We start from the raw sequence: 57,671 nt of genomic DNA on the forward strand, positions 1-57,671 counted from the left end.
CGCCTACAATGGTTTGCGTCAGTTAAATCTTCGTCTTTGTAGGAGCCGGCTTGCCGGCGAAGGCGTCCGCGTGGGCGGTGCAGGGCTTGAAGGCCTCTTCGCTGGCAAGCCAGCTCCTACAATGGTTTGCGTCAGTTGAATCTTCGTCTTTGTAGGAGCCGGCTTGCCGGCGAAGGCGTCCGCGTGGGCGGTGCAGGGCTTGAAGGCCTCTTCGCTGGCAAGCCAGCGCCTACAGGGGGTTTTCATCGCATCGACGATTTCTTTATGCCTGCCACCACCGCTCGATCACCCGCAATCCATCGAGCTCGCCATACGGTGCGGTCTGCCCACCATGCGCCACCCTGTTCGAGCGTGCCGCCACGGAACTGGCGAACAACGGCACGATCGCCCCGCCCTCGTCCCGGCACAGCGACTGCATTTCGTTGTACATCTCGCGGCGCAGCGGGTCGTTCATTTCGCCACGGGCGGCGTTGAGCAGCTGGTTGAAACGCGGGTTGTCCCAGTGGGTTTCGTTCCACGCCGCGCCTTTGGCGTAGCCGATGCTGAACATGCGGTCGGCGGTCAGGCTGGAGTACCAGAAGGAGGTGGTGAACGGTTGCTTCATCCACACGTTGGAGAAGAAACCATCGGCCGGCTCGCGTACCACGTCGATGTCGATCCCGGCCGCGCGGGCCTGTTCCTTGAACAGCACCGAGGCATCCACCGCGCCGGTGTACGCCGCGTCAGAGGCTTGCAGGCGCACCTTGAGCGAATCCAGGCCAGCCTTTTTCAAGTAGAAACGCGACTTGTCCGGGTCGTAGCTGCGCTGCTCCAGCGCGGTGTTGATAAAGCGGCTGCCGGGCTGGATCGGGTGGTCGTTGCCCACCAGGCCATAGCCGTGCAGCACCGACGCCAGCAAGGTTTCGCGGTTGATCGCGTGCTTCATCGCCAGGCGCACGTCGTTGTTCTGGAACACCTGGCTGTCGGTGAGCATCGGGAAGGTGTAGTGCTGCGCACCCTTGGTTTCTTCGATCACCAGGTTCGGGTTGCGCTTGAGCAGCGCCACGGTTTTCAGGTCGACCTTGTTGATCACGTCCACTTGCCCGGTGACCAGCGCATTGACCCGCGCCGCGCCGTCGGCGATGGCAATCAGTTCGGCACTGGCGAAGTGCGCGCGGCCCGGTTTCCAGTAGTCGGGGCTGCGTTCCAGGGTCATGCGCACGCCCGGTTCGAAGTCCTTTAGGCGATAACCGCCCGTGCCGGCGCCGGCCTGCCAGTCCGCCGAGCCATCCTTGCTCGGCATGATCGCCAGGTGGTAATCGGCGACCACGTAAGAGAAATCGGCGTTGCCCGAGTGCAGTTCGAACACCACGCTGTCGCTGCCATTGGCGCTGACCTTGGCCACGTCGCCCAACACCGTCTTCGCGGCTGAGGTGGATTTTTCGCCGAGGTGATGCTGGATCGACGCCACCACATCGTCGGCAGTCAGGGTCTTGCCGTTGTGGAAGGTCACGCCCTGGCGAATCTTGAAAGTCCAGACGCGGGCATCCGGGGTCGAGGTCCAGCTCTCGGCCAGTTCGGGGATGGCGGTGCCGTCGACGGCAATTTCTGTCAGGGTGTTGTAGACCGCCGAGAAGCCGACGAAGGTGAAGGTGTCGGCCCACGAGCCTGGGTCCTTGGAGTCGGTGGTGCTGCCTCCGGCCAGGCCCAGACGCAGGACACCGCCCGGTTTTGGCGTGGCTTCTTCGGCGAAGGCGCCGAACGGCAGGCCCATGGAGAACGCGCCCGCTACCGCTGCGGCCGCCGCGCTGTACTTCAGGAAGTCACGACGCGGAAAACTGAATTCATGGTTCGCTTGAGTAATCTTGTTTTTGTTATCGCTCATTGCATTGCCCCTGATCAAAAAGCTAATGAATTACCGGTTCAAAACCACGCAAGACACCGGGCCAGGGCCCGGTGCGTACTGCATTCGAATTGCCAGAGATCACACCTGGATCGCCTTCACTTCGACGAACTCGTTCAACCCCTCCTCACCCCATTCACGACCATTACCCGATTGTTTGTAGCCACCGAACGGCGCCTGATAATTGAACGCCGCGCCATTGAGGAAGCACTGACCGGCGCGCATCTGCCGCCCCAGGTGCAAGGCACGCTCGGCACTGTCGGCCCAGATGCCGCTGGACAGACCGAATGGTGAGTCGTTGGCGATCTGGATCGCTTGCGCCTCATCGGTGTAGGGAATCAGGCATAACACCGGGCCGAAGATTTCTTCCTGGGCGATGCGCATGCGATTGTCGACATCGGCGAACAGTGTCGGGCTGACGTAGAAGCCACGCTCGAAGGCCGGCGCGCCGTCACCACCGCACAACAGCCGCGCGCCTTCTTGCTGACCGACCTTGATGTAGTCGAGCACGGTGCGTTTTTGCCCGGCCGAACACATAGGGCCGAGGAAGCTTTGCGGGTCGAGCGGGTCGCCCATGCGCAGGCTCAAGGTTTGCGCCAGTGCCAGTTCCACGGCCTCCTCGTAGCGGCTGGCCGGCAGCAGCATCCGGGTCAGCGCGGTGCAGGTCTGCCCGGAGTTGATCATCACGTCCTGCACGCCGTAGCGTACGGCCGCCGCGAGATCCGCATCCTCGGCGATCAGCAACGGTGACTTGCCGCCCAGTTCCAGGCACACGCGCTTGACCGATGGCGCCGCCGCTTGCGCAACGCGAACGCCGGCGCCGGTGGAACCGGTGAACGACACCATGTCCACGTCCGGGTGCTTGGCCAGCGCTTCGCCGACTTTCGAGCCCGGGCCGCTGACCAGGTTGAACACCCCGGCTGGCAGGCCGATGTCCTCGATCATTTGCGCCAGCAGGAAGGCATGCAGCGGGGTTTCCTGACTCGGCTTGACCACCACCGTGCAACCGGCGGCCAGTGCTGGAGCGAGTTTGCCGATCAACTGGTGCAGCGGGTAATTCCACGGGTTGATGAATGCGCAGACACCCACCGCCTCGCGGATCACCAGCGAGTTGCCGACTTCGCGCACTTCGTCCATGAGATGAGCCAGTTCGACGTACTGCTCAAGGCCCATGATCGGCCCGTCGACTTGCACCGAACGAGACCATTGCACCGGCATGCCCAGTTCGGTGGTAATGACGGCGGCCATCTCATCCGCACGCTGGCGCAGTTGCTCGGCCAAGGCACGGATGTAACCGGCGCGCACGTTGGACGGTGTGCGCGACCATGAAACGAAGGCCCGGCGTGCCGCCGCCACGGCGTTGTCGACGTCGCGTTCATCCCCCAGCGGAACGCTGCCGCAGACGTCCTCTGTGGCCGGGTTGATCACCTGGGCGATGCCCTGCCCCGACGGTTTTTGCCAATGTCCATCAATAAACAGTGCGTTGTGATTAAGCATCAACCTCGACCTCCATCAGTTCTTTTGCACAGCGGGCAATGCGTTGGCAGGCATCGCGCAACGGCGCAGCCCCCACCACCAAACCGAGGCGAATGTGCCCCGCCGCGCTCGGGCCAAAGGCTTCACCGGCCAACACCGAGACGCCGTGGCGATCCAGCAGGCGATCGGCAAACGCCTGGGCGCTAAGCCCGGTTTCGCGGATGTCGACCATCACGAACATCCCGCCATCGGGTTTCAACGCCCGTACGCCTGGGCAATCGGCCAGGCTGTCGCACACCAGATCGCGGCGCTGGCGGTACGCTTCGCGCATGGCTTCCAGTTCCGGCAAGTTACTTTCCAGCGCAATGACAGCGGCGTCCTGAATGAAATCCGGCGAACCGTAGAGCATGCACAGCGCGAGGTTTTCCAAGTGCGCGGCCAGGGACGGTGGCGCCACCACCCAACCGACGCGCCAGCCGGTCATGGCGTGGGATTTCGACAGGCTGTTGAGGGTTGCTGTGCGCTCGGCCATGCCCGGCAGGCTCGCCGGGCTGACGTGTTCGCCGTCGAACAGCAATTCGCTGTAGACCTCATCGGAAATCAGCCACAGGTCGTGGGCGATGCACAGCTCGGCCAACGCCGTCCAGGTGCTGCGCGGCAAACTCGCGCCGGACGGGTTGTGCGGGCTGTTCAATGCCAAGGCGCGGGTGCGTGGCGTGATGCGTGCGGCGACGTCTTCGGGCAATACCCGAAAGCCGTTTTCCGAACGTACTGGCACCGGCACCACCACGGCGCCGCAAGCACCGAATACGGCTTCGTAGGTGACGTACATCGGTTCGGCGACGAGCACTTCATCGCCGGGGTTCAGCACGCATTGGGCAACGCTGAACAACGCGCACTGCGCCCCGGCCAACACCGTGACCTGATCGGCCGACACGCGTTGGCCGCTGCGTTGATGATGACGTTTGGCAATGGCCTCACGCAGGGCACGCTTGCCGCGCACCTCGGCGTAATGGGTGTTGCCATTGAGCAGGCTGTCGATCGCGCCCTGCACGATCGGCACCGGTGTGTCGAAATCCGGATCGCCCACCGACAACAGCAGAATGTCTTCACCCTGCTCGCGCAGTGCCAATGCGCGGTAGTGGATGTCCCACGCCGCTGCGCCGTCGCCGGCGATACGTTGAGTCAGATCGGAAAAGCGCATGGCTGCATCCCCCTAAAAAACAGATCAATGCGCATTGGCATGCTTGAGTTCGATCAGCGTCACGCCGTTGCGCTTGAAGCCGTGGCGCAAGTCGGTCTGCAACTCGGCGAGGCTTTGCGGTTGTGTCACGGTGCAGCCGAACGCGCGAGCAAGTGCGGCGAAATCCGGGTTGCGCGGCAGTACGCCAATCGGCTCGATGTCGAGGCCGATCATGTCGTCGCGGATCTGCCCCAAGGCGTCGTTGTTCCACAGCAGCACCACCAGCGGACTGTCCAGCTCTTCGACGGCTGTAGCCAGTTCCTGCGCGGTGTAGAGGAAACCACCGTCACCGACCAGTACCAGCCCCGGCCGTTGCGGCGCACCGAACTTGGCGCCGATGCCGGCCGGCAGGCCATAACCCAGGGTGCCGTAGCCGGTCGGGTGCAACCAGCTGCGAGTCGCGGCGCTGTCGAAGGCGTAGTTGCCGGTGTAGGCCAGTTGGGTCATGTCGGTACTGATGAAGGCGTTGTCCGGCAGCTCCGCCGCGATGCGCTCGAGGATCGATTGGTGGATCGACTGCAACGGACCATGGCTGGCCTTGACCGCTTCGCGCAGGGCGGCGACCGAGGCAACTGCGGCGCTGGCGTCGCGTACTTCGCTCGGCAGACGTTCCAGCAAGCCGCTGAGGGTTTGTTGTGCATCGCCGTGCAAGGCCACCGCGCAGGGGTAGAAATCGTTGAACTTGCGCGGGTCGATGTCGATGCGCAGCAACTCGGCATTGAGCGGCAAACGCTCGCGCCAGAAATCGGTGTCGGCCATTTCGGTGCCGACCGCCAACACCACGTCGGCCTCGGCGATCAGGTTCCAGCCCGGCTCCACGCACAGCGATGAGCCGGCGTTGAGCGGTGCATCCGGTGGCAGCAGGCCCTTGCCGGCGACGCTGGTGAACAGCGGCGCAGCGAGCCGGGTGCTGAGTTCTTGCAGTGGCGCGGTGGCATTGAGCGCACCGCCACCGGCGATGATCATCGGTCGTTTCGCGCCGTTGAGTTTCGCCACGGCTTGATCGATGGCGCTCGTGGATGCAGGACCGCGACCCGGGCGGCGCACCACGTCGTTGCTCCAGTCATGGGCAATCGGCGCCGACAACACGTCCAGCGGCACCGAAATATGCACCGGGCGCGGCCGCTCGCTGTCAAACACCGCGTAGGCTCGGGCAATCAGTTCCGGCAGGTCTTCGGCGGTCAGCGCCACGGCCGAGAACGCGGTGATCGGCGCGGTCATTGCGCGCTGGTCCTGGCACTCGTGCAGGCTGCCCCAACCCTTGCCCAGGCTGGCGCTGTGGTTGACACTGGAAATCACCAGCATCGGAATCGAGTCGGCGTAGGCCTGGCCGATGCCGGTGGCGGCGTTAGTCACGCCGGGCCCGGTGATGATGAAGCACACGCCGGGTTTGCCGCTGACCCGGGCATAACCGTCGGCCATGAAGCTGGCGCCCTGTTCATGGCGGGTCAGGACGTGGCGGATGCCACTGCCGGGCAAGCCGCGGTACAGCTCAAGGGTGTGCACGCCAGGGATGCCGAACACGGTATCGACGCCGTAGTTGGCCAACAGCCGCACCAGGGCCTGGCCGCCGGTCAAAGTCTTGTTTTGCATGTTCATGTCCTCACGCATGGCCGAGGCGAATCAACGCATCGACGGCAGTCGTGCCCTGGGCACCGACCAACAATGGGTTCACATCGAGTTCCAGCAGCTGTGCGGCGTTTTCGCAGGCGTAATCGGCCACGGCGCGGATCGCGGTGACCAGCGCGTCGAGATCCGCCGATTCGCGACCGCGGAAACCGTGCAGCAACGGGGCACTGCGCAGACTGAGCAAGGCATTGCGGATCGCGCCGTCGGTGGTCGGCAGCAACAGGCTGCGACTGTCCTTGAGCAACTCCACCAGAATCCCGCCCGCGCCGATCACCAGCGCCAGGCCGAAGTCGTTTTCACGCTTGATCCCGACAATCAGCTCGGCCAGTGGCGGCTTGGCCATGGGTTCGAGCAACAGTTGATCGAGGGCAACGCCCGGCGCGTAGGCAGCAATGCTGCTGCGCATCGTCTCTAACGCAGCGCTCAATGCCGCGCCGTCCTTGAGGTTCAGCGCCACGGCGCCGGCCTCAGTCTTGTGCGGCAGTTGCGCGTTGACCGCTTTGAGTACCAGCGGATAGCCCACTGCTTCGGCATCCTTCAGGGCCTTGTCCGGGGTGCTCAATACGCCGTTCGGTGTCGGCAGGCCAAAGGCTTTCAACGCCTGCTTGGAATCCCACTCATTGAGCAAGTGACCCTCGCCTTCCAGCGCTTGCGGGCACAGCGGCACCAGCGTCGATTCGCCCAGCGCCAGCAAGGCCTGGCGCTTGCGCTGATAGCCGGCGATGCGGCCCCAGGCTGCGAGACCGTCTTCAACACCCTGCAACGCCGCGACGCCTTGGGCGTGCAGGCGTTCACGGGCATGGGCCGGCAGCAATTCGGGGAAGGCCGAGGTGACAAAACCGGTCTTGCCGTGGCGATGCAGCGCGGCGCCGTACAACTCCAGTAGCAGGTCGCATTCCTTGCGCTCGCCAGTGAACTGCGCCGGGTAGTCGAGCACCAGCATGGCCGCGTCGGCTTCGGTACGCAGGGCGCTGTCGAGCATGCGGTTCAAGGCTTCGCCGTCGCCCCAGATCGCCGTGGTGAAGTCCAGCGGGTTGACCAGGTTGGCGTAGGTCGGCAGCACATGCGCCAGTTCGCCGACCTGGCCGTCATCGAGTTTCGGCAGGCCCAGGTCGTTGCGTTCGGCGTAGTCGGCAATCAGCCCGGCGTCGCCACCGGAACAGGCCAGCGCGATCAGGCTGTTGCCATCCGGCAGGTTGCCGCAGGCCGCGGCTTTCAGGGTTTCGACAAAGCTCACCGGGCCGCTGACGCGAATCACCCCGAGGCGGTCGAATAGGGCGTCGTACAGCGCATCGGAACCCGAAAGCGAACTGGTGTGACTCAAAGCCAGTTCGGCGCCGATCTGCGACACACCGGTTTTCAACGCGATGATCGGGATGCCCTTCTCCAATGCCTTGTGCGCAGCGCGGGCGAAACCCTGCACGTTCTTCAGGCCTTCCAGGTGCAGGCCGATGGCGGTGACACGCGGCTCGTCGAGCAATACGTCCATCAATTCGGCCACGCCCAGTTGCGCCTGATTGCCGACCGACGCCATGTACGCCACCGGCAGCGAACGGTCGCTCATGGACAGGTTGTAGGCGAAGTTGCCGCTCTGGGTCAGCACCGCCACGCCCTTCTCCACCGCTTTGCCGCCATGGGCCACCGGCCACAGCGCGCAGCTATGCAGGTAGTCAAGCAAGCCGTAGCAGTTGGGGCCGAGCAAGGCCATGTCACCAGCGGCCTTGAGCAATTGTTGTTGCAAGGCTTGGCCTTCGGTGCCGGTTTCGGCGAAGCCGGAGGCGTAGCAGATCGCGCCGCCGGCACCGATGGCCGCCAGTTCGGCGACGCAGGTCAACGTCAGCTCGCGGTTGGTGGCGATGAATACCGCGTCCGGGCCGCACGGCAGCTCGGCAACACTGCGCACGCACGGCACGCCTTCGAGGTTGTCGTGTTGCGGGTTGACCAGCCACATTTGCCCTTGGTAGCCGCCTTCGGCACAGCGCTTGAGGGCGCGAGCCATGCTACGACCGCCCACGAACGCCACGTGTTGCGGCGCGAGCATGCGTTTGAGGTTGTCACGAATGGTTTGCGACATGGGAATTCTCCGGCGCGATCAGCGCAGCAGCGGCCGCAGCAGTTCGCGGGAAATGATGTGGCGCTGGATTTCCGACGTGCCTTCCCAGATCCGCTCGATACGGGCGTTACGCCAGATGCGTTCCACCGGACCTTCGTCCATCAGGCCCATGCCGCCGAAAATCTGCACCGCTTCATCGGCGGTACGGCCGAGCACTTCACTGGCGAACAGCTTGGCCATGCCGGCCTCGCCATCGGTCATGGTGCCCTGGTCCATTTTCCAGGCGGTGTGCAGGGTCAGCAGTTCAGCTGCACGAATCTGTGTGGCCATGTCGGCCAGTTTGAACGACACGCCCTGATAAGTGCCGATGGGCTGGCCGAATTGCTTGCGGTCCGCCGCCCATTGCAAGGACACGTCCAGCGCGCGCTGGGCCTGACCGACGCAGTTGGCCGCCACCATCACGCGCCCGGCGGTCAGCCAGGCGTTGGCCACCTCCCAGCCCTTGCCGACTTCGCCCAGCACTTTGCTGGCCGGTACGCGGCAATCGTCGAAGAACATTTCGAAGGTGTGATAACCGCGGTTACTCACACACTTGGGCCCGCGGCGGATGGTCATGCCCGGGGTGTTGCGGTCGACCAGGAACGAGGTCACGGCGTTACGCTTCTTGCCGTTGTGTTCGTAGGTGTCGGTGACCGCGAAAACGATGGCGAAATCGGCATGGCCGGCGTGGCTGATGAAGTGCTTGCTGCCGTTGAGAATGAAGTCGTCGCCCTCACGCACGGCTCGGGTCTTGATCGCGTTGGCATCGGAACCGGCGCCCGGCTCGGTCAGCGCGAAACAATCGATTTTTTCGCCCTGTATGCACGGCAACAGGTAGTCGTTGATCTGGTCGCCGGTGCAAGCCATGAGGATTTTCGACGGCCGTGCGACGAACACGTGCAGCGCCCAGGAAACCTTGGACAACTCACGCTCGATCAGCGCCTGGGACAGGTAATCGAGACCACCACCACCGACTTCTTCGGGCATGTTGAAGGCATAGAAACCGGCGGCAATCGCCTTGCCGCGAATCTGCGCGGCCAGTTCTGGCGTGACCTCGTCGGCGCGGTCGGCTTGCTCTTCGTAGGGCAGCAGCTCTTTCTCGACGAAGCTGCGTACCGAGTCCACCAACATTTCTTGTTCTTGGGTCAGTTGGAAATTCATGGTGCTACCTGTTGTTCGTTGACGGCGAAATGGGGGGAGATGCCAAAAGCTTCGCTGGCAAGCCAGCTCCTACAGATGGCTGTGCGCTCGGGTTAGCGGCCGACGAAGTTTACCGGGCGTTTTTCCATGGCGGCGCGCAGGGCTTCGGTGCCGTCTTCGCTGCGACCACAGAGCAGGCCGGCGGCGAGCTCGGCTTGCAGTTGCTCAGGCAGGCTGCGCTCGGCGCCTTCGCGCATGAGTTTTTTGGCCTGGGCGAAGGCGAAGGTCGGGCCGGCGGCCAGGCGTGCGGCGAGTTCGTGGGTGACGGTCAGCAGTTGATCGTCGGCGCACACTTCGCCGACCAGGCCGGCGGCCAGGGCACGGTCGGCGCCCCACAATTCGTCGAGGAACAGCAGGCGCTTGGCCTGTTCGCTGCCGATCAGGCGCGGCAGGTGCCAACTGGCGCCGGCGTCCGGCGAGTAAGCCATGCTGGTGTAGCCGGCCTTGAAACGCGCCGATTGCCCGGCGATGCGCAGGTCGCAGCACAGGGTCAGGTCCATCCCGGCGCCGACGGCGGTGCCGTTGATGGCGGCGATGGTCGGTTTTTCCAAGCTGTGCAGGCGGGTCATCAGGGCGTGGGCGGTTTCGGTCCAGCCGTAGGTTTCCAGCGCGCCGCGGGCTTCGGCATCGGCCCATTCGTCGAGGTCGGCGCCGGCGCAGAAGCTGCGACCACTGCCGGTCAACACCACCACGCGCACCGCCGGATCGGCGTTGAAACCGTCGAGCAAGGCGTGCAGGTTTTTCAGGGTCGGGATGTCCAGCGCGTTGCGCTGGGCGATGCGATTGAGGGTGATCCAGGCAACGCCTGCTTCGACCTGGCTGAGCAGCGACGGTTGAGTGGTCATGGGAATCCTCGAATTATTGTGATGGGTCTGAGGTGCTGCGACTTGAGGCCATACTAAACGAGTGTTCAGTAAGGCGGCAATCGGCGGGGAATGCGTGTGTAACACTCTAAAAAATCATCTATCTATTTGTTTTTACTGACTTTATTGATTGAAGTCAGTTTCAGGCACGGAAGGTTGTTACAACTTCGAACAAACGCGAGGCCGCCTTCGCTGGCAAGCCAGCTCCTACATGGGATTTGGCGAAACTCACCCTCCTGGCCTCACCACAAAAAACTGTAGGAGCTGGCTTGCCAGCGAAAGGGCCGGCACATCCAACATCGATGGCGCCTGACACGCTGCCTTCGCTGGCAAGCCAGCTCCTACAGGGATCTTCAGGGCATTCAAACGCCTTGTTCACCACACAAAACTGTAGGAGCGAGCCCGCTCGCGATGAGGGAATCAATGTCAACATCGCTGTTGACTGATCCACCGCTATCGCGAGCAGGCTCGCTCCTACAGGGGAAATGCTTACTGACGGGTATTACGCAGCCGGCAGACTCGGCGCCAGTACGCCCTGGCGTTTGCGATGGATCAGGAAGTACGCGCCATAACACAGCGCAATAAAGCCAAAGCCCCAGTACAGCGATGGACGCTGGGTTTCGTCCAAGGCCAGGAACACAAACAGCGAGCAGCACAGCGTGATGCACATCAGCGGCAATACCGGGAACCAAGGAGCGCGGTATTTCAGGTCGCTGAGTTTGCCGCCGTCACGCAGGTAGGCCTTGCGGAACTTGTACTGCGCCAGCGCAATGACAATCCAGGTTACGGTGCCGGACATGCCGCTCACCGCCATCAGCACCATGAACAAGGTGTCGGCGGCGACGAAGCTGGTCATCAGCGACACCAACGCAAAGCACAAGGTGATGCTCAAGGCGCGCAACGGCACACCACGCTTGCTCAGCGGCGACAGGCTTTTCGGCGCCATGCCGGTTTTCGACATCGCCCACAGGATGCGCGTCGAGGCATACAGACCCGAGTTGCCTACCGACAAAATCGCGGTGAGGATCACGAAGTTCATCAGGTCTGCCGCGTAGGGAATGCCGACCATGTCGAACACCTGCACGAACGGGCTTTCCATCAAACCGGCCTGCTGCCACGGCACGATGGCCGACAGCACGATGATCGCCAGCACGTAGAAGATCAGCACGCGGAATACCACGTTGCGCACGGCGCGAGGAATGCTCTTTTCCGGTTGATCGGTTTCACCGGCGGCCACGCCCATGATCTCGCAACCCTGGAACGCATAGACCACGGTCATCATCACTGCGAACACCGCCGACAAGCCGTTGGGGAACAACGAGTCACCAATCAGGTTGCTCGCCATCGGTGCTGGAGCGCCGCTGCTCAGGGGCATCACGCCGAAGATCACCAGCACACCGACCACGATGAAGCCGAGAATCGCCGCCACCTTGATTCCCGAGAACCAATATTCCGCCTCACCGAATGCGCGGGTCGCCATCGCATTGATGCCGAACAGCACCACCACGAACAACGCCGACCAATACCAGATCGGCACATGCGGGAACCAGCGCGTCATCAGCATGCCGGCGGCGGTGAACTCCAGGCCCACGGTGGTCGCCCAGCTCATCCAGTACACCCAGCCGATCATGAACCCGGTCGCCGGGCCGATGTATTTTGTGGCGTGGGTCTGGAACGAACCGGACACCGGCATCTGCACCGACAGTTCGCCCAGGCAGACCATCACCAGGTACATCAAGAAACCGGCGACCAGGTAAGCCAGGATCGCCCCCACCGGACCGCCCTGGTTGATGGTCACGCCGGAGCCCATGAACAGCCCGGTGCCGATGACGCCACCCAGCGACAGCATGAAAATGTGCCGGCTCTTGAGAGCACGGGTCAGCTGAATGCCTTTTTGATCTGTGTTTTCGTTCATGTCGGCACCTCAACAGTCAGTGAGGTGAACAGCGCGCGACAGGACGTCACGGCGCAGGGAAGGATCAGCTTTACGGCAATTCATTATTATTATCTCCAATAAGCTTCGAAGACCGCGCTGCGGCGGTTGCGACGATTATTGGAAAGCCATGTAAGTTCGCGTTGACCGTGAAGATCGAAGTTGTAGAAAGTCGTAACAAACTTGTACGTCAGTGTTGCAACAGGCCCTTGAGGGTATCGAGCGACTGCTGCATGTGTTCCTCCAGCACGGCAGTCATGCCGCGGATAGCCGACTCGTGGTTGTCCAGCGCTGACTCCTCCAGCACCCTCAAGGTACTGGCCAAGGCCCGAAAGCCCAGCGAATCGCAACTGCCGGCCAAACGGTGCGCCAACTGCGCGACCTCGGTGCAGTCATCGGCCGCCATCGCTTCCTTCAGCGCATCGCGATGCTGAAGGATCGAGACCCGCAGCCCCGTCAGCAGGCCCTGGACCTTTTGCTCGCCGAGCAAGGTGCGATGGGTCTGCAACAGTGGCCAGTCCATCGTGTCGTCACTCATCAGCGACCCGGCGATGTCGGTACGCCCTTCGAGCACCTGTCGCAGGTTTTCCAGGTTCAGGGGCTTGGCCAGGATGCCATCCATGCCGGCATCCAGATAACCGCGCACCTGCGCCGGTTGCACGCTGGCGGTCAGGGCAAAAATTCTCGTGTGGCGGTTCGGTCCATCGCTAGTGCGGATCTGTCGGCACAACTCGACGCCACTGATGCCCGGCAGGTGCACGTCCAGCAACATCAGGTCGAACGCCTGCTCCGCGCAGATTTCCAGTGCCTGTTGCGCCTCTTCGGCCAGCCAGACGTGATGGCCGTCCCGTTGCAACAACCCTTGGGCCACTTCCCGATTGAGCGCCACGTCTTCGACCACCAGGGTCTTCAGGGCCGGACTTGCCGCCCGCAGTGGTGCGACCTCAATCGCTGCACTCGATGGCTCGAGGCAAAGCTCGAACCAGAAGCAACTGCCGCGCCCCTCTTCACTGTCCACGCCGATGCGCCCGCCCATCTGCTCCACCAGATGCTTGCAGATGGCCAACCCCAACCCCGTGCCGCCAAAGCGTTGCGCGACTTCTTCGCTGGCCTGGGTGAAACGCTCGAAAATCTTCGCCTGCATTGCCGGCGCAATGCCGATGCCGTCGTCGGTGACACTGACCCGCAACCGCTGACCCGCCCGTTCACCGGTGTCAGCGAGCAACGCCACCTCGACGCTGACTTCGCCGTCTTCGGTGAACTTGATCGCGTTGGCCAGCAGGTTGCTCAGCACCTGGCGCAGGAACTGCTCGGCGCCGTGGTAATGCTCGGCAACAGGCGGATCGACCCGGCAGGTGAGGATCGTGTCGTTGCTCAGCGCCCGGGGTTCCAGCAGGGTCAGCACCTCATCGAGCAACTGGCGCAGCGAGAAAGTCACCGGCTCGGGTTGGCTGACGCCCTCCTCCAGCTTGGCGAAATACAGCACTTCGTTGAGGATTGTCAGCAAGCCTTCGCCTGCCTTGTGCAAGGCATCCAGGCGTTTGCCGTCCTGTGCCTCCAGACGCGCGCCGCGCAACAATTCGGCCATGCCGAGAATGCCATTGAGGGGCGTGCGCAGTTCATGGCTCATGGTCGCCAGGAACCGCGATTTGGCGAGGTTGGCCGCTTCCGCTTCATCCTTGGCGCGCATCAGGCTGGCGGTCCGACGCTCGACCATTTTCAGCAGTTCGTCGCGGTTGTCCTGCAAGGCCAGGCGATCGGTTTCCCGGCGCTCGATGTCCCGCAGGATCGCCCGGCGCATGTCGTCCAGCGCGTGGGCCACGGTGTCGATTTCATCACTGCCGCGACGCTTGTCCAGGTGCAGGGGGTCGTGCCATTCACCGGCGGCAATGCGCCGGGCAAACTCGGCCATGACTTTCAGGTGGCGGGTCACCAGTCGATAAAACAAGCCCGACAAGGCAACGGCCAGGCCGCAGAGGAACACCGCCATCCACAACAGGCTGGTCAAACCGGTGGCGTAGAGACGCTGGTACACCGCCCCCAGATCGGTACTGACTTCCAGTTCGCCAAGGTTGCGCAAAGGGCCGGACGGCGGCTGGTAGTCCAGGGCAAAGCGTTCGATGCGCAACGGTCCCGCAGGGTCTGGATTGCCCTGCAGCAGGTCGAAATCGGCACTGCTCAGATGCACCCGGGCGACATCGGAGAAATCCACCAGCCCCCGCAACTGCACGTTCAGTTGTTCCTGGTTCAAATCCCAAAGGCTGCGCTCCAGGCTGGCCAGGTAGCCGGCGCGGATCAGTTCCATGCGCGAATCGATGTCGCGCATTTCCCGTCGATACTCGATGTACAACTGCACACTGCTGGCGAGCACGGTGAAGCACAGGCTGAACAACAGGATGAACAGCAACAGGCGCCGCAGCAGTCCGCCGGGACGGGCGCGAATCATTGCGCATCCGCCGGCAGGTTGATCATGTCGCGGTAGGTCACTTCGCTTTCGTTGAGCCAGCGTTCGATGTCGCCGGCATCGACCATGCGCTGCAGCTGCGCATTGATCTCGGGCATGCGACTGGCCAAGTGCGAGCGCCGCGACACGGCGACCCGCAGGTAGTCCACGCTCAGGGCCTTGGGCAAGGCGACGATGTCCTGGCCGCCGGGCAGGTTTTCCACGTACAGCTGGCCGGTGCGCCGCTCTTGGGTGATGAAGTCGATGCGTGCGCGAATCAGCTTGCCGAAGTTCTGGTGGCTGTCGGATACCCATTCGATGTTGTTGTTGCGCGCGACCATGCGATCGAATTCCACACCGTAGCTCTCACCAAACAACAGGCCACCGCGGTAATGGGCCAAGTCGTCGAGTTGTTCGAACTTCACCGGATGTTGACGGTTGATGAACAGCGCGACTTCTTCACGCAACACCGGCACCGTCGAGAACAGCATGCTCTGCTCGCGTTGTGCGGTGCTGTAGGCCAGCACCACGTCGACCCGGCCTTCGGCAGCGTCCAGCAGGCAGCGTTTCCAGTTGCCCAGCACGACCATCTCGACCTCGTAGCCCAACTGGCCGAACAGGTTTTTCACCACGCTTGGCGCCAACCCGCGCACCTGTTTGCCGTCACTCCAGGAGATCGGCGGGTACACCGGGTAATCGCAATAGCGGATCTTGTCCGCCGCAACCGCCTGGCCGAACACACACACCGCCAGCAGGCACAGCCATCGCGCCATTCGCTTCAGGCCGCCACGCCGGCAGTGAAAAGGTAACCGGCGCCGTGAATGGTGATGATCAACTGCGGTTCGGCAGGATCGTCGTGCAACTTGCGGCGCAGGCGTCCGACCAGCACGTCGATGGAACGGTCGTTAGGCACCCATTCGCGGTTGCGGATCTGGTCCATCAATTGGTCGCGGCTGAGGGTGTGGCCGCTGTTGCGCAAGAACACGCTGAGCAACTGGTACTCGCCGTGGGTCAACAGCGTTTCGCCGCCGGACGGGTCGATCAGGCGCCGGCGATCGGTGTCCAGCGCCCAGTCGGCGAACTGCTTGACGGGTTTGCTCACGGCGGCGGTCGGTTGCGGGGTTTGCGCATGGCGCACCCGGCGAATCAGGTTTTTCGCCCGGGATACCAGTTCCCGTGGGTTGAGCGGTTTGATCACATAGTCGTCAGCACCGCATTCGAGGCCGACGATGCGGTCGATTTCGTCATTGCGCCCGGTGATCAGGATGATCCCGACCTCCGAACGCACCCGCAGTTCGCGGGTCAGGGTCAGGCCGTCCTTGCCCGGCAGGCGGATGTCGAGCATCACCAGGTCCACGCTCTGGCTGGCCAGGAAGGTTTCCGCCAGTTCCGCGGTGGCCGCGCAATGGACGTCGTAGCCTTCCTGGGACAGGTAGGCGTGCAGCAGATCGCGAATCAGCGGATCGTCATCGACGATCAATACCCGAGGAGTCATCGCTTGGTGTCCGGCTTAGGCTCGAAGGCCAGTTTCTTATTAGAGTGTTTTGTTGCTTTGGTGCCAGAGAGTATCCAGTGCTGAACGACTGATCAACAGTCGCTCGTCTGCACGCAAAAGCGCTGACGTCCGCCGGCCTGCAATCCATCAACCCAGGCCTCGCAAATCTGGATACCCTGTTCCGGTGTAAACGTGCCGGGGTTCAGCCCCGACTCCAGCCACAAGCCATCGAGCAAGGCGCTGAGGCTGATGGCGGCGAGTTCGGCGTCGAAATGTTCCCACCCCTCCTCCTGGGCCAGTTCCGTCAGCACTTTGCGCAAAATGCCGCGATATTCGCCATAGGAGTGTTCGTGGGCCTGGTTGATGGCCTCGGCCGTTTTCACCGCGCCCCAGAACGCCAGCCAGGCATCGATCAGTTGCGGATCGAGCAATTCGGCGGAGAACGAACCGCGGAAAAACGCCGACAGGCGCTCCCGGGCATTCGGCGCGGCTTGCTCCATGGCGTCGCGCAGCAGGGTCATGACCCGCCCGGTGATCGCCATGTAGGCCTCGGCGACCAGTTCGTCCTTGCCGGAATAGTGATGACTGATCAGCCCAACCGAGACCCCGGCCTCGGCCGAAATCTTGCGGATCGACGCGCCCTGGAAACCGTGGCGCTTGAGGCACACCAGCGTCGCCTCGATCAGGTTGGCTTTGCGCAACTCTGGTTCCATGCGGGAAAAACGGGCTTCCTGGTTCATGGGCGACACGCTCCTTGGTTCAATCGTTTAGACCCGCGCGGGTGAGCGGCGAGCTGAACGACTGTACAGCAAGACCGAGCCTTTTCTCCAGTCCGATGCAAGCCTTAGAATCGCGGCGTCCCCTTCGCGAGCAAGCCCGCTCCCACAGGATCTCGGTCGTTCACGGGATTTGCGTACACCGACTATCCCTGTAGGAGCTGGCTTGCCAGCGATGAGGCCAGCACCCTCAACCGAAGATTCAGATCAGTCGCGATAACCGGGGGCAACGCGATCCAACATCCGCAACAACGCCGCCCAGGCCAGTTGCATCGCCTCCGGATCATTCAGCTCACCCTCTTCCAGCGGCCGCCCCGGATCATTGAACTGTCGCTCGGTGTGCTCACACACCTGCGCCGATGGCAACACGACCTCCCCCGCCGCCATCGCCGTCAACTGGATTTCACACGCCTTCTCCAGGTAATACATGCGCAGGAACGCCTGGCTCACGGTCTCGCCGACGGTCAGCAATCCGTGATTGCGCAGCATCAGAACCGGCTTATCGCCGATATCCTGCACGAGGCGCTGTTGCTCGCTCAAGTCCAGCGCCACACCTTCGTAGTCGTGGTAAGCAACCCGGCCATAGAACTCCATGGATATCTGGTTCACCGGCAACAACCCACACTTCAATGCCGCCACCGCGCACCCGGATTTGGTATGGGTATGCAGCACGCATTGCGCATTTTCACGGGCACCGTGAATGGCGCTATGAATGACGAAACCGGCCGGGTTGACCGGGTACGGCGACGGTTCGACGGCGTGACCGTTGAGGTCGATTTTCACCAGATTGGAAGCAGTGATTTCCTCGAACATCAGCCCGTACGGGTTGATCAGGAAGTGATGCTCCGGGCCCGGAATGCGCACCGAGATGTGGGTGAAGATCAAATCGGTCATGCGAAAGTGCGCGATCAAGCGATAACAAGCCGCCAGTTCCTCACGCAGGCGCTGCTCGGTGGCGCTGCGTTGCGGGGCCAGCTGGGTGGCGATTTTGTTCATTGTCGTGGTTCTCCAGGCTAATCGGCTGGGGCAGACATTACGGCTGGACGCAACGTACGTCCAGCCGCGGTCGCCTTTGTAGGAGCCGGCTTGCCGGCGAAGGCGGCCTTGGGTTTTGTATGGGCCATGACGGTACCTTCGCTGGCAAGCCAGCGCCTACAGGGGCCAGAGTGTATCGAGTGAGGTTACTTGCTGGCCCAGGCGTTGAAGCGTTCTTCGAGTTCTTCGCCATGGTCGACCCAGAAACCGACGTCCATCGACAGCGCGCCCTTGAGGTTCTGCGGCGCGGTCGGCACCCATTGTGCGAGTTTGTCGTCCAGTCGTGCAGCGGCCTGGGTGTTGGTCGGGCCGTAGGGAATCTGTTTCACGTAGTTGACCTGGGCGTCCGGCTGGTTGGTGAAGGCGATGAAACGCTTGGCCTGATCGACGTGTTTCGAACCCTTGATGATCGCCCAGTAATCCATGCCGTACAGGCTGCCGGGCCAGACCAGACCGAGGTGGCTGCCTTTTTGCGCGGCGTCGGCGATGCGCCCGCTGTAGGTCGAAGTCATCACCACATCACCAGCGGTCAGCCATTGCGGGGGTTGCGCGCCCGCCTCCCACCACTGGATGTAAGGCTTGAGTTCGGTGAGTTTGGCGAATGCCCGGTCCACGCCCTGCGGCGTGCTGAGTACCTTGTAGACGTCTTCGGTTTTCACCCCGTCGGCCAGCAAGGCGAATTCCAGGTTGTACACCGCGCGTTTGCGCAGTCCGCGCTTGCCGGGGGTTTTCTTCACGTCCCAGAAGTCTGCCCACGAGGTCGGGGCCTGGGCCAGTTTGTCGGTGTCGTAGGCAATCGCCACGCTCCACACCAGCGCCGCGGAACCGCATTCCTGCGCCGCGTCAGGGATCAACTGGTCGGCATGGCCCAGACGGGTCCAGTCGAGGCGCTCGTACATGCCTTCTTCGCACCCGCGCATCAGGTCCGGGCCTTCGATCTGCACCACGTCCCAGTCGACGTTGCCGGTGTCGACCATCACTTTGATCCTGGCCATTTCGCCGTTGTATTCGCTCTGGATCACCTTGCTCTGATCCACCGCCGCAAACGGTTGAAAGAACGCCACGTCCTGGGCTTTTTGTCCGGCTCCGCCGTATCCGACCACCACCATGTCCGAGGCTGCCTGGGCGCTGCCCAGGCCCATGGCCACAGACAACACCAAGGGATAAAAACCGTGCTTGAACGTGTTCGATTTCATCAGTGGTTCCTCTTGCAGGTGCCACCCGACAAATGCCGATGCGGCCCTTTTTTATTGTTGTGAGGTAAGCCCCGGGAGCGGGCTCGAAACAAAACTACTGCAAGGCATAGTAAAAAAACAAGTTGATTTTTTACTGAAGGTAAATTTCTATAGAACAATAATAACAACCGAAAACCTGATACCTCTGTAGGAGCGAGCCTGCTCGCGTTGGACGATAACGATGACGCGTGTTGTCTGGATGAACGCATCGCCCTCAAGTCCATCGCGAGCAGGCTCGCGCCTGCAAAAGTCAGTTGCCTGGAGTAATCGCACCATGCCGACACCCGCCTTCGCGCACCTGTTCGAACCTTTGGAGATCCGTGGCAAACGCCTGAAAAACCGCATCATGTCCAGCGGGCACGACACCTCGATGCCCACCGATAATCTGGTCAACGAACAATTGATCGCCTATCACCGGGCGCGCGCCGAAGGCGGTGCCGGGCTGATCGTGCTGCAAGTGGCCGGTGTACATGACAGTGCGCGCTACACCTCCCACGTGCTGATGGCCACCGACGACGCCTGCATCGAGGGCTACCGCCAACTGGCGCAAACCTGCCATGCCCATGGCACCGTGGTGCTGTCCCAAGTGTTCCATCCGGGGCGGGAGATTATGGAATCCAGCGATGGCCTGCTGGCAGTAGCCTACTCCTCCTCATCGGTGCCCAACGAACGGTTCCGGGTGATGCCCCGTGCACTGGACCAAGCGATGATCGACGAGATCGTCGCCGGTTATGCCGCTGCCGCCCGGCGTCTGCACCAGGCGGGGATCGACGGCGTCGAAGTCGTGGCCAGCCACGGTTACCTGCCGGCGCAATTCATCAATCCACGGGTCAACCGGCGCACCGATGGCTACAACGGTGAGCTGGAACAGCGTTTGCGATTCCTGCGTGAAGTGATTGCCGCCGTGCGCGTAGCGACTGATGAACAGTTCATCGTCGGCCTGCGCATCTCCGCCGACGAGCGCGACCCTGAAGGCCTGACCGAGGACGAATCCCTGGCCGCGGTGCAATCGCTGCAAGCACAACTCGATTACGTGCACATCGTCGCCGGCACCTCTGCCTCCCTTGGCGGCGCGGTGCACATCGTGCCGCCGATGGCGATCGAAGCGGCGTACCTGGCCAAGGAAGCCGGGACATTCAAGGCCGGTTTGAACATTCCGCTGTTTGTCACCGGGCGCATCAACCAGCCCCAGGAAGCCGAGCTGATCCTGGCTCGCGGCCAGGCCGATGTGTGCGGCATGACCCGGGCGTTGATCTGCGATCCACAAATGCCCAACAAGACCGACAGCGGCCGTGTCGAAGACGTGCGCGCCTGTATTGCCTGCAACCAGGCGTGCATCGGTCACTTCCACAAGGGCTTGCCGATTTCCTGTATTCAGCACCCGGAAACCGGGCGTGAGCTGATTTTCAGTGAACGCCGGCCAGCATCCACTCGCAAACGCATCATGGTCGCCGGTGGTGGCCCGGGCGGGATGAAAGCCGCCACCGTCGCGGCCCAGCGCGGGCATGAGGTGACGCTGTACGAGGCCAATGCGCAACTGGGCGGCCAGGTGTTGCTCGCGCAATTGCTGCCACGGCGCGCCGAGTTCGGCGGTGCCAGCACCAACCTGCAGCGGGAAATGGAACTGGCCGGCGTGCGCGTGGTGCGCAACACGCGGGTCGACCGGGCACTGGTGGAGCAGGAAAAACCCGACATGGTGATCGTCGCCACCGGTGCCGAACCCTACTGGCCGCCCTTCGAGCGCGGTGGTGAATTGCAGGTGGTCGACGCCTGGCAAGTGCTGCGCGATAAAGTACAGATCGGCCGTTCAGTCGTCGTGGTCGACTGGCGCTGCGACTGGATCGGCCCGGGCATCGCCGAGCGTCTGGTGCGCGCCGGGCATCAGGTTCAATTGGCGGTCAACGGTACCCATTGCGGGGAAAACCTGCCGCTGTACGTGCGCGACCAACTGGCCGGCGAACTGCACAAGCTGGGCGTGCCGATCACGCCTTACGCGCGGCTGTATGGCTGTGATGACAATACCGTGTATCTGCAACACACCGCCAGCGGCGAACCGATGCTGATGGAAAACATCGACACGCTGGTGCTGTGCCAGGGCCATCAACCGGTCGATACCCTCGGTGCCGAGCTGCAAGGGTTGGTGGAGTTTCGCCGCATCGGCGACTGCCTGGCACCACGCACCGCCGAAGAAGCGATTTATGAAGGCCTGAAAGTCGCGTGGGAGCTTTAAGCCTGTTTATACTCCGGGGTCTTTGCCGCAGCACTTTGTAGGAGCTGGCTTGCCAGCGAAAGCGGTGCATCAGCCACCCTTTCGTCGGCTGACAGACTGCCTTCGCTGGCAAGCCAGCTCCAACAAGGGACTGTCATTCGCACCTCCTCCGGTTCGGAATTTTTCATGAGCAACAGCAACAAATCACAGCCCGCCAGCGGCAGCGCCGAACCGCATTTTCTCGGCACGCGCATTCGCGGCCTGCGCAAACGCCGGGGCATGACCCTGGCGGAACTGGCGCAACAAAGCGAACTCACCGCCGGCTACATCAGCCAGCTGGAACGCAATCTCGCCTACCCGTCGATCCCGGCACTGTTCAACATTGCCCGCAGCCTGGGCGTCACCATCCAATGGTTCTTCGCCAGTGAAGCGGTCACTGCGCCCGAAGATGACGGCATCGTCGTGCGCAAGAACAGCCGCCTGAACGTGCATTACGAAGACGGCATCGTCGACCAGTTGCTGACGCCGCAAGCCAACCGCCAACTGGAAATGCTCCACTCGCGCTTCCCCCCCGGCACCTACAGCCAGCAAAGCTACAGCCACGACGGCGAGGAAGCCGGTTTTCTGTTGTCCGGCAGTTTCGAACTGTGGGTCGGCGAGCGCTATTTCCAGCTCAACGAAGGCGACAGCTTCAGCTTCTCCAGCCAGGAGCCGCACCGCTACGGCAATCCTGGCGAGGTAGACGCGGTGGTGATCTGGGTGATTACGCCGCCGACGTTCTAACGCCGGCCGCGACCGGATGGTGGCGTGACGCTCGCACGCTTGAGGGTGTCGCTCGGCAACTCCTGGAACAGCGCGCGATAGCTGCTGGAAAACCGCCCCAAATGCCAGAACGACCAGTGCATGGCCACCTCGGCCACGGTGGTTTGCGTGGGCGTGCGGCTGAGCAATTCGCGGTGGGCGCTGTTGAGCCGGCGCAGGCGCAGCCATTGGGTCGGCGACATGCCAGTGTAGGTTTTGAACGCGTGCTGCAACTGGCGCAGTGAAACCCCCGCGACCTGGGACAATTCCAGCAGGTTGAGGTGCTCTTCCGGGGTGTCCGCCGCCCACTCCCCGACCCGTTTCATGATCGCCCGCTCCCCGGCACGGCGCTGTAATGCGCTCTGGTCGAGGCCAATGCAGGCGTTGTCGAGAATGAACAGGCAATCTTCCAGCAACTGTTGGGTCAGCATTTCGCGGCTCGGCGGATCGAACGTCTGCGACAACCGCGTCAACGTGCCGCTGAGCCAACGACAGAACAGCGCATTCTGTTGCGAATTGAGCGGCGCCATGAACAGCCCTTCGAGCCGGGCAATGTCCAGGCTGTGGCGCTTGACGAACTCCGGCCCGAACACCACGGCGATTTCCTGGTAGTTCTCCGGGGTGATCCAGATGTTGCCGCTTTCGCCGTTCAACACGTACAGCGCGTTGTCACCTCGATCGAAACAGAACGAAAGCGAGCCCTGCGGCGCGCTGAAATTCTGCTCGACCCGGGTGTTCATCGACTCTTCGTAAATCTCCACGCCCTGCAGATCCAGATAACGCACCAGGCCTGCGAAATGCCCCGGCGACATCTGTTGGTAATGCTGGACCCAACCCGGCGTGGCGCGGATTTGCTCGGCGACATCGGCGGTGTTGAAGGCCTGGACCTGAAGTGAATTGCACGCTGTTGTAGGAGCTGTCATGGGTGACCTTGCGCACTCTTTTGGTGCGCTTTGGGCTGCTTAAAGTGGATAGATGGAACTGCAAGGCGCGCCCAAGATAGCCGTCAACGCGCTACAGGGGAAGTGTCCGGCGGATGAAACCGGCCTCTCCTGGCGTTAATAAAACCAATAACGAGGTCTTTATGAATGTCCCTTTCGATCAGCTGTTCACTTGGCTGAAAGATCACAAGATTACCGAAGTCGAGTGCGTCGTCAGCGACCTGACCGGCATTGCACGCGGCAAAATCGCACCCACCAACAAGTTCCTGCATGAGCGAGGCATGCGCCTGCCGGAAAGTGTGTTGTTGCAAACGGTAACCGGGGACTTTGTCGACGACGACATCTACTACGACCTCCTCGACCCCGCCGACATCGACATGGTCTGCAAGCCCGATGCCGACGCCGTCTACGTGGTGCCGTGGGCCATCGAGCCGACCGCCATTGTCATCCATGACACCTTCGACAAGTTCGGCAACCCGATCGAACTGTCACCGCGCAACGTACTGAAGAAAGTCTTGCAGCTGTATACCGATAAGGGCTGGCGGCCGATCGTTGCGCCGGAAATGGAGTTCTACCTGACCCAGCGCTGCGAAGACCCGGACTTGCCACTCAAGGCACCGATGGGCCGTTCGGGCCGCGCCGAAAGCGGTCGCCAGTCGTTCTCCATCGACGCGGCCAACGAATTCGACCCGCTGTTCGAAGACGTCTACGACTGGTGCGAACTGCAAGGCCTGGACCTCGACACGCTGATCCACGAAGACGGTCCGGCGCAGATGGAAATCAACTTCCGTCATGGCAACGCACTGGACCTGGCGGACCAGATCACCGTGTTCAAACGCACCATGCGTGAGGCGGCGCTCAAGCACAACGTGGCGGCGACCTTCATGGCCAAGCCGGTCGGCGATGAACCGGGCAGCGCCATGCACATTCACCAGAGCGTGGTGGACATCGCCACTGGCCAGCCGATCTTCGCCGATGCCAATGGCAACATGAGCGAGCTGTTCCTGCACCACATTGGCGGCCTGCAGAAGTACATCCCGAAAGTGCTGCCGATGTTCGCGCCCAACGTCAACTCGTTCCGCCGATTCCTGCCGGACACCTCGGCTCCGGTGAACGTCGAATGGGGCGAAGAAAACCGCACCGTGGGCCTGCGTGTACCGACCTCCAGCCCGGATGCGATGCGCGTGGAAAACCGCTTGCCGGGCGCCGACGCCAACCCGTACCTGGCCATCGCCGCCAGCCTGTTGTGCGGTTACCTGGGCATGGTCGAGCGCATCGAGCCGAGCGCCGCCGTACAGGGCCGCGCCTACGAGCGCCGCAACCTGCGCCTGCCGATCACCATCGAAGACGCCCTGACCCAGATGGAAGAGTGCGACACCATCAGCCGTTACCTGGGCAGCAAGTTCGTGCGCGGCTACGTCGCGGTCAAGCGTGCCGAGCACGAGAACTTCAAGCGCGTGATCAGCTCCTGGGAGCGTGAGTTCCTGATGCTTAGCGTCTGAGATCGTCGCTGTCCGTAACGACCTCATCGCGAGCAGGCTCGCTCCTACAGGGGAAATGCACTCCAAATGTAGGAGCGAGCCTGCTCGCGAAGACGGCCGCCAGAACACCCAAACATCACCTGAAGAATCCAATAACTCTAAAAGGTATCGACATGCGTCTTTTGAAATCCATGGTTCCGGTCGCGTTGGCGGCCGTGTTCAGCGCCGGTGTCCACGCTCAGCCACAGGTCAGCGTCTATAACTGGACCGACTATATCGGCCAAACCACCCTCGCCGACTTCCAGGCCAAGACCGGGATCAAGGTGATCTACGACGTATTCGATTCCAATGAAACCCTGGAAGGCAAGCTCCTCGCCGGCCGCACTGGCTACGACGTGGTGGTGCCGTCCAACCACTTCCTCGCCCGTCAGGTAAAGGCCGGCGCATTCCTCAAGCTTGATCGCGAGCAACTGCCGAACTTCAAGAACCTTGACCCGAAACTGCTGACGCTGCTGGAGAAAAACGATCCGGGCAACTCGCATTCGGTGCCGTACCTGTGGGGCACCAACGGCATCGGCTATAACGTCGACAAGGTCAAGGCTGTGCTGGGCATCGACCATATCGATTCCTGGGCCGTGCTGTTCGAACCGGAGAACATCAAGAAACTCAGCGCCTGCGGCGTGTCGATGATGGACTCGGCGGACGAAGTGTTCCCGGCAGTGCTCAACTACATGGGCATGGACCCGCGCAGCGAAAACCCCGAGGACTTCAAGAAGGCCGAGGCCAAGCTGCTCCAGATTCGTCCTTACATCACCTACTTCCACTCCTCCAAGTACGTGTCGGACCTGGCCAACGGCGATATCTGCGTGGCATTCGGTTATTCGGGTGACGTGTTCCAGGCCGCCAACCGCGCCAAGGAAGCCAAGAACGGCGTGAACATTGCCTACGCCATTCCGAAAGAAGGCAGCAACCTGTGGTTCGACCTGCTGGCCATCCCGGCTGACGCGAGCAACCCGAAAGAAGCGCATGCCTTCATCAATTACCTGATGGACCCGCAAGTGATTGCCAAGGTCAGCGCCTCGGTCGGTTACGCCAACCCGAACCCGGCCGCCAAGCAGTACATGGACCCTGAACTGGTCAGCAACCCCGAGGTGTACCCGTCCCAGGCAGTCCTCGACAAACTCTACATCTCCACCACGCCGCCGCAGTCGATCATGCGCCTGATGACCCGTTCGTGGAGCAAAGTGAAGTCCAACAAATGAATCAGTACACCAAGGAACACACCCTGTCCTACTACGCGGCGTCCGCCAAGGGACTGAGGCAGCGCCCCGCGCTGGCCTCGGACCTGACGGCCGATGTCTGCGTGGTCGGCGCGGGTTTCACCGGCATCAACACCGCCATCGAACTGGCCCAACGCGGTCTGTCGGTGATCCTGCTGGAGGCCCGGCGCATTGGTTGGGGCGCCAGCGGGCGCAACGGCGGCCAGTTGATTCGTGGCATTGGCCATGACGTCAGCGGTTTCGCCAAGCACATCGGCACCGATGGCGTGCAATACCTGGAGCACGCCGGGACCGAGTCGGTGCAAGTGGTGGCCAATCGTATCCGTGAACACGGCATCGATTGCGATCTGAGCTGGGGCTTTTGCGAACTGGCCAACACGCCGGCCCAGTTCAAGGCATTCAAGGCCGAGCAGGCCGAACTGAACGAAACCGGCTACGCCTTTGAAACCCGACTGGTCGCACCGGAGCAGATCCGTGAGCAAGTGGTCAACTCCGGGGTGTATGCCGGTGGCCTGGTGGACATGGGCTCTGGGCACTTGCATCCACTGAACCTGGCGCTGGGCGAAGCGCAAGTGGCCGAGTCGCTGGGGGTGCAGATTTTCGAGCAGAGCCCGGTACTGGAATTGATTCACGGCAGCACGGTGCAGGTCCGTTGCGCCGGTGGCACGGTACGCGCAGGCACGCTGGTGTTGGCCTGCAATGCGCACCTGGAAGAGCTCGAACCGAAGCTCAGCGGCAAGGTGCTGCCGGCCGGCAGCTACATCATCGCCACCGAGCCCCTGTCGCCAGAGGCCGCCGCCAAGCTGATCCCGCACAACCTCGCGCTGTGCGACCAGAAGGTCGGCCTGGATTACTACCGGCTCTCGGCGGATCGGCGGCTGCTGTTCGGCGGCGCGTGCCATTACTCCGGACGCGATCCTGCGGACATCAGCGCCTATATGCGTCCGCAAATGCTCAAAGTGTTCCCGCAATTGGCCGATGTGCGCATCGACTTCCAGTGGGGCGGCAAGATCGGCATCTCGGCCAACCGCTTCCCGCAGGTCGGACGCCTGAGCCAGCACCCGAACGTGTTCTATGCCCAGGGCTATTCCGGCCATGGCCTGAACGTGACCCACTGGTGCGCGAAATTGCTGGGCGAAGCGATCCATGTCGGCCACAGCAGAGGCTTCGACGTGTTCAGCGCCGTGCCACACATGACCTTCCCGGGCGGGCGCGCCTTGCGCTCACCGCTGCTGGCCCTGGGTATGTTCTGGTATCGGATGCGCGACGTGCTCAGCTAAACCCTGCAACCCCTGTGGCAAGGGTGCTTGCCCCCGTTCGGCTGCGCAGCAGTCGCAAATCCGGCGCCTGAAGGATCGCTTGGGGGGCCGCTACGCGCCCCAACGGGGGCAAGCCCCCTCGCCACAATATGCGCGCCTGAACGCAAAATGCCCGCCATAAAGTGCTAGCGCTGCTTTTATCCCATTGTTTCGACTTTCGATTTGCTCAATCGCGAGTCACTTCTATATTGAGGGGGTGCTCTGAATTTCCTGCCTCCTGTTGAGCTTGGCCCATGGCAACTACCGATCAGCTGATCATCTGCGAGCACTGCGACAGCGTGTATGAAAAAGTATCGCTCGCCAAACATCAGAAAACCCTGTGCACACGCTGCGGCGGTGTGCTTCAGCGCTATAACGGCCTCACCGTGGAACAACGTCTGGCGTTGACCTTCACGGCGCTGATGCTCTGGATATTCACCAATTTCTATCCGGTGATGAGCATCAGCTTCAATGGCGTCAAAAACAGCGCAACGCTTTGGGACTCCGTGCTCGCCCTGAGCATGGGGCCGATCACGTTCATTGCCATGGTGGCAGCCATCGCGATGATCATCGCGCCGATCTTTCAATTGATGCTGTTGATCTGGGTGCTGGGGTTTGCCCTTGGGCATCAACGCTCGCCCGGCTTCAAACTCTGCATGCGCTGGCTGGAAGCTTTGCGTCCCTGGAGCATGCTCGAAGTCTGCCTTTTGGGGGCGATGGTCGCGGTGATCAAGCTCGCCGGCCTGCTCGATGTGCTGCCCGGCATTGGCTTGTTCGCCCTGGCGGCGCTGAGCCTGATGATGATCCGCATCGCCGGGCGCGATATCCGCGAACTCTGGGACAGTCTATGAGTTCGCCTCCGTACGCCGACGAGCTCAACCTGTGCCTGTGCCACACCTGCGGGCTGGCCTGTGACACGACGGGCGATCCGCACGAATGCGAGCGTTGCGGTGCAGCGCTGCATCGGCGCAAAAGCAATTCGCTGACGCGCACCTGGGCGTACATGCTTGCGGCGCTGGTGTTCTACATCCCGGCCAACCTGTTACCGGTGATGAACACACAGATGGTCGGCAATGGCGCCGACAGCACGATCATGAGCGGTGTGCTGGAATTCTGGGAAGCCGGGGCCTGGGACATCGCCCTGATCATTTTCATCGCCAGTATCGCGGTGCCGGGCATCAAGTTCGTCGCCATCACCTTGCTGCTGGTCACTGTGCAACGCGACAGCGAGTGGGCGCGCAAGGAACGCTCGACGCTGTATCGATTCGTAGAAGTCATCGGCTACTGGTCGATGCTCGATGTGATCGTGGTCGCCCTGGTGGCCTCGCTGGTGAAATTCCAGGCCCTGGCCGACATCGAACCGCGGCCGGGCATTCTGTTTTTTGGCCTGGTGGTGGTGTTTACCATGCTGGCGGCCATGAGTTTCGATCCACGCTTGATCTGGGATAAAGAGCGGGAAAATCCACACAATGAGGAGGTCACGGATGAAGTCACAAGCCACTGACGGGCCGCAAGCCCCCGGGCAGGCGCCGATCAAGACCCGCCGCTTCAGCGTTTCGCTGGTCTGGATTGTTCCGATCGTCGCGGTGCTGGTGGGTATTTCGCTGGTGGTACACAGCATTTTGCAGCAAGGCCCGGTCATCGTTATCACGTTCAAGACCGGCGACGGCCTAACGGCGAACAAGACCGAGGTCAAGTACCGCAATGTGGTGATCGGTCATGTCTCCGACGTGGAACTGGCCGATGACCAGAAGAGCGTCAATGCCACCATCAAGCTCGCCAAGCAGGCGGAAAGCTTCACCCGTGAAGATTCGCAGTTCTGGGTGGTGCGCCCGCGCATTGGCGCCGGCGGCGTGTCAGGCATCGATACCTTGCTGTCGGGCGACTACATCGGCGCCGATATCGGCCAGGCGAATGGCCGGGCGAAACACTTCAAGGGGCTGGAAAACCCACCGCCCATCACTTATGGCGAGCCGGGCAAGCGTTTTACCCTGTTTACCCAGGACCTGGGGTCGCTGGACATCGGTTCTCCGGTTTACTACCGCAAGATCCCGGTCGGCCAAGTGGTGGCCTACGCCCTGGACCCCGATGGCAAGGGCGTGAACATCGAGTTGTTCATTCATGCACCCAACGACAAGTACGTCACCGAAAACACCCGGTTCTGGAATGCCAGCGGCATTGACGTGAACGTCGGCGCCAACGGGTTCGCGGTCAAGACTGAATCCTTGTCTTCACTGCTGGTGGGCGGTATTGCCTTCCGCGCGCCGGATTACAGCCCCAACGACAAACCGGCTGCCGCCGAGTATGCCTACGAACTGTTCGACGACCCGCAAACCGCCCTCGCCCCGCCCAACGGCAAGCCGCAATACCTGGCCATGCGCTTCGACCAGGCACTGCGCGGGTTGAAGGTCGATGCGCCAGTCGAGTTCCTCGGCGTGGAAATCGGCAAGGTGGTCTCGGTAAATCTGGATTACGACGAGAAAAAACGTTCCTTCCCGGTCAACGTCGGCATCGTGATCTACCCGCAACGCCTGGGCCAGGCTCACCTGAAAATGATCAAGGCACTCAATCATGACCCCAATGACGAAGCCGGTAGCGTGCGGCTGATCGGCACTTTCATCGAGAACGGCCTGCGTGCCCAGGCCCGTACCGGCAACTTCCTCACCGGCCAGTTGTACATCGCCCTGGATTTCTATCCCAAGGCCGAAAAAGTCGCGTTCGATGCAAACGCTCGCCCTGTCGTGATCCCGACCATACCGGGTAGCCTGGAGCAACTGCAGGAAAAACTGGAATCGATGGTCGACAAGATCAACAAACTGCCTATCGAACGAATCGCCGGCAATCTTGACGGTAATCTCGTCGAACTGCGCAAAGGCATGATGCAGTTCAACGGCAAGATCCTGCCTGGCGCGCAATCGACCATGGCGGACCTCAGCAAGACGCTGGACACCGCTAACACAACGCTCAAATCAGCCAGTTCGACCCTGGCCGAGGACTCGCCACAACGGGAAAAATTGTCGCAGACCCTGGAAGAGCTGGGACGTACGTCGAGATCCTTGCGTGATCTTTCGGATTACCTGGGACGGCATCCGGAATCGCTGATTCGCGGCCGTCCGAACAATGCCGCACCCGCTGACCTGCAAGGGCCACCGCGCAATTGAGCACAGGAGCAATACCCATGGCTTTACCGCTGAAGTTGACACTGGTTACTGCGATGTTGCTGCTCGCCGCTTGCCGCAGTGATCCGATTCAATTCCACACCCTGACCCCGACGCAGGTGGGCGATCACTCAAAAACCACCACCGGGGTGATCCAGATCGAAACGGTCAGCGTGCCGCCCCAAGTCGATCGTGCGCAAATCGTCATTCGCCAGGGCAACAGTGGCCTGGCAATCCTGGAAACCCAGTGGTGGGCCGCCACCCTGGTCGATGAGTTTCGCAGCGCACTGGCCGATCAGTTGAGCAACACCCCGGCACAAGGCAAGCATTCGGTGCGGGTCGATGTGCAGCGTTTTGACTCGGTTCCCGGTCAATACGCGTTGATGGATGTGAAGTGGCGCCTGCGCAGTGCCAGTGCCGGCGACACGGCACGAGTGGTTTGCCGCAGCACCCTGCAAACGCCGTCAGGCCCGAGCATCGATGAACTGGTGCTGGCCCAGCAAAACAACATCAAGCGCCTGGCCGCACTGATCAGCCAGGCGGCCACCCGTCCCCAAGCGACCTGTCCTTCGCCCTGAGGTCGTTTCTCCTCCTGCGGATGTAACGGCGACAAGTGCGTCGTTACATCTGGTACAAATCCCTACTGCCCCTTGTTGCTTTCCCGAGTAACAGCAAAAGATAACAATTCCCAGTAAGCCGCTAATTATCTGCCCAACCCTGCGCTGCAATTTTTTCACATTCCTTTCACCGCTCCGACACTTGCCCGGAATTAGCCTGTGCACCAATTACTTCGCTCAACTTAGTCTCGGCGAAATTTTGTGCTGTTTGACGTTGTGTTTAACGGCACTTTCCCTGGCGCTTCCATTGGTGGACAAACTTGGTCAATTCCGTCTCGCGTAAACCGTCTTCGCGCCTTTCGAAATCAGTCGTTGCCATTGGCGCACTGACCGTCGCCCTGCTGGGCACGGGCTTCGTCCTGTGGCCAAAATCCCCGACCAACCTGGCCCACGAGGGCGCTAAGGCCCGCACCCAGTTGCTGCAACAGTGGAGTGCCGGCGAAATCGCGGTGTTGGTGCGTCATACCGAGCGCTGCGACCGTTCGAGCAACCCTTGCCTGGGCCCGGCTGACGGCATCACCAAGGTCGGCAGTGAAGCGGCGGCCGGTGTCGGCCAGGGCCTGACGCGCCTGGGCTTGTCGCAAACCGACATCCTGACCAGCCCGGTTACGCGCACGGTGCAGACCGCGCACTACATGTTCAACAGCGACCCACGGACCCAAGAGTGGCTGGCAACCTGTGGCACCACCCTGCGCAATGACGTTGTTGCCCACAAGGTCGCCCACCGCAACCTGGTTCTGGTTACTCACAGCGGTTGCATCTCCGATTTTGAAAAGCAGACCGGCCTCAAGCATGCGGCAAAAGACGCCGAATACGGCAGCTCGTTGTTCGTGCGCATTGATGGCACTGGCCAACTGCAAGTTCTGGGCATAGTGAATGCCGGGGACTGGAACACCCTTCTGCAAGAAAAAAACTGAGTCATTACGCACGGAAAACTTTGGCAACAAACTATTTCAAAGCGGACTGAATGAAGCCTGAACGGAACAGCGAGAAGTGTTCGTGCACTTCTCGCGGCTCACTATCATCCCGACTTTCTCTCTTGCTAGTTGCCCACTGTTTTAAACCAGACAACTCAGCACCAAGGTCGAGTCATGACATCAAATCAATCATTGCCGCAGGTTTCCGGCCATTCTTCTCACCTGTCGGCGCCGTCCTCTTCTAATCAGGAACGCTGGATGCTGTTCGCCTTGGTCCTGGCGTTCTTTGCGTTCTACCTGCTGCCGCTGATCAGCCACGGGTTGTGGATTCCCGATGAAACCCGCTATGCCCAGGTCAGCCAGGAAATGCTTCTAGGTGGCAACTGGATTTCGCCGCACTTCATGGGCTTGCGTTACTTCGAAAAACCGATTGCCGGTTACTGGATGATCGCCATCGGCCAAGCCGTATTCGGTGACAATCTGTTTGGCGTGCGCATTGCGTCGGCGGTGAGTACCGGGCTCAGTGTGTGGCTGGCCTACTTGATTGCCCGTCGATTCTGGGGTGATCCGCGCAAAAGCTTTGCCTGCGCACTGCTGTACATGAGCTTCGGGCTGATTGCCGGCCAGGCCGGTTACGCCAACCTCGATCCGCAGTTTACCCTTTGGGTCAACCTGAGCCTGGTGTCCCTGTGGTTTGCCATCGACAGCCGTACCTCGCGTGCAAGGCTAGGTGCGTGGGTGATGCTCGGCGTCGCGTGCGGCATGGGCTTCATGACCAAGGGTTTTCTGGCGTGGTTACTGCCGGCCGTGATCGCCCTGCCCTATATGGTCTGGCAACGTCGCGTCGGCGAACTGTTGCGATACGGGCCACTGGCCGTTGTGGTCGCGGCGGCGGCCTGCTTGCCCTGGGCGTTGGCCATCCACCATCAGGAACCAGATTTCTGGAATTTCTTCTTCTGGAACGAGCACGTCCGCCGCTTCGCCGCCGACAATGCGCAACACGCCCGCCCGTGGTGGTTCTACCTGCCGATGCTGGTGGTGTCGGTGCTGCCGTGGTCTGCATTGTTGCCGACCACATTCATCCAGGCCTGGCACAACAAGCGCCAGCCGGTCAGCGCGTTTCTGCTGCTATGGATGCTGTTGCCCTTGGCAATCTTCAGTCTGAGCAGTGGCAAGCTGCCGACCTACATCATGCCGTGCCTGTTGCCGTTGGCACTGCTGATGGGGCATGCGGTGACCCACCTGCTGGACCAGTCCAAAGGACGCATCCTGCGTATTAACGGTTGCCTCAACGTGGTGATTGCCACTGCAGCGCTGATTGCCTTGCTGTACCTGCAGTTGCGCAAAGAGGTGTTCGAAAACACCGAGATGCTCAGCCTGTCCCTGGCGTTCATCGTGCTGCTGGGCTGGATCATCGCCAACGCCTTGCAAATCCTGCGGCCGTTGACCCTTTGGTCGATGCCGGCCCTCGGCATCTGGTTATTGGTGGCCCTGCTGCCCGCCGCCATGCCGAGCCAAATCGTCGACAGCAAGATGCCCGACCGGTTTATCTCCGAGCACCTGGACAGTCTGAACCAGACCACCACGCTGCTGAGCAACGATCTGGGAGCCGCCTCGGCCCTGTCCTGGTTGACCAAGCGACCGGAAGTCGCGCTTTACGATGTGGTCGGCGAGCTGAAATACGGCCTCTCGGATCCCGCAGCGGCGTCACGCAGGGTGACCCAGCATGACGTCGGCCAATGGATGATCGAAGCGCGTAAAAAGGGCGCGGTCGGCGTTGTAATGAGGGTCAATAGCGTCGCTGAAATTCAGGAAGTCGAAGCACTGCCCACCGACGGTAAACACTATCAGCGTGGCAACCTGCAGGTCTTTATTTTCCCGCAAACCCGCCCCTGATAATCACAGTGCAAAAAACCCGAAAGGCAGTTGCGGCCTCTCGGGTTTTTTCATTTCTGCTTCGGTGTTTGCAATCACCGCTGGCACACTGCTGCTAATCTGAATGACAATGACATGTATTAACGGTTTTTTTGACGTTATTTTCTCATTTGCATCTCTACATTCCCTGCAATTTCAAAACATGCAAATGATTCGCATTGGTTTACAAGCGTTTCATTGCGCATGACTTTCAAAAAAATGCACCAGGAGCAGCCCGCAGAATGATCCCCAACATCCCTTCGTTCTTGAAAAAAGCCCTGCTGGCCACCGCGCTGCTGAGCGCCGGCCAGGTCTATGCAGCTGATTCCGTCGGCATCGTGGTGTACAACGCGCAACACGAAGGCTTGACCAAGGCCTGGGTCGAGGGCTTCACCCAGGAAACGGGCATCCCGGTCACCTTGCGCAACGGCGATGACACCGAGATGGGCAACCAGATCGTGCAGGAAGGCGCGGCCTCCCCGGCAGACGTGTTCCTGACCGAGAACTCCCCGGCCATGGTGCTGGTCGACAATGCCGGGCTTTTTGCACCTGTCGACAAGACCACCCTGGAGCAAGTCGACTCCGCGTATCGCCCGGCCCACGGTAAATGGGTCGGCATCGCCGCCCGCTCCACAGTGTTTGTGTACAACCCAAGCAAACTGTCGGAAGCCAATCTGCCGAAGTCGATCATGGACCTGGCCAACCCTAGCTGGAAAGGTCGTTGGGCCGCCTCCCCAGGCGGTGCCGACTTCCAGGCCATCGTTGCTGCCATCCTCCAGCAAAAGGGTGAAGCCGCCACGCTGGAATGGTTGAAAGCGATGAAAACCAACTATTCCAACTATCGTGGTAACAGCGCGGTGCTAAAAGCGGTGAACGCCGGGCAGATCGAAAGCGGCGTGATCTACCACTACTACAGCCTGGTCGATCAGTCCAAGACCGGCGAAAACAGCAAAAACACCACCCTGCACTATTTCAAGCACAAAGACCCGGGCGCTTTTGTTAGCATCTCCGGCGGCGGCGTCCTCGCCTCCAGCAAGCACAAAGACCAAGCCCAGGCGTTCCTCAAATACATTACCGGCAAGGACGGCCAGACCGTGCTGAAGGACGGCAAGTCGTTTGAGTACGCGGTGGGCAAAGGCGCTGAATCCAACCCTAAACTGGTGCCTCTGAATCAACTCGATGCGCCGACTGTCGATGCTTCCAAACTCGACAGCAAAAAAGCCGTAGAGCTGATGACACAGGCCGGACTGCTTTAAATTGATGCCTGAAACCCTGCCTGCGGGGGTCGCTGAGGCGACACCCGCGTATTTGCGTCGACGTTCCCGCGGAGTCTTTGCCGGGCGTGGCGGTGTATGGGTGATCGGTTTGTCGGTGCTGGTTTCGTTACTGGCATTGGTACCGATTGCCTACGTTATTGCCGTGTCCCTGCAGACAGGCTGGTCAACCGTTGTGACACTGGTATTCCGCCCCCGGGTCGGTGAACTGCTGGTCAACACCGTGTTGCTGGTGCTGCTGACGATTCCCTTGTGCGTTGCGCTGGGGGTGACGCTGGCGTGGCTCACCGAACGCACGAACTTGCCGGGACGGCGCTGGTGGTCGTTGCTGGCCACTGCTCCGCTGGCGGTACCCGCGTTCGTTCACAGCTACGCCTGGGTCAGCCTGGTGCCGCCGATTCACGGGCTGTTTGCCGGTGTCCTGGTCTCGGTCATCGCTTACTTCCCATTCCTGTATTTGCCGGTAGCGGCGACCTTGCGCCGGCTCGACCCGGCCATTGAAGACGTCGCCGAGTCCATGGGGCTCAAGCCTTGGAAAGTTTTTTTCCGCGTGGTCCTGCCGCAGTTGCGACTGGCGATTTGCGGTGGCGCCCTGCTCGTCGGCCTGCACCTGCTGGCCGAATACGGGTTGTACGCGATGATTCGCTTCGACACCTTCACCACCGCGATCTTTGACCAGTTCAAATCGACCTTCAACGGTGCGGCGGCGCACATGCTGGCCAGTGTGCTGGCGCTGTGTTGCCTGGCGATGTTGACGGCCGAATCCGCTGCCCGGGGGTCCGCGCGCTACGCTCGCGTCGGTTCGGGGAGTGCCCGTGAGCAACGCCTCGTCGTCCTGAAAACCCCGGCAACGCTGCTATCGCTGGCCCTGCAAATCCTGACCTGCGCCCTGGCCCTCGGTGTTCCGCTGATCACCCTGGGCAAATGGCTGATCGCCGGCGGCGTGGACGTCTGGGACATGGCCGAATTGCTGCCCGCCCTGGAGCAAACCCTATTGCTCGGTGTCGCCGGCGCGGCACTGACCACCTGCGCGGCGATCCCGATTGCCTGGCTGTCGATCCGTTACCCCGGCCGCATGCAGCGGGTACTGGAAAGCTGCAACTACATCACCAGTTCCCTGCCGGGCATCATCGTGGCGCTGGCCCTGGTGACCGTCACTATCCATTTCGCCCGGCCGATCTACCAGACCACCTTCACCGTGTTGCTGGCCTACCTGCTGATGTTCCTGCCGCGCGCCCTCGTCAGCCTGCGCGCCGGTATCGCCCAGGCCCCGGTGGAGCTGGAAAACATCGCCCGCAGCCTTGGCCGTTCGCCCGCCCGGGCCCTGTGGCTGATTACCTTGCGCCTGGCCGCGCCGGGGGCCGCCGCCGGTGCGGCGCTGGTGTTCCTGGCGATCACCAACGAACTGACCGCGACCCTGCTGCTGGCGCCGAACGGCACGCGCACGCTGGCGACCGGATTCTGGGCGCTGACCAGCGAAATCGATTACGCCGCTGCGGCGCCCTACGCCTTACTGATGGTTGTGCTGTCGCTGCCGCTGACCGGACTTCTTTATCACCAATCGAAAAAAACGGCTGGCCGATGAACACTCTTGAACTGAACGCCCTCTACAAATCCTACGGCGCCCATCGCGCCCTGGACAATGTCAGCCTGTCGGTACCGAGCGGCAGTCGCACGGTCATCGTCGGCCCTTCCGGCTCGGGCAAGACCACGTTGCTGCGGATGATCGCCGGCTTCGAATTCCCCGACTCCGGGCGCCTGACGCTCAATGGCCAGACCCTGGTCGACGGCACCCACGAAGTGCCGGCGCACCAACGCCTGATCGGCTATGTGCCTCAGGACGGCGCCCTGTTCCCGCACATGACCGTGGCGGCGAACATCGGCTTTGGCTTGTCGACCAAGGGCACCGAAAAACAGCAACGCGTCGCTGAATTGATGGACAGCGTGGCGCTGGACGCGACGATGGCCGAGCGCTGGCCCCATGAACTCTCCGGTGGTCAGCAACAGCGCGTGGCCCTGGCTCGGGCGTTGGCGCAACAACCACGACTGATGCTGCTGGACGAGCCGTTCTCGGCGCTCGATACCGGGTTGCGCGCCGCGATGCGCAAAATGGTGGCGCGGCTGCTGGAAGACGCGGGCGTCACCACCATCCTGGTCACCCATGACCAGAGTGAGGCCTTGTCATTCGCCGATCAGTTGGCGGTGATGCGTCACGGCCGACTGGTCCAGTCCGGCCATCCGCTGGACCTCTACCGCTACCCCGAAGACGAGCAGACCGCGCTGTTCCTGGGGGATGCCGTGGTCATGCCGGCGCGCATCGAGGCCGGTTGGGCCCATTGCGACCTGGGGCGTATCCCGGTCAACAATCACCGCAACAACAGCGCGGCTCAAATCATGCTGCGCCCCGAACAGCTGCAACTGGCCAGCGTCCACCCCGATGATCCGGAAGCCAGTGGCTGCCGGGCCATGGTCACTGACCGCGATTTCAGCGGCAACACCTGTACGCTGACGGTGGAGTTGCAGGCATTGAACCACCAGCAACCGGGCCGATCGCTGCTGGTGCGCAGCTCAGGCATGTATGCGCCACCGGCCGGCAGCGCGGTTCAGGTCTCGACCATTGGCCATGCCCACGTGTTGAGCGAGGCGTAAACGCTCAAAGGTCGAATCGGTCCACGGCGCGACGCCGCTCGTTGTCATCGCGCACATCATAGTTCGCGGTGGTCTGGATGTTGCTGTGGTGCGCGAGTTTCTGCGCAATCGACAAATCATGCTCTTCGATCACCCGGGTTATAAATGAACGCCGGAAGTCGTGGGGCATGATTTTCACCCCAACCTGCGCGCCACGCTGCCGGGCAATGTAGTAGATCGCATGCTTGGTGATGCGCTCGCGGGTGATGTGGCTGCCACGGCGGATGCGGTTGAACAGGAACGGGTCGTCCGACTCCCCCTCCTTGAGCATTGAGCGGCGCAGCTCCAGCCAGGCTTGAAGTTTGGCGAAGGCCCAGGCCGGCGCGTACTTGATCAACTGCTTGTTGCCCTTGGCCGTCACTCGCAGGCTGCGCTCGGTGAAGTCGACCTGATTCAATTCCAGGTTCACCGATTCCGACTTGCGCATTCCCGACCCGTACAAAATCCCGATGATCGCCGCGTCCCGCAGGCCTTGTGGCCGCGGATCGGCCGCGCAGACCGCCATTAACTCCTGAATCAGCGAGCGCCTGAGATTACGCCCCTGGGACAACCGCGTACCGGCAATGCCCTTAACCGAACGCAGCTTCAACAGATGTTCCTGAGAGATCAGGCTCATGCGCCACGCCTCGTTCATCACGCCACGCACGGCATTGACATAGAGCGACGAGGTATTGGGCGCGTAACCGTCCGAACGCAAGGTGGCCACGAGGGCGATCACGTCTTCAGGCTGCAAGTCGTGCCACGGTATCTCCTCGATATCCTGGTCTTCGAACCCCAGGCGATCGGCGGCATCCTGCAGCACATAACGCATGGTCAGCTGGCTGGACGGCGCCAGACGCGCCAGATAGAGAGTCAGCGGATTGGTGAGTAATGGGCGTGAATCAGTTGCAGGTAAGTCAATCAAACGAAACGGCCTTGAATGTAAACAGTTCTATGAAACAACTAAGAGGTGAAATAACGATCAAATAAAAGACAATACTTCTGTAGGCCTTTTCCTAAAAAACGCGATAAACGGAGGAAGTCTGAACAGCGGCTTAATAGCCCTCAGATAAAACGATTCCCCAACCGTTTTTTCATGCGCTTTTCACAAAAACGGGCATAACCTTGTATAAAGTCGGTGTAACCCGAATGGAAGCCCCAACCTGCCGGCCATGACGCCAAAAGTCAACCGCCAGGCTTTTTCGCCGCCACCCGGTAACTAGTTGATTTGATGCAGATTCTGATTTAGCGTCTATGCTGATTTCTGGATCCTTTTTTAGCCTCAAAGGCTATTTACGTTATCAGCCCCCGAGGTACCCATGAGTCAGGCGTTTCTCCCTTTCTCTCGTCCCAGTATCGGCGACGAAGAAATCGCTGCCGTCGAGCAAGTATTGCGCTCTGGCTGGATCACTACCGGGCCAAAGAACCAGGCACTGGAAGAACACTTCGCCAACTACGTCGGCTGCCGACATGCCGTGGCACTGTCCTCGGCCACCGGCGGCATGCACATCACCCTGCTGGCATTGGGCATCGGCCCTGGCGATGAAGTCATCACGCCGTCGCAGACCTGGGTGTCCACCGCCAACATGATCACCCTGCTGGGTGCCACGCCGGTATTCGTCGACGTCGACCGCGACACGCTGATGACCGACGTCGCCCTGATCGAAGCGGCCATCACGCCACGTACCAAAGCCATCATCCCGGTGCACTACGCCGGTGCCGCATTCGACCTTGATCCGCTCTACGCGTTGGCCGACAAGCATGGCATTGCCGTGATCGAAGACGCCGCCCACGCTGCCGGCACGCTGTACAAGGGTCGCCATGTCGGTTCCAAAGGCACCGCGATCTTCTCGTTCCACGCGATCAAGAACATGACCTGCGCCGAAGGCGCGATGTTCGTCAGCGACGATGAAGCCTTGGCCTCGCGGGTGCGCATGCTCAAGTTTCACGGCCTGGGGGTGGATGCCTACGACCGCCTGACCCATGGCCGCAAACCTCAAGCCCAAGTGATCGAGCCCGGCTTCAAGTACAACCTGGCCGACATCAACGCCGCCATCGCGCTGGTGCAACTGGAACGCCTGGACGAGATCAACGCCAAGCGCACGCAACTGGCCCAGGCCTACCTGCAACGCCTGGAAGGCTTGCCGGTGCAACCGCTGGCCATTCCCGCCCATTCGCAACAACACGCCTGGCACCTGTTCATCCTGCGTATCGATGCCGAGCAGTGCGGGCTGGATCGCGAAGCGTTCATGAAAGCACTGCAGGAACAGAATGTCGGCACCGGTATTCACTTCATTGCCACTCACCTGCACACTTACTACCGACAACGTTACCCCAACGTGTACCTGCCCAACACCGAATGGAATTCGGCGCGGCTGTGTTCGATCCCGTTGTTCCCCGACATGACCACCGATGATGTCGAACGCGTCGTCGGGGCCATCGAAAACTGTATGGACAGAAGCCTTTGAGACCTTACCCAATCAACTTCGTGTCGATCGTCATCCCGGTCTACAACGAACAGGAAAGCCTGCCCGAGCTGCTGCGGCGTACCGAAGCGGCTTGCCAGCAATTGCACCACCCCTACGAAATCGTGCTGGTCGACGACGGCAGTCGTGACGATTCGGCACAGCTTCTCGAAGAGGCCGCCTCCCGTGAAGGCAGCCCGGTGGTGGCGGTCATCCTCAACCGCAACTATGGCCAGCACGCGGCGATCATGGCCGGTTTCGAGCAATGCAAGGGCGATGTCGTCATTACCCTCGATGCCGACCTGCAAAACCCGCCCGAAGAAATCCCGCGCCTGGTCGAGCAAGCCGAACTCGGCTATGACGTTGTCGCGACCGTGCGCAATAACCGCCAGGACTCGGCCCTGCGCCGCTGGCCGTCGAAACTGATCAACCTCGCCGTGCAACGTTCCACCGGCGTGGCCATGAGTGACTACGGCTGCATGCTGCGCGCCTACCGACGGACCATCGTCGACGCCATGCTCGCTTGCCGCGAACGCAGCACGTTCATTCCGATCCTGGCCAACAGTTTTGCCCGCCACACCACGGAAATCCTCGTGATGCACGCCGAGCGTGAACACGGCGACTCCAAATACAGCCCGATGCGCCTGGTCAACCTGATGTTCGACCTGGTCACCTGCATGACCACCACACCGCTGCGATTGCTGAGCATCGTCGGTTTCGGCATGGCGGCGTTGGGCGTGCTGTTCGCCGTGGCGTTGATCCTGCTGCGCCTGGTGTTCGGCGCCGGTTGGGCCGGGGACGGCACCTTCGTGCTGTTCGCCGTGCTGTTCGTTTTTACCGGTGGTCAATTCATCGGCATGGGCCTGTTGGGTGAATACCTGGGCCGCATGTACAGCGACGTGCGTGCACGTCCGCGCTTCTTCATTGAAAAGGTGCTGCGTAGCCAGCCCGCCTCCCCCGCTTGCGCTGTTGCTGTCGACGGCCTTACTTCCACTTCTTCAGATCAGGTTCCTTCATGAGTGCAAAAGCTGTTGTCTTCGCCTACCACGATATTGGCTGCGCCGGCATCGAATCCCTGCTCGCCTCCGGTTTTGAGATTGCGGCGGTGTTCACCCACGCCGACGATCCGAAGGAGAACGCGTTCTACGGTTCCGTCGCGCAACTGTGCGCCCGCCACGGCATTGCCGTGCATGCCCCGGAAGACGCCAACCACCCATTGTGGATCGAGCGCATCGCCAAGCTCGACCCTGAGTACATCTTCTCGTTCTACTACCGCAACCTGCTGAGCGAACCCCTGCTGGCCACGGCGCGCAAAGGCGCGTTCAACCTGCACGGCTCCCTGCTGCCACGCTACCGTGGTCGCGCACCGGCCAACTGGGTGCTGGTCAATGGCGAAACCGAAACCGGCGTGACCCTGCACCGCATGGTCAAGCGTGCTGACGCGGGCGCCATCGTTGCCCAGCAGAAAGTGGCGATTGAGCGCAGCGACACCGCCCTGAGCCTGCACGGCAAATTGCGCACCGCTGCCGCTGAACTGCTGCGCGACACCCTGCCGGCGCTGCTGCAAGGCAAGACCAGCGAAACCCCGCAAGACGAAGCCAAGGCCACCGTGTTCGGCCGTCGCACACCGGCCGATGGCAAACTGGTCTGGGCCAAGCCAGCCGAAGAACTGTTCAACCTGGTCCGCGCCGTGACCCAGCCATACCCGGGCGCTTTCTGCGACGTGGGCGAGCACAAGCTGATCGTCTGGAGCGCCGAAGTCGCCAAGGGCAATGAAGGTCAGGCACCTGGCCGTGTCATCAGTGTTGATCCGCTGCGCATCGCCTGCGGTCAGGATTCGCTGATCATCAACGCCGGCCAGCGTAACGAAAACGGCCTATACCTGAGCGGCCCGCAACTGGCCAACGAACTGGGCCTGGTAGACGGTTCCGTACTGCGCGGTGCCGAATCCGGTCGCGCCCCGCGCCGTACCCGCGTGCTGATCCTCGGTGTCAACGGTTTCATCGGCAACCACTTGTCCGAGCGCCTGCTGCGTGACGACCGCTACGAAGTGTACGGCCTGGACATCGGTTCGGACGCCATCGAGCGCCTGCGCAGTCACCCGAACTTCCACTTCGTCGAAGGCGACATCAGCATCCACTCCGAGTGGATCGAATACCACATCAAGAAGTGCGACGTGGTCCTGCCGCTGGTGGCCATCGCCACCCCAATCGAATACACCCGCAACCCGCTGCGCGTATTCGAACTGGACTTCGAAGAGAACCTGAAACTGGTTCGTTACTGCGTCAAGTACAACAAGCGCGTGATCTTCCCGTCGACCTCGGAAGTCTATGGCATGTGCCAGGACAAGAACTTCGACGAAGACAGCTCGAACCTGATCGTTGGCCCGATCAACAAGCAACGCTGGATCTACTCGGTTTCCAAGCAACTGCTGGACCGCGTGATCTGGGCTTACGGCGCCAAAGGCCTGAACTTCACCCTGTTCCGTCCATTCAACTGGATGGGCCCGCGTTTGGACCGCCTGGACTCGGCGCGTATCGGCAGCTCCCGCGCCATCACCCAGCTGATCCTGAACCTGGTGGAAGGTACGCCGATCCGCCTGTTCGACGGTGGCGAGCAGAAGCGTTGCTTCACTGACATCGCCGACGGCGTAGAAGCCCTGGCACGCATCATCGACAACGACAACGATGTCTGCAACGGCCAGATCATCAACATCGGCAACCCAGAGAACGAAGCCAGCATCCGTCAGCTGGGCGAGGAACTGCTGCGTCAGTTCGAAGCTCACCCGCTGCGCGCCAACTTCCCTCCGTTCGCCGGTTTCCGCGACATCGAGAGCAAGGCGTTCTACGGTGCCGGTTACCAGGACGTGGAACACCGCAAGCCAAGCATTGCCAACGCCAAGCGCCTGCTGGACTGGACGCCGACCGTTGAAATGCGCGAAACCATCGGCAACACCCTCGACTTCTTCCTGCGTGAAGCCATGCTCGAAATCGCGGACAAGCGCTGATGCAAGCAGGACTGCGGATTGATGTCGACACCTACCGAGGCACCCGTGAAGGGGTGCCCCGGTTACTGGAAATCCTTGATGAAGCACAGGTCAAGGCGACGTTCTTCTTCAGTGTCGGGCCGGACAACATGGGGCGCCACTTGTGGCGCCTCATCCGTCCACAGTTTCTCTGGAAAATGCTCCGCTCCAACGCAGCCGGCCTGTATGGCTGGGACATCCTGCTGGCCGGTACCGCATGGCCGGGCAAACTGATCGGTCGCGACCTGGGGCACCTGATGCGTCAGGCCCGGGATGCCGGGCATGAGGTTGGCCTGCACACCTGGGATCACCATGGCTGGCAAGCCAACGCCGGAACCTGGAGCGAGGCGCAACTGATCGAGCAGATCCGCAAGGGTGTCGACACGCTCAGCGACATACTCGGGGAGAAAGTCGACTGTTCGGCGGTTGCCGGCTGGCGGGCCGACGAACGCGTGATCGAGGCCAAGCAAGGTTTCGGTTTTCGCTACAACAGCGACTGCCGTGGCCAGAGTCTGTTCCAGCCCCGATTGGCCAACGGGCAATTGGGAGCGCCGCAAATCCCGGTGGACCTGCCGACCTTCGACGAAGTGGTCGGGCCTACCGTCGCTGCCAAGGATTTCAACACGTTCATCCTGGACCGGTTTACCCCGGAAAAACTCAATGTCTACACGATCCATGCCGAGGTAGAAGGGATTCTGATGGCCAACGATTTCCGTCAACTGCTGAGCGATGCGCGACAGCGGGACATACAGTTTCAACCCTTGGGCGAGCTCTTGCCCGAGGCCCCTGACCGCTTGCCGGTCGGCCGCGTGGTACGCGGTGCGCTCGAAGGCCGCGAAGGCTGGCTGGGAGTGCAAGGCGCATGAGCAAACGCTGGGCGTTGCCGTTGTTGCTGGCGCTGATGGCGCTGGCCTACCTGCTGCCGTTGGGCAGTCATGGCTTGTGGATTCCTGACGAAACCCGCTACGCACAGATCAGCCAGGGCATGCTCCTGAGCGGTAACTGGGTGTCGCCGCATTTCATGGACGTGCGCTATTTCGAAAAACCGGCGGCCGGCTACTGGATGATTGCCATCGGCCAGGCGCTGTTCGGGCAGAACCTGTTCGGGGTGCGCTTTGCCTCGGCGCTGAGCACGATTTTGAGCGTGCTACTGTGCTACCTCGTCGCGCGCCGCATGTGGAACGACCCGCGCAAGAGCTTCGCTTGCGCCTTGCTCTACATGAGCTTCTCGGTGATTGCCGCTTCGGCCGGTTATGCCAACCTCGATCCGCAATTCACTTTCTGGGTCAATCTAAGTCTGGTCGCCTTGTGGTTTGCGCTGGACAGCGTCAGCCGGGGTCAGCGCCTGATTGCCTGGGCGGTACTGGGCCTGGCGTGCGGCATGGGCTTCATGACCAAGGGTTTCCTGGCGTGGCTGTTGCCGGTATTGGTCGCCCTGCCGTGGGTCATCTGGCAAAAACGCTGGCGTGACCTGCTGGTCTACGGCCCCGTGGCGATTGTGGTCGCCATCGTCGTCAGCCTGCCATGGGCATTGGCCGTACACGCCCAGGAACCCGATTACTGGCGCTTCTTCTTTTGGCACGAACACATCCGCCGCTTTGCCGGGGACGATGCCCAGCACGATGCGCCATGGTGGTTCTACCTGCCGTTGCTGGTGGGGTTCAGCATGCCGTGGGTGGCCTTGTTGCCGACTGCGCTGAAGCAGGCCTGGCAGACCCGCCGTCAGTCCAATATCGCGTTCCTGCTGCTGTGGCTGTGGATGCCGTTGTTCTTCTTCAGCCTGAGCAAGGGCAAGTTGCCGGCCTACATTCTGCCGTGCCTGCTGCCGCTCGCCTTGCTGCTCGGTCATGCGCTGGCTGACAAATTGAAGCTCGAGCGCGGTCGTGTCCTGGGTTTCAATGGCCTGTTGAACCTGGTGCTGGGTATGGTGACCTTGCTGGCGCTGGTGTACCTGCAACTGAAAAAGCCGATCTACGATCATGAACTGCACAACCTGGTGCTGGTGTTCATTGGCCTGATCGGCTGGATCATGGCCAACCTGCTGCAGGCTTTCCGTCCGTTGCAGTGCTGGGCTGCCCCGGCGTTTGGCAGCCTGTTGCTCGTCGCATTGCTGCCGGCTGGCCTGCCCAATTCCGTTGTTGCCAACAAGACACCAGACCAGTTCATCCTCGATCACGCCCAGGAACTTGGCCAGAGCGCCAAGTTGTTGAGCAACGACCTCGGGGCTGCATCAGCGTTGGCGTGGCGGGTGAAACGCCCGGAAGTGGCTTTTTTCAACACGATAGGCGAACTGAAATATGGCCTTGCCTATCCTGATTCGCTTAAGCAGCGCGTCGACCCCGACCAGGTGCAACAGTGGATGCACGACGCCCGCCAGCAAGGTTCGGTGGGTGTGGTGATGCGGGTCAAGGGTGATGAAGAGCTGCGCGAACTTGATCAATTGCCAAAAGAAGGCAAGCGTTACGAACAAGGCAACCTGGTGATTTTGATTATCCCTCAGGCGACACCATGAGCCTGCTATTGCTACTGGTGGCCTGTCTGCTGACCTGCCTGGGCCAGGTCGCCCAGAAATATGCGGTAGAGAGCTGGCGCGGCCAACCGTCCGGGTGGGCCGACACACTGCGCTCGCCCTGGCTGTGGCTGGCCCTGGCCTCTTTGGGGCTGGGCCTGCTGGTGTGGCTGCTAGTGCTGCAACGCCTGGAAGTCGGGATTGCCTATCCGATGCTCAGCCTGAATTTTGTGCTGATCACCCTGGTGGCGCGTTTCGTGTTCCATGAAACCATCGACCGCCGTCACTGGCTGGGCGTGGCGCTGGTGATCGGCGGCGTAGCACTGCTGGGGCAACACGCATGAAACCGACTCGCGGTATTAGCTTCGCGCTGGGCAGTGTGTTGCTGGTCAGCGCCGCCCAACTGGGCATGCGCTGGAGCATGAGTCACCTGCCTCAGCCAGATCAGTTGCTCAGCGCGCACATCGACCTGACGGCAGTTGCCGTGGTGCTCCTGGCCATCTTCGCCTACGCCCTGTCGATGCTCTGCTGGCTCGCCGCCCTGCGCGACCTGCCCCTGGGCCGGGCCTACTCGTTGCTGAGCATCAGCTACGCGCTCGTGTACCTGCTGGCCGCCAGCCTGCCGCTGTTCAACGAAGCGTTCAGCCTTACAAAAAGCCTTGGCGTGGCACTGGTCATCCTCGGCGTGATTACCATCAATTCTCGACCTGCTCGTGCGCCCGAATTAAGGAGTGCTTCATGAAAATCAGTGTGTTTGGTAGCGGTTATGTTGGTCTGGTGCAGGCAGCGGTATTGGCGGAAGTGGGCCATGACGTGGTCTGCATGGACGTTGACGAGAAAAAGGTCGAACTGCTTAAACAGGGTCACGTGAGCATCTTCGAGCCGGGGCTGGCCAGCCTGGTGCGCGAAGGACTCGATGCCAAGCGCTTGCAGTTTTCCAGTGATGAAAAACTTGCCGTCCAGCACGGTGAGGTGCTGTTCATCGCCGTGGGCACGCCGTCCCGCGAAGACGGCTCGGCAGACCTGCGCTACGTCATGTCGGTGGGCGAAGCCGTGGCTCGCCATCGCGAAAAACCGGCGATCCTGGTGGAGAAGTCCACCGTGCCCGTCGGCACCGGAGACGCCCTGCGCGCGCACATGGACAAATGCCTGGCCGAGGCCGGGCGCACGTTGCAGTTCGACATCGTCTCCAACCCGGAATTCTTGAAAGAAGGCTCGGCCGTGGCCGATTGCCGTCGTCCGGATCGGATCGTCGTCGGTTGCGAACGCGAAGAAGTGCGCGACGTGATGCGGGACCTGTACTCGCCGTTCAACCGCAACCATGAACGCATCATGTTCATGGACCTGCGCAGCGCCGAGCTGACCAAGTACGCCGCCAACTGCATGCTGGCAACCAAGATCAGCTTCATCAACCAGATCGCCGAACTGGCCGAACACCTGGGTGCCGACATCGAATCGGTACGCCTGGGCATCGGCGCGGATTCGCGCATCGGCTACCACTTCATCTACCCCGGCTGCGGCTACGGCGGCTCATGTTTCCCCAAGGACATGCGCGCCCTGATCCACAGCGCCGAAGAAGCCCATTGCTCCAGTGACCTGCTGCAAGCGGTGGAAGCGATCAACGAGCGGCAGAAACACAAGCTGTTCGAGCGCATCAATGCGTTCTACAAGGGCGACTTGCGCGGCAAGACCTTTGCGGTCTGGGGCCTGGCCTTCAAACCGAACACCGACGACATGCGCGATGCACCGAGCCGCGTGCTGCTCGAATCGTTGTGGGCCGCCGGCGCCAATGTCCGTGCGTTCGACCCGGAAGCCATGCAGGAAACCCAGAAGCTGTATCCCAATGAGTCGAAACTGATGCTCATGGGTACGCCGGAATCGGTGTTGTCCGGTGCCGACGCGCTGATCATCTGCACCGAATGGCAACAGTTCAAGGCGCCGGACTTCGATCTGATCGAGCAACGCCTCAACGCGCCGGTGATCTTCGACGGCCGCAACCTGTACGACGCCGATCGCCTGGCACGCAACGGGTTCACCTACTTCCCGATCGGCCGCGGCGAGTCGCGCAAGTTACCGATTCCTTACCAGCAATGGTCAACCGAAGCCGTGGTCGCCTGAATCCCATGATCCCTCAGATCCGCCAGCAGTCCCTCGCGCTGGGCCTGTTGGCGCTGTTGTTGTTCTGCGCCGGGATGTACCAGCAAGCGGCCATCGGTTTCGATTCGCGCTTCGTGCTGTTCGCCCAGGAGATGCTGCGCTACGGGCCGTCGTTTTTTCCGACGACCTATGGCCAGCCCTACGCAGACTATTCGGGACTTTCAACGGTCTTCATCTGGCTGCTGTCGCTGCCGTTCGGTCAGGTCTCCAGCCTGACCGCGTGGCTGCCGAGCGCCATCGCCGCTTCGGTCATCGTCACCTTGATGTACCGCCTGCTGGCGCCCTACTCCACGCGCTGGGCATTGCTCAGCATCGCCTTGATGCTGCTGACGAACACGTTCATCACTGAAACCCGCGCCGTCTCGCTCGACCTGATGCTAGCGGCGGTGGCGTTCAGCGTGTTTTACCTCGGCTACACCGCCGATCATTTTGCCGCGCCGCGCCGCTGGGGCCTGATCTTCGCCTTGCTGATGCTCGGCTTCTGGATCCGTGGGCCGATCGGCCTGGTCATTCCGACGGGGATGCTGTGCAGCTATTTCCTGGTCAATCGTCAATGGCGGCGGTTGCTGGTCTTCGGCGTGCTGGCGTCTGTGCTGCTGGCGGTGTGCGTCGGCCTGTTGTTGTGGCTGGCGGACGTCAGTGGCGGCCCGGCTTTCTTGCAAGACGTGATTCGCATGCAGTTCATGGGACGCATGGACGGCAGCGAAGGCTCCAACGAAGTCTTGTATTACTTCACCAGTTCGCTGGGCAACTACGCACTGGCCTGGCCACTGGCAGTGCTGGCGCTGGTGGCGGTCGCAGCATCTGGCCGAGAGCAGCAAGGCCCGGCATTGCGCCTGACGCTGTACTGCCTCGCCGCCGGGTTGATCGTGATGGTCGGACTCTCCGTCCCGCAAGCAAAAAAGGCCCGATACCTGCTGCCGATGCTGCCCATGGCGGCGATCATTGCCGGTTATCCGTTCTACGCCGTGCAAGGTAGACTGTTGCGTTGGCTGCGTGTGTTGCTGCAAGGCGTGTGGCTGCTGATGCCGGGGCTGCTGATCGCGACCTTGCTGGTGATTCAACGCAGATTCCCCGAAGACGTGGCGCACCTCACTTCGCTGTTCATCATCCTTGGCGTGCTGCAAGTGGTCGCCCTGATCGCACTCAAGCAGTCCCGTTGGCGCGCGCAGATTCTCGCCTTGTGCGCGGTCCTGGCACTGTGGTCGGTGTATATCCTGAAGTTCGAACCCATCCAGCGACAGCTCTACGACACCCGGACCTTCAGCCACCAAGCCTTCGAACTCGTGCAAAAAGACCCTGCCCCGCTGGTGATGCACGCGATGGGCAAGGATGCCAAGGCCATCAAGTTCATGGTCAACATCAATCAGGGCCTGCAACCTGTGTTCACCGATTCGCCACAGGAACTTGAAACCCTCAAGGGCCCGGCATGGCTAATGATGGACCTGAACGCCTACAAGACCTTGCAAGGCACGGCTATTGGTTCATTACCACCGGTGTTGAGCGGGCGCTTTGACAAGAATGATTTTGTGTTGCTGCATTACCTGCCTTGATGCAGCACGCTGGCACAAAATCATTTCCGTCCTACTGAATACTCCGAAACGCCCTACATCCCCACTGAAACACTTTTCGTAGAGTGCCACTCCGAACACAAGGAGTGGCACTTCTATGGCCAATTACGGCTACATGACCATCACCGGCAAAATGCAGGGACGGATATCGGCGGGCTGTTCAACTCAAGCATCCATTGGCAACAAATGCCAAATCGCCCATGCCAATGAAATCATGGTGCTGTCCTACAGCCACAACATGACCACCATTGGAAACATCAGCCGCCCGACCCACAACCCGCTCGTCATTACTAAAAACGTCGACAAATCCTCCCCCTTGCTCGCCCAAGCCCTCTCAAACCGAGAGGAAATCAGCTGCACCATCAGTTTCTATCGAACCTCAACCTCTGGTTTTGAGGAAAAATTCTTCACGGTTGAAATTGAGGGCGGAATCATTGCCGACTTGACCCTGGACATGCCACACGTCGTCATTCAAAACGATGTTGAACCTCAAGAACACGTGGCCATTCGTTATCGTGAAATCACCTGGAGACACCACTTGGCCAGCACCAGTGGATATGCCTCATGGGGAAATGACGAATGAGCGTATTAAAAGATACCGACGTGCAAAGCAACTGCGACTATTGGGCTGTTTGCAAGGCGGCGGGGAATTTGACCAATCAAGCCTCCACACTCGCCGCCCGACACATTAGCGACGGCACATTGCGCTTGCAGTTCAACAGAGAAGTTGCGTACTACGCGAGAGATATCGTCAATGACGTGGCCAGAGGCAAGAAAAGTGCGGAGCAAGGCCTCAAAGAGATAAAGGAAGAGCAGAGTAGTTTGCTAAGCCAGTCCTGGACGGTCGCTCAAAAGGGCATTGGAGTCGTCGCAGGGGCGCTACAAATTGCAACAGGGGGAGGTATTTGCTACGTGTCTGCCGGCATATTTTGCGTTGCCGCCGGTATACCGATGATGTTCCATGGGGCTAACAATCTGTATGAAAACGGTCGGAACATACTGGAAGAACGGAATGATATAGAAGGGCCACTGAGGAAAGGGTACCAAGGTTTAGCCAAATCACTTAATCGCTCCGAACACGCAGGAAACATCGCGTATGGTGCTGTCGACCTGAGCCTATCTATATATGGCGCTGGACGAATGGTTTTAAAACCTGACTCTTGGCGTTTGTTCAGGCACCTCAGAACTGACTATGTCCGCGCGTATAAAAACTCATCCGCCCCTGCATTTCTGTTGGAGAGAAGCTCGGACGCAATGACGATAGACAACCTGAATGAGCAATGGAAAATGATGAACAGGTGAGTTTTTAACTTCAACCAGGATGACACAATGAACAAACTTATTTATTTCATCAGAATACGGTTATTCCTGATTGCTTGTGCTGGCTTCCACACAATGTGGATCTCATTAGCAATCAGTTATTTCATAGATATTGAGCCGACAATCTTCCAGGCAATGGCAATTATCTGCTTCATTGGTATGTCCGTTTATTTCCTGATCGCATTCCCTAAGAAACTCGAAGAAGCACTTCATGGGAAAGGATAAGAAAAAGCAGGGGCATTCGCTCTGACCCATGGAGAACGCAAGCAGCATCACCTGCTACAGTAGCGGCCACGTCACCCATCGAATAAGGACATTCCTTCTACCGTGGCCGCTTACTCCCCCCTCATCCGCCGCCTGCTGATCTGCTCGCTGACCATCGTCGTCAGCCGCGCCATCACCAGCCCGTTGCTCACCCTGTTCGTCAGCGACAAGCTCGGCCTCAACCAACAGGACGTTGGTTTGTTGCTGGGCATCGCGGTGTTCGTCGCGACCCTACTATCCCTGTATGGCGGCTACATCATCGACCGCTTCGAAAAGCGTCGGCTGCTGATCCTCGCCATGCTATCCAGTGCCATCGGCCTGGTCTTGCTGACGTTTGCACAAAACCTGTACCTGACCACGCTGACCCTGATCGTCAGCGAAACCGCGTCGGCGCTGTTCCTGATCGGCTCGAAAGCGATCCTCAGCGACAACCTTCCGGTGGGCCAGCGTGCAAAGGCGTTTTCCCTGACGTACACCCTGACCAACATCGGCTATGCCGTCGGGCCAATGCTCGGTGTGTTGATCGCGGGGGCCTATACAAGCGCTCCCTTTTTGGTGGCGGCGGCCGTTGCCTTTTTCAGCATGTTCCTGCTGATTGGCATTCCCGGCGACTCGGCCCATATTCCCCGTACTGGCCAGGTGCAGAGTTTCCTAAAGACCCTGATTACACTGAAGAACGACCGCACGCTGATTATGTTCACCGCCGGATGCCTGCTCAGCACCGTGGTGCACGGGCGTTTCACGTTTTACCTGTCGCAATACCTGCTGGTAACCAGCGATGCGAAAAACACCATGGACGTCATGGCCGCCCTGCTCGCCTGCAATGCTATCAGCGTGATCCTCCTTCAGTACCAGGTCGGGCGGTTCCTCAAGCGCGAGCATTTGCGGCAGTGGATTGTGGCCGGCACGGGCCTTTTCATTCTTGGTTTGATCGGTTTTAGCCTGGCCCATAGCCTGGTGAGCTGGTGCGTCGCGATGTTCGTTTTCACCCTCGGGGAAATGATCATTTACCCCGCCGAGTTCCTCTTCGTCGACACCCTGGCCCCGGAGGAACTGCGCGGCAGTTATTACGGCGCGCAAAACCTGGCTGCGCTGGGGGGTGCGTTGAGCCCGGTGATCAGTGGTTTCCTGTTGATGCACACGCCGGCACCGACCATGTTCTATGCCTTGAGTGCACTCGCTGCGGTCGGCGGCTGGTTGTGCTTCATAAGCGGCCGACGCACAACGCAGCAGCAAAATTAATGCACTAAAAGCTCATTAATATGAATTTGTCAGCAGCTTGATTGAGCTGCACACTGTGCCGCGTTCCTCCCCCAACAGTTGGAACACCTTCAAGGGCTTTCTGGGTTTCCCAGCCAAGCCCTTTTTTTGCCTCATTTTTTCTGCCGGAGTTTTTCCGTAATGCTTGCTCGCTGGTTGCCCGCTGCCATCAATACCCGTCCCACTGAATGGAGTCGTGCCGCCATCGGCATGGCCCTGGGGACACTGCTCAGCGTGTGGTTGTGCAGCCTGGTGTTCGGCATCAACGTGGCGCAGCACTTGATCGGCCCGCTCGGGGCGTCGGCGGTGTTGTTGTTTGCCGTGTCTTCGGGTGCGCTCGCCCAACCCTGGTCGATCCTGGGCGGTTATTTGAGTGCCGGCCTGATTGCGTTGCTGGCGGCCCATGTATTGGGCCGAACCTTGGGCAGTGCGTGCCTGGCGGCGGGCATCGCGTTGATGTTGATGTGCTGGCTGCGCTGCCTGCACCCACCGGCCGGGGCATTGGCCCTGACCCTGGTATTGGCCGATCCGGCAACCATTGCCATGGGTTGGCAGGCCATTGAACCGGTGATGCTCGCCGCCGCGACCATGCTGCTGTGCGCCCTGGCGTACAACAACGTGACCCGCGTGCGCTACCCCAAGGGCGCCAGCGAACCGGTGGCCATGATTCCGGCCGATCACCCGCCGGTCGACCGCCAGGCCATCACCGCCGACGACCTGAAACTGGCGCTGGCCGACATGGAGGCGTTCTACGACGTCACCCCTGAAGACCTCGAACAGTTGATCCAGGCCAGCCAGTTGCACGCCAAGCGTCGCAGCGTTGGCGAGGTGCTCGCCCCCCGCTTGTAAGCAAGCGGTGGACGTTGTTTTGCCGCGGCCGGGCGGTTCTGGCATCCTGCGCCTCCATTTTCTGACATGGCCCGCCTTGCGGCACGCAAACCACCATGACCGCCTCCGAAAAAGCCCCTGCTCCGCGCCACAGCGACCTGATCTACGGCCTCGATGATCGCCCGCATCTGACCGCCACCGTCTTCGCGGCCCTGCAACACGTGCTGGCGAGTTTCGTCGGCATCATCACCCCGACGCTGATCATGGGCAGCGCCCTGGGGCTGCAAAGCGAAATCCCCTACCTGATCAGCATGGCGCTGTTCGTCTCCGGCCTGGGCACCTTTGTCCAGGCACGACGCTTCGGCCCGGTGGGTTCCGGCTTGTTGTGCCTACAGGGCACCAGTTTCTCTTTTATCAGCGTGATTCTCAGTGCCGGCTTCATGGTCAAGGCCCGGGGTGGCGGCACCGATGAGATTCTCTCGACCATCTTCGGCGTGTGCTTTTTTGCCGCGTTCATCGAAGTGGTGTTGAGCCAGTTCATCGGCAAACTGCGCATGCTGATTACCCCGGTCGTGACCGGGACGATCATCACGCTCTTGGGCCTGTCGCTGATCAAGGTCGCCATGACCGACATCGCCGGCGGTTTCGGCGCCCCGGACCTCGGTGCGGCGAGTCACTTGGCACTGGCAGCCTTGGTGCTGGGCACCATCGTGGTGTTGAACCGGGTGGACGTGCCGTTTCTGCGCCTTGGCGCGATTGTCATCGGCCTGACCCTCGGCTACGCCGTCGCCTGGTTCATGGGCCAGGTAGATTTCACTAGCCTGCCCGACGTTCCGCTGGTGAGCGTACCGGTGCCGTTCAAGTACGGATTCGCCTTCGATTGGGTGGCGTTCATTCCGGTGGCAGTGATCTTTCTCGTTTCGCCACTGGAGGCCGCCGGTGACCTCACGGCCAACTCGATGATCTCGCGCCAACCGGTGAAAGGCCCGCTGTACCTCCGTCGGATCAAGTCGGGCCTGCTCGCCGATGGTCTCAACTCGGCCATGGCGGCGGTGTTCAACAGCATGCCGATGGTGACCTTCGCCCAGAACAACGGGGTGATCCAGCTCACTGGCGTGGCCAGCCGCTACGTGGCGTTTTTCATTGCCGGTTTGCTGGTGGTGCTGGGCCTGTTCCCGATGATCGGCGCAGTGCTGCAACTGATGCCCAAGCCAGTGCTTGGTGGCGCGGAACTGGTGATGTTCGGCACCGTCGCGGTGGCCGGCATCAAGATTCTCGCCGAGGCTGGCCTGCATCGACGCAACATGCTGATCGTGGCGATTTCCATCGGCATGGGCCTGGGGGTTGCCGCCGTGCCGGAAGTCTTGCGTGAACTGCCCAAGGCCTTGCACAACATTTTCGAATCGCCCATCACCGTCGGCGCACTGTGCGCTATCGTTCTTAATATCTTCCTGCCCGAGGAGTTCATCGAGCTGGAAGAGGACGAATTCGATCCGGAAGCCTCGGTGCTTCAAGTCATGCAGAACCCCGACATGACTGCCAGGGATGAACCCACGAAGGCGACGGTGGTCGCACAGTCAACCCGCTAGACAGGCTCAGGGCTGAGCCGCTGGCGGTTCAGCCCTTTTTCAGTCGAGAGCACGCCCATGCGCTATGTCCACGCGGTCCTGATTTCCCTCCTGTTGTGCCTGAGCGCCTGCTCTTCGCTACCCAATCGCGACCCATTGAAAATCAACGTGGTGGGCGTCGAGCCGCTGCAAGGTGAAGGCATGGAAGTACGCTTTGCCGTGAGAATCCGCGTGCAAAATCCCAATGACAGCGAACTCACCTACAGCGGCGTCGCGTTGGACCTGGACATCAATGGCCAGCCATTCGCCTCCGGCGTCAGCGACGAGCGCGGCACGATAGGGCGCTTCTCCGACACCGTCGTGACGGTGCCGGTCAGCGTTTCGGCGCTTTCAGTGATCCGCCAGACCTACGGCATCAGCCAGATGAAAACCCTGAACAACATGCCCTACGTCTTGCGCGGCAAACTCTCGGGCGGGGTGTTCAACACCATGCGTTTCGTCGATAGTGGCACGCTCAATCTTCCAGGGCCGGTGACTGGCAGCCGTTAAGCAGGTTGCAGCGTCGCTGAATTCACTGCGCTTCATTAAGTATCAGGCTGCGGTAATGCCCCGGATTTGATCCCGACCACTTGCGAAACGCCTTGTAGAACGAACTGGCGTCGGCGAACCCGAGCCGTGTGGCGATCTCGCTGAAGCTGATCGAAGGCTCCGCCAGCCAGACAATCGCCAGTTCCTTGCGCACGCCGTCCTTGAGGCCTTGATAGGTTTGCCCTTCTTCGGACAGGCGCCGGCGCAAGGTCGACGCCGACATGCACAGGCGTTGCGCCAGGGCTTCGGTTTCCGGCCACTGTTCGGCCGGGAGCTGGCGCAAATCGTGTTTGATGCGGCTGGCCAGGCTTTGCGGGTCGCGGTATTTGACCAGGATATTGGCCGGCGCATGCGCCAGGAAGCGCTTGAGTTCCTCGGGGCTGCGCTTGATCGGCAAGTCCAGGCAATCGGCGGAGAAAATCATCCGCGTGCGGGGGCGGTCGAAACGCAGGTTCTCGGAAAACATCACTTGATAGTCATCGCAGAAGTCCGGTGTGGCGCAACGCAATTCGATAGCCAGGATCGGAATCCGTCGCCCTGCCAGCCAACAGGCAACGCCGTGGACGATCATCCAGTAGGTGAAATAGGTAAAGGCTCGACGCGGATCCTTGTCGTCCTCGAGCAGGACGATTTCCGCCAGGCTTTGCTGACGCACCAGTTGCGCCGGCAAGTGTTCGAGGACCAACGACAAAAACGCCAGGCCGCTGACCATTCCTGCCGCGACGTTGGGCTGTAGCATGGTGCTGCGACACAGAAACGCAAAGCTGCCGGACTTGAGCTTGCGCGGGTCCATGCCAAAAAACTCGTCGTCGCCGCGCCGCGCGAGCAATCGCCACAAACGCGCGTAAGCGCTGGCCGGGACGCGGGCGTCGGTGCTGCCTAACAACTGCGGCTCGATGCCTACCTTGCTCAACACCTCATCCGTGGCGATGCCCGGCGCGCAGCTTTGCAGCAGTGCTTCGCGCACTAGCTGAATAGAGATGGTGTCTTTCTCCGACATGGATCGCGGCAAACCCTGTGGTTGTTCGAGTGGTGGGCATATTAGCCGAAACCGCGCGGCTGGCGCGGATCCCTTGTGGGAGATGGCTTGCCAGCGAAGGCGCCGCCAGATCCAACATCAAATTTGCCTGACACACCGCTTTCGCTGGCAAGCCAGCTCCTACAGGGTTGTAGGCGATCTTCAGGATTGTTCAGCTTAGGTTCAGGCAATTGTCAATCAATACCATATGGGAATGAGTGTCATTATGTTACAAATTAGCATCCTCTCTAAATTCGAGTTGTCGCTGAATGCTTGTTCCTTTCCTGATCATGCTGCGCGAAGGTGTCGAGGCCGCGTTGATCGTTGGCATCATCGCCAGTTACCTCAAACAGACCGGCCGCGGCCAATGGCTGCCGGCGATGTGGATCGGCGTGTTCCTGGCCGTGACCCTCGCCTTGTTGGTGGGCGGTGGCCTGGAACTGGTCAGCGCCGAGTTTCCGCAGAAACAACAAGAGCTGTTTGAAGGCGTTGTCGGCCTGGTCGCCGTGGGCATTCTCAGTTCCATGGTGTTCTGGATGCGCAAGGTGGCGCGTTCAATCAAGCATTCATTGCATCAATCCCTCGACCAGGCGCTGACCGGTTCCGGGCACCAGGTGATCGCCCTGATCGCCATGGTGTTTTTCGCCGTGGCTCGTGAAGGCCTGGAAACCGTGTTTTTCCTGCTTGCCGTCTTCCAGCAGAGCGAAGGTGCGGCGGCACCGATTGGCGCCCTGCTCGGCCTGGTCCTGGCGATTGTCATCGGCTTTTTGATCTACAGCGGCAGCCTGCGCCTGAACCTCTCGGCGTTTTTCCGCTGGACCGGCCTGTTCATCCTCGTGGTGGCGGCCGGCATTCTTTCCAACTCCGCGCAGGCGTTGCATGAAGCCGGGCTGTGGAATCACCTGCAAACCGTGCTGTTCGATTTCAGCGCGACGCTGCCGATGGACGGCCCGCTGGGTTCGGTGCTGGCCGGCATGTTCGGCTACCAGGATGCCCCGACCGTCAGCACCCTGGGTGCCTACCTGATCTATCTGCTGGTGGCGCTGGCGATGTTTTTCTCGCCGGCCGGCGCGCCTGCCAAGCAACCTTCTTCCGCTTCCAGCCAGTAAGGGCAACCATGCCAAATCAAGCCCCCACCCAGGCTTCCCCTCCCCGCGCCTTGCGCTGGGCGGTGGCCGGCTCGGTGATCGTGATGATCGCCGCCGGCGGCCTGTTCTACTACGCCTCGAAAATGGCTGC

General features: G+C 61.0%; 48 protein-coding genes (1 of these 48 running past the window's edge). 31 read left to right on the forward strand and 17 right to left on the reverse strand.

The window, feature by feature from the left end; all coding sequences use genetic code 11:
• Nucleotides 1-262: 262 nt before the first annotated feature.
• From J1D76_RS18055 to J1D76_RS18120, 14 genes are all read right to left on the reverse strand, one after another.
• Nucleotides 263-1,864 (reverse strand): ABC transporter substrate-binding protein, encoded by a 1,602-nt coding sequence (locus J1D76_RS18055; RefSeq protein ID WP_421139615.1) that lies wholly within the window; start codon nucleotides 1,862-1,864, stop codon nucleotides 263-265.
• 99 nt (nucleotides 1,865-1,963) lie between these two features.
• Entirely contained in the window at nucleotides 1,964-3,379 is a 1,416-nt protein-coding gene (locus J1D76_RS18060) for an aldehyde dehydrogenase family protein (protein ID WP_421139616.1), read from the reverse strand.
• Nucleotides 3,372-4,562 (reverse strand): pyridoxal phosphate-dependent aminotransferase, encoded by a 1,191-nt coding sequence (locus tag J1D76_RS18065; protein ID WP_421139617.1) that lies wholly within the window; start codon nucleotides 4,560-4,562, stop codon nucleotides 3,372-3,374. The genes J1D76_RS18060 and J1D76_RS18065 overlap by 8 nt, the downstream gene beginning before the upstream one ends.
• 24 nt (nucleotides 4,563-4,586) lie before the next feature.
• A complete protein-coding gene (locus tag J1D76_RS18070; RefSeq protein WP_421139618.1) occupies nucleotides 4,587-6,194 on the reverse strand; it encodes a 5-guanidino-2-oxopentanoate decarboxylase in 1,608 nt (535 codons plus the stop codon).
• A 10-nt stretch (nucleotides 6,195-6,204) separates the two neighbouring features.
• Entirely contained in the window at nucleotides 6,205-8,304 is a 2,100-nt protein-coding gene (locus J1D76_RS18075) for an acetate--CoA ligase family protein (RefSeq protein ID WP_421139619.1), read from the reverse strand.
• Nucleotides 8,305-8,322: 18 nt separating this feature from the next.
• Nucleotides 8,323-9,483, reverse strand: a complete 1,161-nt coding sequence (locus J1D76_RS18080; protein WP_421139620.1) for an acyl-CoA dehydrogenase family protein — start codon at nucleotides 9,481-9,483, stop codon at nucleotides 8,323-8,325.
• A 92-nt stretch (nucleotides 9,484-9,575) separates the two neighbouring features.
• Nucleotides 9,576-10,367: an enoyl-CoA hydratase/isomerase family protein gene (locus J1D76_RS18085; RefSeq protein ID WP_421139621.1), complete on the reverse strand. Its 792-nt coding sequence runs from the start codon at nucleotides 10,365-10,367 to the stop codon at nucleotides 9,576-9,578.
• A 520-nt stretch (nucleotides 10,368-10,887) separates the two neighbouring features.
• On the reverse strand, nucleotides 10,888-12,300 hold the full coding sequence (locus J1D76_RS18090; RefSeq protein ID WP_421139622.1) for an amino acid permease: 1,413 nt from the start codon (nucleotides 12,298-12,300) through the stop codon (nucleotides 10,888-10,890).
• A gap of 208 nt (nucleotides 12,301-12,508) precedes the next feature.
• Entirely contained in the window at nucleotides 12,509-14,764 is a 2,256-nt protein-coding gene (locus J1D76_RS18095) for an ATP-binding protein (RefSeq protein ID WP_421139623.1), read from the reverse strand.
• Nucleotides 14,761-15,534 carry a substrate-binding periplasmic protein gene (locus J1D76_RS18100; protein WP_421139624.1) on the reverse strand — a complete coding sequence of 258 codons (774 nt, stop codon included), beginning with the start codon at nucleotides 15,532-15,534 and terminating at the stop codon, nucleotides 14,761-14,763. The genes J1D76_RS18095 and J1D76_RS18100 overlap by 4 nt, the downstream gene beginning before the upstream one ends.
• A 5-nt stretch (nucleotides 15,535-15,539) precedes the next feature.
• On the reverse strand, nucleotides 15,540-16,256 hold the full coding sequence (locus J1D76_RS18105) for a response regulator (protein ID WP_421139626.1): 717 nt from the start codon (nucleotides 16,254-16,256) through the stop codon (nucleotides 15,540-15,542).
• Nucleotides 16,257-16,348: 92 nt separating this feature from the next.
• Nucleotides 16,349-16,996 (reverse strand): TetR family transcriptional regulator C-terminal domain-containing protein, encoded by a 648-nt coding sequence (locus tag J1D76_RS18110; RefSeq protein WP_421139628.1) that lies wholly within the window; start codon nucleotides 16,994-16,996, stop codon nucleotides 16,349-16,351.
• Nucleotides 16,997-17,239: 243 nt separating this feature from the next.
• Nucleotides 17,240-18,028 (reverse strand): class II aldolase/adducin family protein, encoded by a 789-nt coding sequence (locus J1D76_RS18115; RefSeq protein ID WP_421139630.1) that lies wholly within the window; start codon nucleotides 18,026-18,028, stop codon nucleotides 17,240-17,242.
• 185 nt (nucleotides 18,029-18,213) lie between these two features.
• Nucleotides 18,214-19,263: an ABC transporter substrate-binding protein gene (locus tag J1D76_RS18120; protein WP_421139632.1), complete on the reverse strand. Its 1,050-nt coding sequence runs from the start codon at nucleotides 19,261-19,263 to the stop codon at nucleotides 18,214-18,216.
• A 313-nt stretch (nucleotides 19,264-19,576) separates the two neighbouring features.
• On the opposite strand from J1D76_RS18120, the gene J1D76_RS18125 reads away from it, so the two are divergent.
• Nucleotides 19,577-21,532 carry an FAD-dependent oxidoreductase gene (locus J1D76_RS18125; protein ID WP_421139633.1) on the forward strand — a complete coding sequence of 652 codons (1,956 nt, stop codon included), beginning with the start codon at nucleotides 19,577-19,579 and terminating at the stop codon, nucleotides 21,530-21,532.
• A gap of 165 nt (nucleotides 21,533-21,697) precedes the next feature.
• Nucleotides 21,698-22,294: a helix-turn-helix domain-containing protein gene (locus tag J1D76_RS18130; protein WP_421139634.1), complete on the forward strand. Its 597-nt coding sequence runs from the start codon at nucleotides 21,698-21,700 to the stop codon at nucleotides 22,292-22,294.
• Here J1D76_RS18130 and J1D76_RS18135 read toward each other — a convergent pair.
• Nucleotides 22,291-23,235: a helix-turn-helix domain-containing protein gene (locus J1D76_RS18135; protein ID WP_421139635.1), complete on the reverse strand. Its 945-nt coding sequence runs from the start codon at nucleotides 23,233-23,235 to the stop codon at nucleotides 22,291-22,293. The genes J1D76_RS18130 and J1D76_RS18135 overlap by 4 nt on opposite strands.
• A 161-nt stretch (nucleotides 23,236-23,396) precedes the next feature.
• Between J1D76_RS18135 and J1D76_RS18140 the strand changes: the two genes are divergently transcribed.
• From J1D76_RS18140 to J1D76_RS18195, 12 genes are all read left to right on the forward strand, one after another.
• Nucleotides 23,397-24,755, forward strand: a complete 1,359-nt coding sequence (locus J1D76_RS18140) for a glutamine synthetase family protein (protein WP_103393529.1) — start codon at nucleotides 23,397-23,399, stop codon at nucleotides 24,753-24,755.
• A gap of 152 nt (nucleotides 24,756-24,907) precedes the next feature.
• Entirely contained in the window at nucleotides 24,908-25,996 is a 1,089-nt protein-coding gene (locus J1D76_RS18145) for a polyamine ABC transporter substrate-binding protein (protein WP_421139636.1), read from the forward strand.
• Complete coding sequence (locus J1D76_RS18150; RefSeq protein WP_421139637.1) at nucleotides 25,993-27,294, forward strand: NAD(P)/FAD-dependent oxidoreductase; 1,302 nt, start codon at nucleotides 25,993-25,995, stop codon at nucleotides 27,292-27,294. Before J1D76_RS18145 ends, J1D76_RS18150 begins: the two co-directional genes overlap by 4 nt.
• Nucleotides 27,295-27,566: 272 nt before the next feature.
• Nucleotides 27,567-28,163: a paraquat-inducible protein A gene (locus J1D76_RS18155; protein ID WP_421139638.1), complete on the forward strand. Its 597-nt coding sequence runs from the start codon at nucleotides 27,567-27,569 to the stop codon at nucleotides 28,161-28,163.
• Nucleotides 28,160-28,816 carry a paraquat-inducible protein A gene (locus tag J1D76_RS18160; protein ID WP_421139639.1) on the forward strand — a complete coding sequence of 219 codons (657 nt, stop codon included), beginning with the start codon at nucleotides 28,160-28,162 and terminating at the stop codon, nucleotides 28,814-28,816. Before J1D76_RS18155 ends, J1D76_RS18160 begins: the two co-directional genes overlap by 4 nt.
• Nucleotides 28,797-30,473: an intermembrane transport protein PqiB gene (locus tag J1D76_RS18165; RefSeq protein ID WP_421139641.1), complete on the forward strand. Its 1,677-nt coding sequence runs from the start codon at nucleotides 28,797-28,799 to the stop codon at nucleotides 30,471-30,473. The genes J1D76_RS18160 and J1D76_RS18165 overlap by 20 nt, the downstream gene beginning before the upstream one ends.
• A gap of 17 nt (nucleotides 30,474-30,490) precedes the next feature.
• On the forward strand, nucleotides 30,491-31,048 hold the full coding sequence (locus J1D76_RS18170) for a PqiC family protein (RefSeq protein WP_421139642.1): 558 nt from the start codon (nucleotides 30,491-30,493) through the stop codon (nucleotides 31,046-31,048).
• A gap of 299 nt (nucleotides 31,049-31,347) precedes the next feature.
• The gene (locus J1D76_RS18175) at nucleotides 31,348-32,004 is read left to right on the forward strand and encodes a histidine phosphatase family protein (protein WP_421139644.1); all 657 of its coding nucleotides are present in this window, start codon (nucleotides 31,348-31,350) and stop codon (nucleotides 32,002-32,004) included.
• Between the two features lie 174 nt (nucleotides 32,005-32,178).
• Nucleotides 32,179-33,900, forward strand: coding sequence for a lipid IV(A) 4-amino-4-deoxy-L-arabinosyltransferase (gene arnT / locus J1D76_RS18180; RefSeq protein WP_421139645.1), 1,722 nt, complete (start codon nucleotides 32,179-32,181; stop codon nucleotides 33,898-33,900).
• A gap of 260 nt (nucleotides 33,901-34,160) precedes the next feature.
• Nucleotides 34,161-35,174 carry an iron ABC transporter substrate-binding protein gene (locus J1D76_RS18185; protein ID WP_421139646.1) on the forward strand — a complete coding sequence of 338 codons (1,014 nt, stop codon included), beginning with the start codon at nucleotides 34,161-34,163 and terminating at the stop codon, nucleotides 35,172-35,174.
• Between the two features lie 4 nt (nucleotides 35,175-35,178).
• Nucleotides 35,179-36,777, forward strand: coding sequence for an ABC transporter permease (locus J1D76_RS18190; protein WP_421139647.1), 1,599 nt, complete (start codon nucleotides 35,179-35,181; stop codon nucleotides 36,775-36,777).
• The gene (locus J1D76_RS18195) at nucleotides 36,774-37,841 is read left to right on the forward strand and encodes an ABC transporter ATP-binding protein (RefSeq protein ID WP_421139648.1); all 1,068 of its coding nucleotides are present in this window, start codon (nucleotides 36,774-36,776) and stop codon (nucleotides 37,839-37,841) included. Before J1D76_RS18190 ends, J1D76_RS18195 begins: the two co-directional genes overlap by 4 nt.
• 4 nt (nucleotides 37,842-37,845) lie before the next feature.
• Here the strand turns inward: J1D76_RS18195 and J1D76_RS18200 are convergent, their stop codons facing one another.
• Nucleotides 37,846-38,784, reverse strand: a complete 939-nt coding sequence (locus J1D76_RS18200; protein WP_421139649.1) for a site-specific integrase — start codon at nucleotides 38,782-38,784, stop codon at nucleotides 37,846-37,848.
• A gap of 394 nt (nucleotides 38,785-39,178) precedes the next feature.
• Between J1D76_RS18200 and arnB the strand changes: the two genes are divergently transcribed.
• The 15 genes from arnB to J1D76_RS18275 all read left to right on the forward strand — a co-directional run bounded on the left by arnB (nucleotide 39,179) and on the right by J1D76_RS18275 (nucleotide 55,375).
• Nucleotides 39,179-40,327 (forward strand): UDP-4-amino-4-deoxy-L-arabinose aminotransferase, encoded by a 1,149-nt coding sequence (gene arnB, locus J1D76_RS18205; RefSeq protein WP_421139650.1) that lies wholly within the window; start codon nucleotides 39,179-39,181, stop codon nucleotides 40,325-40,327.
• Nucleotides 40,324-41,343 (forward strand): undecaprenyl-phosphate 4-deoxy-4-formamido-L-arabinose transferase, encoded by a 1,020-nt coding sequence (gene arnC / locus J1D76_RS18210; protein ID WP_421139651.1) that lies wholly within the window; start codon nucleotides 40,324-40,326, stop codon nucleotides 41,341-41,343. The genes arnB and arnC overlap by 4 nt, the downstream gene beginning before the upstream one ends.
• The gene (arnA, locus tag J1D76_RS18215; protein WP_421139652.1) at nucleotides 41,340-43,331 is read left to right on the forward strand and encodes a bifunctional UDP-4-amino-4-deoxy-L-arabinose formyltransferase/UDP-glucuronic acid oxidase ArnA; all 1,992 of its coding nucleotides are present in this window, start codon (nucleotides 41,340-41,342) and stop codon (nucleotides 43,329-43,331) included. Before arnC ends, arnA begins: the two co-directional genes overlap by 4 nt.
• Nucleotides 43,331-44,215, forward strand: a complete 885-nt coding sequence (gene arnD, locus J1D76_RS18220) for a 4-deoxy-4-formamido-L-arabinose-phosphoundecaprenol deformylase (protein WP_421139654.1) — start codon at nucleotides 43,331-43,333, stop codon at nucleotides 44,213-44,215. The genes arnA and arnD overlap by 1 nt, the downstream gene beginning before the upstream one ends.
• Nucleotides 44,212-45,861, forward strand: coding sequence for a lipid IV(A) 4-amino-4-deoxy-L-arabinosyltransferase (gene arnT / locus J1D76_RS18225; RefSeq protein WP_421139655.1), 1,650 nt, complete (start codon nucleotides 44,212-44,214; stop codon nucleotides 45,859-45,861). Before arnD ends, arnT (J1D76_RS18225) begins: the two co-directional genes overlap by 4 nt.
• Nucleotides 45,858-46,202, forward strand: coding sequence for a 4-amino-4-deoxy-L-arabinose-phosphoundecaprenol flippase subunit ArnE (gene arnE / locus J1D76_RS18230; RefSeq protein ID WP_421139656.1), 345 nt, complete (start codon nucleotides 45,858-45,860; stop codon nucleotides 46,200-46,202). The genes arnT (J1D76_RS18225) and arnE overlap by 4 nt, the downstream gene beginning before the upstream one ends.
• Nucleotides 46,199-46,600: a 4-amino-4-deoxy-L-arabinose-phosphoundecaprenol flippase subunit ArnF gene (gene arnF, locus J1D76_RS18235; protein ID WP_421139657.1), complete on the forward strand. Its 402-nt coding sequence runs from the start codon at nucleotides 46,199-46,201 to the stop codon at nucleotides 46,598-46,600. The genes arnE and arnF overlap by 4 nt, the downstream gene beginning before the upstream one ends.
• Entirely contained in the window at nucleotides 46,597-47,976 is a 1,380-nt protein-coding gene (locus J1D76_RS18240) for a UDP-glucose dehydrogenase family protein (RefSeq protein WP_421139658.1), read from the forward strand. The genes arnF and J1D76_RS18240 overlap by 4 nt, the downstream gene beginning before the upstream one ends.
• A 5-nt stretch (nucleotides 47,977-47,981) precedes the next feature.
• Nucleotides 47,982-49,568: an ArnT family glycosyltransferase gene (locus tag J1D76_RS18245; protein ID WP_421139660.1), complete on the forward strand. Its 1,587-nt coding sequence runs from the start codon at nucleotides 47,982-47,984 to the stop codon at nucleotides 49,566-49,568.
• Between the two features lie 115 nt (nucleotides 49,569-49,683).
• Entirely contained in the window at nucleotides 49,684-50,169 is a 486-nt protein-coding gene (locus J1D76_RS18250; RefSeq protein ID WP_421139661.1) for an Hcp family type VI secretion system effector, read from the forward strand.
• Nucleotides 50,166-50,888: a DUF4225 domain-containing protein gene (locus tag J1D76_RS18255; protein ID WP_421139663.1), complete on the forward strand. Its 723-nt coding sequence runs from the start codon at nucleotides 50,166-50,168 to the stop codon at nucleotides 50,886-50,888. The genes J1D76_RS18250 and J1D76_RS18255 overlap by 4 nt, the downstream gene beginning before the upstream one ends.
• Before the next feature lie 345 nt (nucleotides 50,889-51,233).
• A complete protein-coding gene (locus tag J1D76_RS18260) occupies nucleotides 51,234-52,412 on the forward strand; it encodes an MFS transporter (RefSeq protein WP_421139664.1) in 1,179 nt (392 codons plus the stop codon).
• A gap of 159 nt (nucleotides 52,413-52,571) precedes the next feature.
• The gene (locus J1D76_RS18265) at nucleotides 52,572-53,279 is read left to right on the forward strand and encodes an HPP family protein (RefSeq protein WP_421139665.1); all 708 of its coding nucleotides are present in this window, start codon (nucleotides 52,572-52,574) and stop codon (nucleotides 53,277-53,279) included.
• Between the two features lie 95 nt (nucleotides 53,280-53,374).
• Nucleotides 53,375-54,847: a nucleobase:cation symporter-2 family protein gene (locus J1D76_RS18270; RefSeq protein WP_421139666.1), complete on the forward strand. Its 1,473-nt coding sequence runs from the start codon at nucleotides 53,375-53,377 to the stop codon at nucleotides 54,845-54,847.
• Nucleotides 54,848-54,904: 57 nt separating this feature from the next.
• A complete protein-coding gene (locus J1D76_RS18275; protein WP_421139667.1) occupies nucleotides 54,905-55,375 on the forward strand; it encodes an LEA type 2 family protein in 471 nt (156 codons plus the stop codon).
• A 22-nt stretch (nucleotides 55,376-55,397) separates the two neighbouring features.
• On the opposite strand, the gene J1D76_RS18280 is transcribed toward J1D76_RS18275, so the two are convergent.
• Nucleotides 55,398-56,414, reverse strand: coding sequence for an AraC family transcriptional regulator (locus J1D76_RS18280; protein ID WP_421139668.1), 1,017 nt, complete (start codon nucleotides 56,412-56,414; stop codon nucleotides 55,398-55,400).
• 287 nt (nucleotides 56,415-56,701) lie between these two features.
• Between J1D76_RS18280 and efeU the strand changes: the two genes are divergently transcribed.
• Nucleotides 56,702-57,541, forward strand: a complete 840-nt coding sequence (efeU, locus tag J1D76_RS18285) for an iron uptake transporter permease EfeU (protein ID WP_421139669.1) — start codon at nucleotides 56,702-56,704, stop codon at nucleotides 57,539-57,541.
• An 8-nt stretch (nucleotides 57,542-57,549) separates the two neighbouring features.
• Nucleotides 57,550-57,671 carry the 5' portion of an iron uptake system protein EfeO gene (gene efeO, locus J1D76_RS18290; RefSeq protein ID WP_421139670.1) on the forward strand. The gene runs 1,078 nt beyond the window's last position, so 122 of the gene's 1,200 nt are visible here — the first part of the coding sequence; it begins with the start codon at nucleotides 57,550-57,552; the stop codon falls past the right edge of the window.

This window comes from Pseudomonas sp. NFX15 (genome assembly GCF_049132105.1).
GTDB lineage: Bacteria > Pseudomonadota > Gammaproteobacteria > Pseudomonadales > Pseudomonadaceae > Aquipseudomonas.

Excerpts from the sequence above, each read along its gene's own strand:
- J1D76_RS18055 (WP_421139615.1), bottom strand. The coding sequence starts at position 1,864 with ATGAGCGATAACAAAAACAAGATTACTCAAGCGAACCATGAATTCAGT.
- J1D76_RS18060 (WP_421139616.1), bottom strand. The coding sequence starts at position 3,379 with ATGCTTAATCACAACGCACTGTTTATTGATGGACATTGGCAAAAACCG.
- J1D76_RS18065 (WP_421139617.1), bottom strand. The coding sequence starts at position 4,562 with ATGCGCTTTTCCGATCTGACTCAACGTATCGCCGGCGACGGCGCAGCG.
- J1D76_RS18070 (WP_421139618.1), bottom strand. The coding sequence starts at position 6,194 with ATGCAAAACAAGACTTTGACCGGCGGCCAGGCCCTGGTGCGGCTGTTG.
- J1D76_RS18075 (WP_421139619.1), bottom strand. The coding sequence starts at position 8,304 with ATGTCGCAAACCATTCGTGACAACCTCAAACGCATGCTCGCGCCGCAA.
- J1D76_RS18080 (WP_421139620.1), bottom strand. The coding sequence starts at position 9,483 with ATGAATTTCCAACTGACCCAAGAACAAGAAATGTTGGTGGACTCGGTA.
- J1D76_RS18085 (WP_421139621.1), bottom strand. The coding sequence starts at position 10,367 with ATGACCACTCAACCGTCGCTGCTCAGCCAGGTCGAAGCAGGCGTTGCC.
- J1D76_RS18090 (WP_421139622.1), bottom strand. The coding sequence starts at position 12,300 with ATGAACGAAAACACAGATCAAAAAGGCATTCAGCTGACCCGTGCTCTC.
- J1D76_RS18095 (WP_421139623.1), bottom strand. The coding sequence starts at position 14,764 with ATGATTCGCGCCCGTCCCGGCGGACTGCTGCGGCGCCTGTTGCTGTTC.
- J1D76_RS18100 (WP_421139624.1), bottom strand. The coding sequence starts at position 15,534 with ATGGCGCGATGGCTGTGCCTGCTGGCGGTGTGTGTGTTCGGCCAGGCG.
- J1D76_RS18105 (WP_421139626.1), bottom strand. The coding sequence starts at position 16,256 with ATGACTCCTCGGGTATTGATCGTCGATGACGATCCGCTGATTCGCGAT.
- J1D76_RS18110 (WP_421139628.1), bottom strand. The coding sequence starts at position 16,996 with ATGAACCAGGAAGCCCGTTTTTCCCGCATGGAACCAGAGTTGCGCAAA.
- J1D76_RS18115 (WP_421139630.1), bottom strand. The coding sequence starts at position 18,028 with ATGAACAAAATCGCCACCCAGCTGGCCCCGCAACGCAGCGCCACCGAG.
- J1D76_RS18120 (WP_421139632.1), bottom strand. The coding sequence starts at position 19,263 with ATGAAATCGAACACGTTCAAGCACGGTTTTTATCCCTTGGTGTTGTCT.
- J1D76_RS18125 (WP_421139633.1), top strand. The coding sequence starts at position 19,577 with ATGCCGACACCCGCCTTCGCGCACCTGTTCGAACCTTTGGAGATCCGT.
- J1D76_RS18130 (WP_421139634.1), top strand. The coding sequence starts at position 21,698 with ATGAGCAACAGCAACAAATCACAGCCCGCCAGCGGCAGCGCCGAACCG.
- J1D76_RS18135 (WP_421139635.1), bottom strand. The coding sequence starts at position 23,235 with ATGACAGCTCCTACAACAGCGTGCAATTCACTTCAGGTCCAGGCCTTC.
- J1D76_RS18140 (WP_103393529.1), top strand. The coding sequence starts at position 23,397 with ATGAATGTCCCTTTCGATCAGCTGTTCACTTGGCTGAAAGATCACAAG.
- J1D76_RS18145 (WP_421139636.1), top strand. The coding sequence starts at position 24,908 with ATGCGTCTTTTGAAATCCATGGTTCCGGTCGCGTTGGCGGCCGTGTTC.
- J1D76_RS18150 (WP_421139637.1), top strand. The coding sequence starts at position 25,993 with ATGAATCAGTACACCAAGGAACACACCCTGTCCTACTACGCGGCGTCC.
- J1D76_RS18155 (WP_421139638.1), top strand. The coding sequence starts at position 27,567 with ATGGCAACTACCGATCAGCTGATCATCTGCGAGCACTGCGACAGCGTG.
- J1D76_RS18160 (WP_421139639.1), top strand. The coding sequence starts at position 28,160 with ATGAGTTCGCCTCCGTACGCCGACGAGCTCAACCTGTGCCTGTGCCAC.
- J1D76_RS18165 (WP_421139641.1), top strand. The coding sequence starts at position 28,797 with ATGAAGTCACAAGCCACTGACGGGCCGCAAGCCCCCGGGCAGGCGCCG.
- J1D76_RS18170 (WP_421139642.1), top strand. The coding sequence starts at position 30,491 with ATGGCTTTACCGCTGAAGTTGACACTGGTTACTGCGATGTTGCTGCTC.
- arnT (WP_421139645.1), top strand. The coding sequence starts at position 32,179 with ATGACATCAAATCAATCATTGCCGCAGGTTTCCGGCCATTCTTCTCAC.
- J1D76_RS18185 (WP_421139646.1), top strand. The coding sequence starts at position 34,161 with ATGATCCCCAACATCCCTTCGTTCTTGAAAAAAGCCCTGCTGGCCACC.
- J1D76_RS18190 (WP_421139647.1), top strand. The coding sequence starts at position 35,179 with ATGCCTGAAACCCTGCCTGCGGGGGTCGCTGAGGCGACACCCGCGTAT.
- J1D76_RS18195 (WP_421139648.1), top strand. The coding sequence starts at position 36,774 with ATGAACACTCTTGAACTGAACGCCCTCTACAAATCCTACGGCGCCCAT.
- arnB (WP_421139650.1), top strand. The coding sequence starts at position 39,179 with ATGAGTCAGGCGTTTCTCCCTTTCTCTCGTCCCAGTATCGGCGACGAA.
- arnA (WP_421139652.1), top strand. The coding sequence starts at position 41,340 with ATGAGTGCAAAAGCTGTTGTCTTCGCCTACCACGATATTGGCTGCGCC.
- arnD (WP_421139654.1), top strand. The coding sequence starts at position 43,331 with ATGCAAGCAGGACTGCGGATTGATGTCGACACCTACCGAGGCACCCGT.
- arnT (WP_421139655.1), top strand. The coding sequence starts at position 44,212 with ATGAGCAAACGCTGGGCGTTGCCGTTGTTGCTGGCGCTGATGGCGCTG.
- arnE (WP_421139656.1), top strand. The coding sequence starts at position 45,858 with ATGAGCCTGCTATTGCTACTGGTGGCCTGTCTGCTGACCTGCCTGGGC.
- arnF (WP_421139657.1), top strand. The coding sequence starts at position 46,199 with ATGAAACCGACTCGCGGTATTAGCTTCGCGCTGGGCAGTGTGTTGCTG.
- J1D76_RS18240 (WP_421139658.1), top strand. The coding sequence starts at position 46,597 with ATGAAAATCAGTGTGTTTGGTAGCGGTTATGTTGGTCTGGTGCAGGCA.
- J1D76_RS18245 (WP_421139660.1), top strand. The coding sequence starts at position 47,982 with ATGATCCCTCAGATCCGCCAGCAGTCCCTCGCGCTGGGCCTGTTGGCG.
- J1D76_RS18250 (WP_421139661.1), top strand. The coding sequence starts at position 49,684 with ATGGCCAATTACGGCTACATGACCATCACCGGCAAAATGCAGGGACGG.
- J1D76_RS18255 (WP_421139663.1), top strand. The coding sequence starts at position 50,166 with ATGAGCGTATTAAAAGATACCGACGTGCAAAGCAACTGCGACTATTGG.
- J1D76_RS18265 (WP_421139665.1), top strand. The coding sequence starts at position 52,572 with ATGCTTGCTCGCTGGTTGCCCGCTGCCATCAATACCCGTCCCACTGAA.
- J1D76_RS18270 (WP_421139666.1), top strand. The coding sequence starts at position 53,375 with ATGACCGCCTCCGAAAAAGCCCCTGCTCCGCGCCACAGCGACCTGATC.
- J1D76_RS18275 (WP_421139667.1), top strand. The coding sequence starts at position 54,905 with ATGCGCTATGTCCACGCGGTCCTGATTTCCCTCCTGTTGTGCCTGAGC.
- J1D76_RS18280 (WP_421139668.1), bottom strand. The coding sequence starts at position 56,414 with ATGTCGGAGAAAGACACCATCTCTATTCAGCTAGTGCGCGAAGCACTG.
- efeU (WP_421139669.1), top strand. The coding sequence starts at position 56,702 with ATGCTTGTTCCTTTCCTGATCATGCTGCGCGAAGGTGTCGAGGCCGCG.